This window comes from Belnapia sp. AC561 (assembly GCF_979252845.1).
In genome coordinates this window covers 1-55,367 of the sequence record NZ_CEEDBP010000028.1, presented here as the reverse complement: position 1 = coordinate 55,367, position 55,367 = coordinate 1, and the positions used below count along the sequence as shown (strand labels likewise).

Sequence of the window (55,367 nt, the reverse complement as noted above, 5' to 3'; positions counted from 1 at the left end):
CCGGGCCGGCTTCCCGAACCATGCCGTCATCGGCGCCGCAAAGGCGGCGGTCGAGGGGCTGATGGTGGCACTGGCCGCCGAGCTTGCTCCGGCGGTCCGGGTCAATTGCATCGCCCCCAGCCTGACGCGGACCGGCATCGCCGAGCCGCTGACCAAGAATCCGCAGATGGCCGAGGCGATCGCCAAGCTGCATCCCATCCCCCGGCTGGGAGAGGCCGAGGACGCGGCGGCGCTGGCCGATTTCCTGCTGTCGGAGGCTGCCGGCTGGATCAGCGGGCAGGTCATCGGCGTCGATGGCGGTCGCTCGACCCTGCAGGGGAAGGGCTGATGCGCCGCCGCTCCCTGCCGCTGCTGGCCCTGCCCTTGCTGGCCGGCCCCCTGCCCGCCCGCGCCGCCGGCGGCGAGCTGCGCTTCCGCATCATGCGGGAGGGCTCGGCGATCGGCACCCATACCGTCACCATCGCCGAGACCGCTGGTGGGCTGACGGCACGGACCCTGGTGGCGATCCAGGTGAAGCTGATGGGCATCACCGTGTTCCGCCTGACGCATGACTTCACCGAGGTCTGGTCCGGCGGGCGGCTGGCCAGCGTCACCTCCCGCCACGACCGCAACGGCACCGTCGTCACCATGTCGGCGCGGGCCGATGCCGGGGGCCTCGCGGTGCAGGGGCCGGGCGGCGCCGCCCGCCTGCCGGCCGAGGCCTCCCCGCTCAGCTGGTGGGACAGCCGCCGCTTCAGCGGTCCGCTCTTCGACAACGAGACCGGCAAGCCGCTGAGCCTGCAGTGGTCCCGCACCGCCCTGCCCGGCGGCGGCACCCGCTGGCGCGCCACCGGCGACGAGGAGGGCGAGGCCAATTACGCCGCCGACGGCACTTGGCTCGACTGGAAGACCAAGGGCGACGACGGCAGCCTGGTGACCTACGAGCGACTGTAATGGGCCTGCTGCGGGTGGTCCTAGGCGACCAGCTCTCGCGGGAGATCCCGGCGCTGGCCGGGCTGGACCCGGCGCAGGACGTGGTGCTGCTGGCCGAGGTCATGGGCGAATGCAGCTACGTCCCGCACCACCGGCAGAAGCTGGTGCTGGTGCTCTCGGCCATGCGGCATTTCGCGGCGGCGCTGGCGGCCCGCGGCGTCCGCGTCGACTACATCCGGCTGGACGATCCGGCGAATAGCGGGACGCTGTCCGGCGAGGTGGCCCGCGCCGTGGCCCGGCACCAGCCATCGGGCATCATCGCCACCTTCCCCGGCGAGTACCGCGTCCTCGCCGAGATGCGCGGCTGGGAGGAGGCGACCGGCCTGCCAGTCGATATCCGCGACGACAACCGCTTCCTGTGCGACCTCGGCTGGTTCCAGCGCTGGGCCCAGGGCCGCAAGCAGCTGCGGATGGAATTCTTCTACCGCGAGATGCGCCGCGCCACCGGGTTGCTGATGGAGGGCGACCAGCCCGCCGGCGGTGCCTGGAACTACGATGCCGAGAATCGCCGCAAGCTGGATGCCGGGGTGGTGCCCCCTGCCCCGCGGCGCTTCCCCCCGGATGCCACCACGCAGGCGGTGATGGCCCTGGTCGAAGCGCGCTTCCCCGCCAATTTCGGCAGCCTGGATGGCTTCGCCTGGCCGGTCACCGCGCGGGATGCGGCGGCGGCCCTGGCCGATTTCATCGCCCATCGCCTGCCCCGCTTCGGCGACTACCAGGATGCCATGGCGACCGGCGAGCCGGTGCTCTTCCATGCCCTGGTCTCGACCAGCCTGAACATCGGGCTGCTCTCGCCGCGCGCCTGCTGCGAGGCGGCGGAGGCGGCCTGGCGGGCCGGACAGGCACCGCTGAATGCGGTGGAGGGCTTCATCCGCCAGATCCTCGGCTGGCGGGAATACGTGCGGGGCGTCTATTGGCTGAAGATGCCGGGCTATGCCGCGCTGAACGCGCTGGAGGCCACGAGGCCGCTGCCCTGGTCCTGGTGGGGCGGCGAGACCCGGATGAACTGCATCCGCCAGACGGTCCACCAGACCCGGGACATGGCCTATGCCCATCATATCCAGCGGCTGATGGTAACGGGGAATTTCGCCCTGCTCGCCGGGCTGGACCCTGCCGCGGTGAACGAATGGTACCTCGCCGTCTATGCCGATGCCTATGAATGGGTGGAGCTGCCCAATACCCACGGCATGGTGCTGCATGCCGATGGCGGCGCCCTGGCCAGCAAGCCCTATGCGGCGAGCGGCGCCTATATCAACCGCATGTCGGATTATTGCCGCGGCTGCGCCTATGACGTGAAGCTGTCGGTCGGGCCGGATGCCTGCCCCTTCAACGCGCTCTACTGGGATTTCCTGGCCCGGCACGCCCAGCGCTTCGCCGGCAACAACCGCCTGGCGATGCCGCTGCAGACCCTGCGCAAGATGCCGGCGGAGAAGCTCGCCGGGCTGCGCGCCCAGGCCGCGGCATTCCTCGCCGGGCCGGAGCTGCGGCCCGCCCCCTGAGCCACCCCCCTCGACAGACGGCGCCGCCGATGCCGCAATGCGGCACCCGAGGAGAGGCGACCGATGAGCGACTACGAATTCGAATGGATGCGGCTGACCGCCGAGGAGCTGCGCGCCCGTGCCGCCGAGGACGCCCTGGTCATCGTCCCCGTCGCCTCCATGGAACAGCACGGCCCGCACCTGGCGACCGGCGTCGACATCATCCTCGGCACCGCGGTCGCGCATGAGACGGCGAAGCGGCTGGCAGCCAGCGGGCAGCCCGTCGTCGTCACCCCCTGCGTCTGGACCGGCCTCGCCGAGCACCACATGGCCTTCGGCGGCACCGTCACCCTGGAGTTCGAGAGCTTCTCCGCGGTGCTGCGGGGCATCGTGCGCTCCGCCTCCCGCCACGGCTTCAGGAAGGTGATGCTGCTCAACGGCCATGGCGGCAATGCCGAGGCGATCGCCGTCTGCGCCACCGAATTCGCGGTGGAATTCGGCATCAAGGTCGCCGGCGGCACCTATTGGCATGTGGTGCCGGAGGTGATCGGGCCGCTGCTGGAACGCCAGGCCGGGCTGATGCATGCCTGCGAGGCGGAGACCAGCATGATCATGCACCTCCGCCCCGAGAGCGTCCGCACCGAGCGCCTGCCGGAGGCCTTCGGCCCGATGTCGACCCGCGTCGAGGGCCAGCCGCCCGGCCTGGCGCAGCGGCGCTCCTTTAAGGCGCTCTCGCCCACCGGCGTCATCGGCGATGCCCGCACCGCCACCGCCGAGAAGGGCGCCAAGCTGCTGGCGGCCATCGCGGCGAAGATGGCGGAGGTGCTGTCCAACCCGAAGCTCTGGGCCTGAGGCCCTGCCTCCGACATTCCCCTGCCAGCGCAAAGGAAGCCGCCGATGGATAAGCCCGGATTGCTGGTCGGCCATGCCGCCTGGGCGGCGCTGGCGGTGCCCCCTGCCGGGCATGTCTTCGCGCGGGAGGAAGGCCGGCTGGACCCGGCCGAATATACCGCGGTGGTCCGTGCCTCCGGCCTGGCGCGCCCGGTCGGGGATGCGGCGCGGATGGCGGCCATGGTCGCCAATTCCAACCTCATCGTCACCGCGCGGGACACGGCGGGCAGGCTGGTCGGCGCCGCCCGCAGCTTCACCGACTTCACCTATGGCTGCTACCTCTCGGACCTCTGCGTCGATCCGGCGGCGCAGGGGCTCGGCATCGGCCGGGCGCTGATCGCCGAGACCAAGCGCATCATCGGCCCGGGCTGCATGCTGCTGCTGCTCTCGGCGCCGAAGCCGATGAGCTGGTATCCGAAACTCGGGATGGAAGCGGTGGCCAATGGCTTCATCATCCGACGGGACACCTGAAACCACTGCCGTTGCCGGTTGTTCCAACCCTGGGTTCGCAATGGCGTGCCAGGGAATGAGGGCTGATGCTGAACCGGGTCTGGGCACTGCTGCGCGCAACGGTCGAGGGTTATATCGAGGATGAGGCGATGGGCCGCGGCGCGGCCATCGCCTATTACACCATCTTCTCCATCGCCCCCCTGCTGGTGATCGCCACCGCGACCGCGGGCTTCTTCTTCGGCGAGGCCGCCGTCCAGGGGGCCCTTGCCGAGGAATTGCGCGGCCTGCTCGGCGTCACCGGGGCCGAGGCGGTGGAGGCCATGGTCAAGGGTGCCGGCAACCGCACCTCCGGCACCATCGCCACGCTGATCGGCGTGGTGACCCTGCTGCTGACCGCGAGCGGCGTCTTCGGCGAGCTGCAATCGGCGCTGAATGCCATCTGGCGGGTGCAGCCGGCCGAGGGCGATACCGTGACGCGCCTGATGCGGGCGAAGCTGGCCAGCCTCGGGCTGGTGGCGGCGACCGGCTTCCTCCTGCTGGTCTCGCTGGTCGCTAGCGCCGTCCTTTCGGCCGTCGCCACCTGGTTCGATACGGTGCTGCCAGGGACCCTGCTCCTGCTCGGCGTGGCGAATTTCCTGCTGTCCTTCCTGATGGTCGCGGTGCTGTTCGGGGCGATCTACAAGATCCTGCCGGCCCGCCCGGTCGCCTGGCGGGACGTGACCGTCGGCGCCCTGGTCACCGCGCTGCTCTTCACCATCGGTAAATCGCTGATCGGCTGGTACGTCGGCAGCAGCAGCTTCGCCACCGGCTATGGCGCCGCCGGGGCGCTGATGATCGTGCTGCTCTGGGTCTACTACTCCGCCCAGGTCTTCCTGCTCGGGGCGGAATTCACCCGGGCCTGGGGCGGCTTCCAGGGCACCGAGGCGGCCATCGCGGCCCTTGCCGAGCCGGCCCAGCCGCGCCAGCACCTCCGCCAGCAGCAGAAGAAGACCGAGGCCGGGCATTTCCTCGGCGGCGCGGCGGTGATGGCGGTGCTGATGGCGGTGCTGCGCCGGCGCCGCTGAGCCCGCCGGTTTCGCCTAGACCGCCGCCTGGACCACCTGCAGCACCGCATCGGCATAGCGTTCCAGCTTGCTGCGGCCGACGCCGGGGATCATCGCCAGCTCCTCGGCATCCGCGGGCCGCCGCTCGGCGATGGCGGCCAGCGTGTCGTTCTGGAAGATGACATAGGCGGGCACGCCCTGCTCCGCCGCCTCCCGCTTGCGCCAGGCGCGCAGCGCATCGAACAGCGCATCACCGGCCATGGCGGGCTCGGCGGCGCGGCCGCCCCGGGTCGTACGCGGCTCGGCGCGCGCGGTCAGCATTTCCTCCCGCAGCAGCACCTTCTCCTCGCCCTTGAGGATGGGCCGGGCGGCATCGGTCGGGACCAGCTCGCCATGGTTCTCGATGGCGACGTCGAGCGCCCCGCGCGCCACCAGCTGCCGGGCGATGCCCTTCCAGGCGGTCTCGGACAGGTCGGTGCCGATGCCGAAGGTCTTCAGCTTGTCATGGGCGAACTGCGCCACCTTGGGCGTCAGCTTGCCGCGCAGCACGTCCACCACATGGCCGAGCCCGAAGTGGGAGCCGTTGTTCAGCCGGGTCCGCAGCACCGCGCTCAGCAGCTTCTGCGCCGGGACGGTGCCGTCGAACAGCTTCGGCGGCTCGCGGCAGACGTCGCAGGCGCCGCAATTCTCGGGCCCGGTCTCGCCGAAGCAGCGCAGCAGGATCTTGCGGCGGCAGGTGGCGGCCTCGGCGATGGAGACCATGGCCTCCAGCCGGGCCCGCTCGATCCGCTTCTGCTCCGGCATGGCCGGGCTTTCCTGGATGCGGTGGCGGGCCAGCGCGATATCCCCGGCGCCATAGAGCAACAGGGCGCGGGCGGGCAGCCCGTCGCGCCCGGCGCGGCCGATCTCCTGGTACCAGCTCTCGGGCGACTTCGGCAGGTCGAGGTGGCAGACCCAGCGCACATCGGGCCGGTCGATGCCCATGCCGAAGGCGATGGTGGCCGCCATGATGACGGCATCGCCGCGGGCAAATCGGCGGTGGCTGTCCCGCTTGGCCTCGGGATCCATCCCGGCGTGGAAGCACAGCGCGTCATGCCCATCGGCGCGCAGCCATTCCGCGGTCTGCTCGGTCTTGGCCCGGGTGCCACAATAGACGATGCCGGCGCCCGAGCCGTCGCCGGCGGATTTGACGAAGGCCCGGAGCTGCGCCCGCTCCTGCTCGCGCGGGGCGGCGCTGACGAAGATATTCGGCCGGTCGAAGCCGCCCCGGAATACCGGGCTGTCCTGCAGGCCGAGCTGGACGCGGATATCCTCGACCGTGCGCGGATCGGCGGTCGCGGTCAGCGCCAGCCGCGGCACGTCCGGGAAACGCTCGGCCAGCATGCCGAGGCCGCGGTACTCCGGCCGGAAGTGGTGGCCCCACTGGCTGACGCAATGCGCCTCGTCGATCGCGAACAGGGCGATCGGCCGCTCGGCCAGCCGGCTCAGCGTATTGTCGAAGGAGAGCCGCTCCGGCGAGATGTACAGCAGCTTGATCGCGCCGCGGGCGAGATCCCGCCGGACCTCCCGCGCCTGATCCTCCGGCAGGTCCGAATGCAGCGCGGCGGCGGCGACGCCCTGCTGCCGCATGGCCGCCACCTGGTCCTCCATGAGGGCGATGAGCGGCGAGATCACCACCCCAAGCCCGTCCCGGCAGAGCGCCGGGACCTGGAAGCAGAGCGACTTGCCGCCACCCGTCGGCATCAGCACCAGGCCGGAGCCGCCGTCCATCACATGGTGGACGATTTCCTCCTGCCGGCCGCGGAAGGCCGGGTGGCCGAAGATGCGGTGGAGCACCTCCGCCGGATCGGTGCCGGGCTGGACCGGCACCGCAGACTCCATGACATCAGGCATGGGTCTTATTGCCATGCGGCGGCGCCGGCGTCAGCCGTTGTTCCCGGCGCCCGCCAAACGGGCTACTCGCCGATCAGGATCTCGACCCGGCGGCTCTCGACCGCCATCTGCTCGAAGGGCACCGCACCGCGCGGCTGCAGCCGGATGCGCGACCGGTCGACGCCGGAGGCAACGAGCTGGTCGGCCACGTTGCGGGTCCGCGCCTCGGCCACGCTGCGGCTGAAGGCGGGGCTGCTCGCCGCATCGGGCGCGGCGAAGCCGCGCACCCGGACCGGGGCGCTGCCCATGGTCTTGGCGCGCTCGGCCACGTCCTCGACCAGGGCAGTGGCATTCTCGTCCAGCGCGGCACTGTCGGCGGTGAAAAAGACCACCGTGCGCGGCGCCGGGCGGGACGCCGTGCCGGGCGTTTGGCAGGCCGCGAGGCCGAGCAGCGGCAGGGCGGCAAACAGAAGGCGGCGGCGCATAAGTGTGACTCCGGAAGGGTAAGACTGATCAGTCGATGATACGCCGGGGGTCGTCAACCGTTGCGGGTTGCCGGCGAAAAAGCGGCACCGGCAGCGCGTTTTGGCCGCGACCGCGTCTCAGCGGGAACAGGCCGCCCCGCCGAGGACGCAGAACCGGGCGCAATGCGGATGGTTGAGCGGCACCGGCCGGGATGCCTCCGCCAGGGTCGCGCCCAATTCGAACTGCGGATCATAGGGCAGCAGCGTGCAGGCGACCACCGCCGGCCGCGCCGCCCCGCGCCGCTTCACCACCATGCGGGAGGAGGCGCACATCAGGCTGTCCGGGCTTTTCCGCAGGATGCCCCAGCAGGCGGTGGTGATCTCCGGCACGTCCACCGCCGCATCCATTTCAGGGAAGAGCATCAGCGCCACCGGATCGGCGGCATCGATCGGGATGGCGTACTCGGCGAAGACCGCGGCGAAGCCCGCCCGCATCGCCGCCTCATTCTCCCCGCCGAAGGCGGCGCGGCCGGCGACATGCACCTGGAACCCCTCCCGCGCCAGCCAGCCCAGGCCTTCCAGTGCGATGGCGAAGCTGCCGTCCAGGCGTTCCAGGTCGTGCAGCAGCGCGGTGTGATGGTCGAGGCTGACCCGCAGCGTCAGCCGGTCGCCATGCAAGTCCCGCAGCGCCCGCAGCGCCGCCGCCTGGTTGCGCATCGGCTTCATCGCATTGGTCAGCACCAGGGCGCGATGGCCGCGCCCCAGCACATCCGCCAGCATCGCCGGCAGGTCGCGGTTGAGGAAGGGCTCGCCGCCGGTGAAGCCGATCTCCTCGACCGGCAGGGCGTCGCGGGCCATCTCCTCCAGAAAGGCACGGCATTCGGCGGCGGTCAGATAGACCAGCGCATCGTTCCGCGGGCTGCTCTCGATGTAGCAGTTGCGGCAGGTGATGTTGCAGAGCGTCCCGGTGTTCAGCCAGAGGGTCCGGAGGCCCGAGAGGGCGACGCTGGCCCGCGCCTCCCCCTCGGCGGTCCGGTGGGGGTCACGGAATTTGGCGGGGTCCAGGCGATGCGGGGCAATGGGGGGGCTCACGGACACACGGCGGCTCCTGCGGGGGATCTGTCTGCTTCGGTGGGGCCGGCCGGCCGGATACCCGCCATCCTAACGCAGCATGCGGGCAAAGGCAGCGGCGGCGTCTCCTCATCCCGGGTTAACCCGCGGCGCCCATCCTTCGGTGGTGGCCGTGACCCCGCAAATCCCGCCCGATCCCCGGCGCTTCGACCCGGTGCGCTTCCCCGGCCTCGCCGGGCTGACGGAATGGCCGCCGCCGTCCTTCGACTTCGCCGCGCCCTGGCTGCGCGGCCCGGACCTGGCCTTCGAGCGGGATGCCGGCGGCAGCATCGGGGTCGTCCGGCGCTTCGACCATGTGCGGCTGGTCGTCGATATCGAGCGGGCGCATGCGATGTTCGACATCGCCGTCGGCACCCGGGACTTCCTGCTGCTGCGGCTGGTCCCGGCGGCGCTGCGCTTCGTCGAGACCGTCTCCCCCGGCGACCCGGTGCCGGAGGCCTTGCGCGACCTCGATATGGCCATGCCGGCCGAGCACCATGTCTATGCCGCCACCACGGTGCTGCTGGAGGTCCTGGCCGGCACTGCCACCGAGGAGGCGATGGCGCTGGCGGACGCCATCCGCCGGGTGCCGCCGGGGCCGGACATGTTCGAACAGGCCGTCGCCCGCTGCATCACCCGGGACCTGATGCCGATCGAACGGGTGGCGCCGCTGGCCCGGCGGCTGCAACGCCTGACCAATGCCCATGCCGGGGTGCTGTCCGGGGCCGCCAGCCAGCCGGACTACCTGGCGATGGAGCGGATGATGCGATCCATGCATGCGGCCATCGTCAACGACCGGCGCTGGGCCAATGACCTGCTGACCCTGGCCATGGCCGCCCTGCTGCCCCTGGCCGACCGCCCCCGGCTGGCGGCGGAGGCGCTGCTGCGCCAGGGCGAGGCGATGATGCGCCGCCCCGGCGTGCTGCAGCAGCTGCCCCGGCTGATCGATGCGCAGCAGATGGTGCGGGAGAGATTATCCGAGCTGGCGCTGTTCTGGCACCGCACCGCCGCCGCCTGGCTGGCGGTGGACCCGGATACCACCGATCGGCGGGAGGTGGAGGCGCTGGCACGGAATGCGATGCGAAGGTTGTCGCTGGTGGGGCTGTACCGGGTGGAAATCTAGCAAACGGCGGCCGTCCCCCGATCCGTCACGCGCCGCGCAGCGAATGCCGAGCCACGAAAAACAGTGGAGGGGCTCGGGGAGGAAACGCGTTCCTCCCCAGCTTTCCTTCCTAGCCCGCCGCCGGCAGCGCCCTGCCCCCCGCTAGCCGCAGGATCCGGGTCGGCCGCTCCACCCCGGTCAGCCGGTGGGTGATGAGGATGATCGTCCGCCCGGCAGTCACCGCCTCCAGCGTCTCCAGGAAGGCGCGCTCGGTCTCGGTATCCAGCCCGGCGGTCGGCTCGTCCAGGATCAGCACCGGCGCGGCCGAGAGCAGCACCCGCGCCAGCGCCAGGCGCCGCGCCTGGCCGCCGGAGAAGCGCGCGCCGCCCTCGCCGCAGCGGGTTTCCAGCCCCTCCGGCAAGGCGCGGACCAGGGTGCCGATCCCGGCGCGGTCGAGCGCCCGCCAGAGCGCCGCTTCCGGCGCCAGGGGCGCGGCGATGCGCAGGTTGGCGGCGATGCTGTCGTCGAACAGCCGGGCATCCTGGGTCAGGCAGGCGATGCGGCGGCGGACATCGGCGGCGGCGAGGCTGGCGATATCCACCCCGCCCAGGGTGATCCGCCCGGCCTGCGGCGCCGCCAGCTTCAGCAGCAGCGCGGCGAGGCTGGACTTGCCGATGCCCGACGGCCCGAGCAAGGCGACCCGGCTGCCCTCCGGGATCTCGAGCTCGAGGCCCTCGAAGACCGCCGGCCGGTCGGGGGCCCAGGCGAAGCCCAGCCCCTCGATGCGGATGGCATGGCCGGCGGGCAGCGCCGCCGGATCGGCCGGCTCGGCCATCGGCGGGGCGGCATCGGCGGCCTCGAACAGCCGGCGGGCGCCGGCGGCGGCGGCGGCCAGCGCGGTGCCGGCACGCGGCAGGATGCCGATGCTCTCGGCAGTGGCCAGCGCCAGGAACAGCGCCAGCACGGCCAGCGCCACGCCGCTGCTGCCGGCGGCCAGCCCCCAGGCCAGGGCACCGAGCAGCGCCGCCTGGGTCAGCAGGCTGCCGGCGGCCCCCGCCATGGCGGCGCGGCCGGCCAGCCGGCGCTGCGCCTGGCCGAGGCCGGTCGCCTCCCGCGCCAGGCCGGCGCCGGCGGCGGCCTCGCCATTGGCGGCGAGCGTATCCTCGATGCCGAGCAGCGGATCGACCGCGGCGGCGCGCAGCCGGCCCTGGGCCTCGGCCGCCTCGCCCGCCGCCCGCGCGGCGCCGGGGGCGAGCAGCAGCGGCAGGGCCAGCGCGACGGCGAGCGGCAGGGCGACGGCGGCGGCGAGCAGCGGCGCGCCCAGCAGCAGCGCCGCCACCACCACCACCATGGCCAGCGCCGCGGCGACCGGGATAATGACCTTCAGGTAGAGCCCGTCCAGCGCCTCCACATCCGCGACCATCCGGCCGAGCAGGTCGCCGGAGCGGCGCAGGCCGATCCCCGAGGGCAGCCGGTCCGCCAGCCGCCGGAAGAACCAGACGCGGGTATCGGCCAGTGCCCGGAAGGTGGCGGCGTGCGTCACCATGCGCTCGCCCCAGCGGGCGGCCGGGCGCAGCACGATCAAGGGCCGCAGCAGCAGGAAGGCGATGGTGCTGGCGACCGCCGCCCCGCCCAGCACGGCGGCGACCGCCTGCCCGGCGAGCGCCAGCAGCGCCGCCCCGACCAGCGCCGAAAGGATGGTCACCCCCGCCCCGGCCAGCAGCCAGCCGGTGCGGCTGCGCCAGAGGCCGAGGACGCGGATCAGGTCGGCCCTCATGCCTGGCCTCCCGCCTGGGCCGACCGGCTGCCGCCGACGACCCGGCCGCCGTTCAGCTCCAGCACCCGGCCCAGCCGGGCGCGGGCGGCGGCGGAATGACTGGCGATGATGGCGGTGCGGCCGATGCAGAGCTTGTGCAGGCTCTCGATCACCTCGGCCTCGGTGCCGGGATCGAGATGCGCGGTCGGCTCGTCCAGCAGGACCAGCGGGGTATCCCGCAGGAAGGCGCGGGCCAGGGCGACGCGCTGCGCCTGCCCGCCCGAAAGCCCCCAGCCCCCCTCGCCCACCAGCGTATCCAGCCCCTGCGGCAGCGCCTCGGCGAAATCCGCGACGCGGGCGGCGCGGGCGGCGGCCTCGACCTGCCCGGCCGTCGCCTCCGGCCGGGCGAAGCGGATGTTCTCCCGGAGACTGGCGCGGAACAGGTGCGGCTTCTGGCCGATATAGGAGGACAGCCGCCGCAGCTCCTCGGGCCGGAGCGCCATGGCGTCCTGGCCGTTGATCGAGATCCGCCCGGCCTCGGGCCGGTTGAAGCCCATCAGCAGGCGGAGGACGGAGGATTTGCCGGCGCCGGAGGGACCGACCAGCACCATCGTCTCCCCGGCATTGACCCGGAAGGACAGGCCGTCCAGCGCCGGGGCGCGGGCGGCATCGTAGCTGAGGCGGACCTCGGTGAAGGTGACCACCACCTTGGGCGGCATCTCCTGCAGCAGCAGGCCCTCGGGCTCGGGGTCCAGCAGCAACGGCGCCAGGGCGGCGGCGGCGCCGGTGGCGGAGAGCCTTTCGTGATAGGCGGTGGCGAAGGCGCGCAGCGGGGCGAAGAAGGCCGGAACCAGCAGCAGGCAGAACAGGCCCGCGGTCGGGTCGCCGCCGCTCAGCCCGCCATGCCGCCAGGCGATGCAGGCGAGCGCCAGGGCGGAGAGCAATTCCAGCGCCGTGCCCGAGAGGAAGGCGACCCGCAGCACCTTCATGGTACGCAGGCGGAGCTCATCGGCCGCCTCGCCCAGCGCCTCGGCCTCGGCCTCCTGCCGGTTGAACAGGACCAGGGTGGGCAGGCCGCGCATGCGGTCGAGGAAGCGGCCGGAGAGGCGCTCGAGCTGCTCGAACTGGCGGCGGCTGGCGGTCGCGGCGCCGATGCCGGTGCCGGCCATGGCGAAGGGATAGATCAGCCCGGCGATGCCGAGCAGCAGCCCGCTCTGCGGATCGGCCCAGGCCGCCAGGGCGATGACCAGGACGGGGGCGATCAGGGCCAGGGTCGCGGTCGGCAGCCAGCGGCCGAAATAGCCATCCAGCGCCTCCACCCGGTCCACCACCAGGGAGGCGCGTTCGCCGACGCTGCGCGCATCGGCCGGGCCGGCAGCCAGCAGCCGGGCGAAGGTGAGGTCGCGCAGCCGGGTGCGCGCCGCCTCCCCGGCGGCGAGCTGGGCCCGTTCCTGCGCCAGGCCGAGCGCGGCGCCGAGCACGGCGAGCGCCGCGGCGGCGGCCAGCTCCGGCCAGCCCGCGCCGGGGAAGCCGAGCAGGGCGGCCAGCAGCCGGGCCACCAGCCAGGTAGTGCCGAGCGATGCCATGGTCGCCGCCACGCCCAACAGGACGGGCAGCATCACACGCCCACGCAGGGCCCGGGATTCGCGCTTCAGCAGGACCTTCGCCGGGTCCGGCTGGCCAGCCGAGGAATAAGCCATCGGGCCAGTCTATGCCCTGCAAACCGGCCCGTCACCTTGCGTTCCGTCAAACTGGCGGGCACATCCCGGCAAACCGTTCCGGATGCCCCGCATGCTCCCGACCCATGGCCGCTACGCCTATGCCCCCTGGCCCGGCCGCGCCCGCTATGCCTGGCCGGGCGGGGCGAAGCTCGCGGTCTACCTCGGGGTGAACCTCGAGCATTTCGCCTTCGGCGAGGGCCTCGGCGCCGAGCTGGCGCCCGGCGGACCACCGCCCGACGTGCTGAACTATGCCTGGCGGGACTACGGCAACCGGGTCGGCGGCTGGCGGCTGATCGAGCTGCTGGACCAGCTCCGCCTGCCGGCGACGGTGCTGCTGAACAGCGCCATGTATGACTACGCCCCGGCTCTGGTCGCCGCGCACCGGGCCCGCGGCGACGAGATCGCCGGCCATGGCCGGACCAATTCCGAGCGGCAATCCACCTTTGACGAGGCCGGGGAGCGTCGGCTGATCGCCGAGAGCACCGCCGCCATCCTGGCGCGGGAAGGCACCGCGCCGCGCGGCTGGCTCTCCCCCTGGATCGCCGAGAGCCGGGTGACGCCGGAGCTGCTGGTGGAGGCCGGCTATCGCTACACGCTGAACTGGTGCGCCGACGACCAGCCGATTTGGCTTGCCACCGCGGCCGGGCCGCTGCTCGCCATCCCCTATCCGCAGGAGGTCAACGACATCCCCGCCGTGGTCGCGCGGAAGGACGGCGCGGAGGCCTTCGCCGCCATGGTGCTGGCGGATTTCGCGGAGCGGCTGGAGCAGGTCGCCCGCGACGGCATCCCGCAGGTCATGGGGATCGCGCTGCATCCCTACATCGTCGGCCAGCCCTACCGGCTGCGGGCGCTGCGCGGCGCGCTGGCGGCGATCGCGGCGCGGCGGGAGGAGATCTGGATCACCACCGCCGGGGCGATCCACGACCATGTCCTGACGCTGCCGGAGGGCAGCATTCCCTAATCCACCTTGATGCCGGCATCGCGGATGATGCCTTCCCATTTCGCCGTCTCCTCCGCCAACCACTGCGTCGCCATCTGCGGCGTGGTGTCGTGGCGCAGGGTCATGGTCAGTTCTGTCAGCCGCCGCTGCACCGCCTCGGAGGCCGCGGCCTGGTTGAAGGCGGCATTCACCGCCTGCACCACCGGCGCCGGCGTCCCGGCCGGGGCGAAGACCATGTGCCAGGTATAGCTTTCCGCATTGGCGACGCCGCCCTCGGCGAAGGTCGGGATCTCAGGCGCCTGGGGGATGCGGGCGGCGGCCGAGAGGCCGATCGCCCGCGCATCGCCGCGCTGGGCATAGGCGAGGCCTCCGGCGGCCACATCCATGAACATCGCCAGCCGCCCCGAAAGCAGGTCCGGCATCCCGGCGGCCGAGCCGCGATAGGGGATGTGATTGGCCTTGAGGTCGCCGGCCCGCTTCAGCAGCAGCTCCGTCGCCAGGTGGACGGCGCCGCCGATGCCGCTGCTGCCGTAGTCGTAGCGCCCGGGATTCGCCCGCAGCAGCGCCACCAGCTCCGCCAGGTTGCGCACCGGCAGGTCCTTGTTGACCAGCAGCACCATGGGGATGACGCCGAGCAGCGCCACCGGCTGGAAATCCGCGATGGGGTCGAAGGGCAGCCGCGGAAAAAGTGCGCGCAGCACCGAATGGGCGATGGTGCTGTAAAGCAGCGTATGGCCATCCTTCGGCGCCTGCGCCACCGCGTCCGAGCCGACGACGACCCCGGCGCCGGTGCGGTTCTCGACCACGACGCGCTGGGGCAGCAGCTTGCCGACTTCCTCCGCGAAGAGCCGGGCGGGGATATCGGTCGGGCCGCCAGCGGCGAAGGGGACGACCAGGCGGATCGGCTGGCTGGGCCAGGCGGGTTGGGCACGGGCCACGCCCGGCAGAATTGCGGCGGCGGCGAGCAGGCTACGGCGATGCATGGATGGTCTCCCGGCGGGCCTTGGCGCCCTTGCCGGGGATCTTGGATGCTCCGCCGACGTGGTCAAGCCATGGGGTCGAGCCGCTTGCCCGTGCCGCCATCGAAGACATGCAGCGCCGTGGCCGGCAGGCGGACCTGGATCGCCGCCTCGGCGGAGGCGGGGCCGCCCAGCTTCACCGTCAGCGCCTCGCCATTCGGCAGATGGCCATGCAGCACCGTCTCCGAGCCGAGCGGTTCCACCAGGTCGAGCGGCAGCAGCAGCCCCTCGGTAGTCGCCTCGACATGCTCTGGGCGGATGCCGATGGTCAGCGGCATTCCCTCGGCGCCGGGGCGCGGCCCATCGGCGAAGCGGATCACCGGGCCGGCAGCCAGCGCCACGGCCCGGCCGCCCTCGGCCAGGGTACCCTTCAGGAAGTTCATCGCCGGGCTGCCGATGAAGCCGGCGACATAGGTATCGGCCGGCTTCGCCCAGATCTCCATCGGCGTCGCCACCTGCGCCGCATGGCCGGCATGCATGACGACGAGGCGGTCGCCAAGCGTCATCGCCTCGGTCTGGTCGTGAGTCACGAACAGCGAGGTGACGCCGAGCCGGCGCTGCAGCCGGCGGATCTCGGCCCGCATCTGCACCCGGAGCTTGGCATCGAGGTTCGACAGCGGCTCGTCGAACAGGAAGAGCTTGGGTTCGCGGACGATGGCGCGGCCCATGGCGACGCGCTGGCGCTGGCCGCCCGAGAGCTGGCGCGGGCGGCGATCCAGCAGCGCCTCGATCCCCAGCAGCCCGGCCGCCTCGGCGACGCGGCGGACGATCTCGGGCTTCGGCAGGCCGCGGATCTTCAGCCCATAGGCCATGTTCTCGGCGACGGTCATGTGCGGGTAGAGCGCGTAGTTCTGGAAGACCATGGCGATGTCGCGGTCGGAGGGCTCGAGCGCCGTCACCTCCCGCCCGGCGATGCGGATGCTGCCGGTGGTCGCCGTCTCGAGCCCCGCGACGATGCGCAGCAGGGTGGACTTGCCGCAGCCGGAGGCGCCGACGATGACGATCATCTCGCCATCGGCGACCTGAAGGTCGACCCCGTGCAGGACCTTGGTGGCGCCGAAGGACTTGGTAACGGCGGAGACTTCGAGGGTGGCCATTACTTCTCCGTATCCGTCAGGCCTTTGACGAACCAGCGCTGCATCAGCACCACCACCGCGACCGGCGGCAGCAGGGCGAGCACGCAGGTCGCCATGATGAGATTCCACTCGGTATTGGACTCGGAGCCGATCATCTTGACCATGCCGATGACCACGGTCTCGACCTCGGCCGAGGTGGCGACGAGCAACGGCCAGAGATACTGGTTCCAGCCATAGACGAAGAGGATGACGAAGAGCGCGGCGATATTGGTCCGCGACAGCGGCAGCACCACGTCCCAGAAGAAGCGCAGCGGGCCAGCGCCATCCATCTTCGCGGCTTCCACGAACTCGTCCGGGATGGTCAGGAAGAACTGGCGGAACAGCAGCGTCGCGGTGGCCGAAGCAACCACCGGGATGATGAGGCCGGGGAAGGTATTCACCAGCCCGAGGTCGGAGACGACCTTGAAGGTCGGGAAGATGCGGACCTCGACCGGGAGCATCAGGGTCAGGAAGATCGCCCAGAAGGCCAGCGTCCGCCCGGGGAAGCGGAAGAAGACCACGGCATAGGCCGAGAGGATGGAGATCACGATCTTCCCCACCGCGATCGACATCGCCATGACGAAGCTGTTCCACAGCATGTGGCCGACGCCGATGCCGCCCTGGCCGCCGCGGTTCCAGGCGAGGCTGTAGTTCGCCACCGCATCGGGACCCGGCAGCAGCGGGATGTCGCCGCGGCCGATCGTCGCCGCATCATGGGTCGAGCCCATGAGCACGATCCAGAGCGGCAGCGCGAAGATGACGACGCCGGCGATGAGGATCGCATGCACCAGCCAGTCGCGGCTCGCCCGCGCGGCGGGTGCCTCAGTGTCGCGGCTTTGCCGCGCGGGGTCAGTAGTGGACGCGGCGTTCGACATAGCGGAACTGGATGGCGGTGAGGGCAATGACGACGACCATGAGAACGACGGATTGGGCCGAGGAGGAGCCGAGGTCGAGGTTCACCCGCCCATCGACATAGGCGCGATAGATCAGCGTCTCCGTGCTTTTGGCCGGGCCGCCCTTGGTCAGGGCATCGATGACGCCGAAGGTATCGAAGAAGGCATAGACCAGGTTCACCACCGCGAGGAAGAAGGTGGTCGGCGAGAGCAGCGGGAAGACGATGGTCCAGAACCGCCGCATCGCCCGGGCGCCGTCGATGGCGGCGGCTTCCAGCACCGCCTTCGGGATGGACTGCAGCCCGGCGAGGAAGAAGATGAAGTTGTAGGAGACCTGCTTCCAGGCCGACGCCAGGATCACCACCGCCATCGCCTGGCCGCCGTTCAGCTTGTAGTCGAAGGGCAGGCCATTCTCGTTCAGCGCCCGACCGATCAGCCCGATCGAGGGATGAAATAGGAAGATCCAGAGCACCGCGGCGATGGCCGGCGCGATGGCATAGGGCCAGATCAGCAGCGTCCGGTAGATCCCGGCGCCGCGGATCTCCCGGTCCGCGAGCGCGGCCAGCAGCAGTGCCACCGCGAGCGAGAGGATGGTGACGCCGGTGGAGAAGACCGCGGTATTCCGGATGGTCTCGAGGTAGAGCGGATCGGCGAAGAGGTCGGTGAAATTCTCGAAGCCGACGAAGCTGGTGCGGATGCCGAAGGCGTCCTGGCGCAGGAAGGCGAACCAGACCGCCTGCCCCGCCGGCCAGAAGAAGAAGACCATGGTGATGGCGAGTTGCGGCGCCAGCAGCAGATACGGCAGCAACCGCTGCTTGAAAACGACCTTACGTTCCACCTGGCTACCTTAACTCAAGAGTTCCAAGGGCCCTTCGGCCCTTGGCGGGGAGTGCAGAGGGGCAGCGCCCCTCTGCTGCTTAGGCCTTGTTGGCCCGCTCGAAATTCCTGAGCACCACATTCCCCCGCCGGTTCGCGGCCTCCAGCGCCGCGGCCGCGCCCTGCTGTCCCTGGAAGCCCTTCTCCAGCTCCTCCTGGATGATGTTGCGGATCTCCACCAGCCCGCCGAGGCGGAAGCCGGCGCTGTTCGGCGTCGGCTCGGCGCGCGACAGCTGGAGGATGGCCGCATCGGCGCCGGGGTTCTGGGTGTAGTAGCCCTCCCCCTTCGCCTTTTCGTAGGCCGCGGTGGTGATGGGCACGTAGCCGGTCGCCTTGTGCCACCAGAGGTCCTGGTCGACTTCGGAGATGAAGCGGAAGAACTCGGCGACGCCCTTGTATTCCGCCGGGGTGCGGTTGCGCGCCGTCATGGTCCAGAGGCTGGCGCCGCCGAGCACGCCGTTCTTCGGGCTCTGCGTGATCTCGTCGTAATAGGGCAGCGGCACGGAGATCCACTTGAACTTCGCCTCCCGCGCGACGCGGGCGCGGAGCGAGGAGGACATGAAGCTGATCGCCGCCTCGCCGGCGACGAAGAGCCCATCCGCCGCATTGTCCCGGCCGCCGTAGCGGAACAGCCCGTCCTTCTGCGCCGCCAGCAGGTATTCGGTGTGCTTCACGAACAGCGGGCTGGTGATGCGCAGCTCGGCGCCGAGGCCCTCGAAGCCGTTCGAGAGGGTGGCGAAGGGCACGTCATGGATCGCCGCGAGCTGTTCGAAATGCACCCAGGTCGGCCAGGACGTGGTCATCGGTACCGGCGTCGCATTCGCCGCCTTCAGCTTCTCGCAGGCGGCGCGGATCTGGCCCCAGGTCTTCGGCAGGTCGGTGGTGGAAAGCCCGGCCTTGGCGAAGGCATCGAGGTTCAGCCACATGATCGCGGAGGAGGAGTTGTGCGGCATGGAGATCAGCCGCCCCTGCGTATCCGAGTAGTAGCCGCGGACGCCGCCGAGATAGCGCTTCGGGTCGAGGGTGATGCCGCTTTCCGCCAGCAGCTGGTGGACCGGGCGGATGGCCGGGCCGGCGGCCATCATGGTGGCGGTGCCGACCTCGAAGACCTGCAGGATATGCGGCGCATTGCCCGATCGCCAGGCGGCGATGGCGCCGGTCATGGCCTCGGAATAGCTGCCCTTGAAGCTGGGGACGACGGTGACCGTCGCCTGGCTGTCGTTGAAGCGCTTCACCTGCTCGGCGACGATCTCCCCGAGCGGTCCGGGCATGGCGTGCCAGAACTGCACCTCGGTACGGGCCTGGGCGCGCGACACGGTGGGGGCGGCGAGGCCGAGGGCGGCGGCCCCGGCGAAAAGCGAGCGGCGCTGCATGATGGTGGGAGCTCCCCGAGGTTCTTGCGGTGGCGCGCTGGTAGCCGCCCCGTGTTGCCGTCTTGTGACACAACGGGGTCGGTTCAGTGAAGGGGTTCGTCCCGCACGAGCCGGTCATAGACCGCCTGGTCGGTGGCCCCCTCGGTCCCGAACAGCAGGATGCGGCTGTCCTCCTCCAGCCCCAGGGCGCTGCGGGCGAAGGGCTCCCGCGTCGCCAGCAGCAGGGCGGCCAGGCCGGCGACCGCGCTTTCGCCGGCGACCAGCGGCGGGCGGCGCTTCGCCAGCAGCTTCATGCAGGCGACGGCGCTCTCATCCGGCACCGCCATGAAGGCGAAGGCGGCGCGTTCCAGCTCCTGCCAGGCGAGCAGGCTCGGCTCGCCGCAGGCAAGCCCGGCCATCAGCGTATCGAGGTCGCCATCGATGCCGGTGGGCTCGCCCGCCTCGGCGCTGGTCAGCAGGCAGGCGGCCTCGGTCGGCTCGACCACGATCAGGCGTGGCCCCTTGGCGCCGTAGCGGGCCCGCATCTGGACCGAGACGGCGGCCGCCACGCCGCCGACCCCGGCCTGGATGAAGACATGGCTGGGCGGCGCCGGGATCTGGTCCGCCGCCTCGTCGGCCATCACCCGGTAGCCCTGCATCACGTCGCGCGGCACCTCGGTATAGCCGGGGTAGGAGGTATCGGAGACGACGAACCAGCCCTCCGCCTCGGCGGTGCGCTGGGCGGCGCGCACGGCATCGTCATAGGTGCCGGGAACCTCGCGGATCTCGGCGCCATGCGCGGCGATGGCATCGCGGCGACCCTGGCTCACCGTCTCATGCACGAAGATCACGCAGCGGGCATGGAAGCGCTTCGCCCCCCAGGCGACGCTGCGGCCATGGTTGCCGTCGGTCGCGCAGGTGACGGTGATGGCCTCCGTCGCCGCCTTGTGCTGGCCGGACGCCAGCTCCGCCGAGCCGGCGGAATTGGCGACGCCGCGGCGGGCCAGTTCGGCCTGCAGCAGCTTCATCACCGCATAGGCGCCGCCCAGCGCCTTGAAGCTGCCGAGGCCGAAGCGCGGCCCCTCGTCCTTCCAGTGGATGCTGGCGACCCGGGCGGCCTTGGCCAGATCCTCCAGCGGGACCAGCGGCGTGGGGGCGTAGCCCTCCCAGGTCGCGATCTCCTCCTTGGCGCGGCGGAAGCCGCCCTCGGGCAGGACGACCACGCCGGGGGTGCCGGCATGGCGGTTGATCATCAGGCGGAAGGGGCGGTTCGGGATGCTCATGGGGCGGGGTTATCGCCCGGCCCGCGGCCGGCCGCCACGGGTGACTTGCACCGGAACGCCGGCGGCGCGACATCGGGGGGACAGATTTGGGAGAGCGCCATGCAGATCACCATCCTCGGCGGCGGCGGGTTCCTCGGCCGCAAGCTCGCCATGCGCCTGGCCAGGGACGGGGCAGTCGGCGGTCAGGCCATCACCGGGCTGACGCTGTTCGACCTGCAGGCGCCGGCCGGGCTGGAGGCGCCCTTCCCGGTCCGCTGCCTCGGCGGCGATGTGGCCGACCCGGCCCAGGTGGCCAATGCCATCCCTCAGGGGACCAAGGTGGTGGTCCACCTCGCCGCCGTGGTCTCGGCCCAGGCGGAGGCGGATTTCGACCTCGGCCTGAAGGTGAACGTGATGGGCACGCTGGCCGTGCTGCAGGCCTGCCGCGCCCTGCGGGAGCCGCCGCGGGTGGTCTTCACCTCCTCCGTCGCCAGCTTCGGCGGCGGCCAGGAGGCGCGGCTGGAGGACGATGCCCGCCAGCTGCCCGGCAACAGCTACGGCGCCGAGAAGGCGATCGGCGAGCTGCTGCTGCAGGATGCCTCCCGCCGGGGGATGCTGGATGCGGTCAGCATCCGCCTGCCCACCGTCATCGTCCGCCCGGGCCGGCCGAACAAGGCGGCCTCCTCCTTCGTCTCCGCCATCCTGCGGGAGCCGCTGCTGGGGCTCGAGACGACCCTGCCGGTGCCGGAGGATTTCGCCCTCTGGATCTGCTCGCCGCGGCGGGCGGTGGAGTGGTTCCTGCATGCGATGACCATGGATACCGGCCCGCTCGGGCTCGACCGCGGCATCAACCCGCCGGGCCGCAGCGCCACCGTGGGCAAGATGCTGACGGCGCTGGAGACGGTGGCCGGGCCGGAAGCCCGGGCACGGGTGAAGCACGTCCCGGATGCGGCGATCGAGGCGATCGTCGGCGGCTGGCCGGCCAGCTTCACGGCGATGCGGGCCCGGCGGCTGCACGACTTCTCCGAGCAGGAATCGCTGGAGGAGATCATCCAGGCCTTCATCGAGGACGACTTGGCGGCGACCCGGGCCGAGCGAGGATTGTAAGCCAGGGCCGGGGAGACGGCATCCTTTCGCCATGCGGGCCGTTTCCGCCGCGGAGGATCACCAAGCATGCCCCTGCGGATCGAAGACTATGCCCTGATCGGCGACGGCGAGACGGCGGCGCTGGTCGGGCGGGACGGGTCGATCGACTGGCTCTGCCTGCCGCGCTTCGACAGCGCCGCCTGCTTCGCCGCCCTGCTCGGCGGGCCGGAACACGGCCGCTGGCAGATCGCCCCGGCCGGGGAGGTGCTGCGGGTCACCCGGCGCTACCGCCCTGGCACCATGGTGCTCGAGACCGAGTTCGAGACCGCCGAGGGCAGCGTCGTCCTGGTCGATTGCATGCCGCTGCGCAACGGCGCGGCGGATGTGCTGCGGCTGGTCGAGGGCCGGCGCGGCCGCGTCGCCATGCGGATGGATCTCGGCATCCGCTTCGACTACGGCGCGCTGATCCCCTGGGTCCACCGGGGCCATGACGGCACCCTGCTGGCGGTCTGCGGCCCGGACCAGCTCGCCTTCCGCACCCCGGTGCCGATCCGCGGGGAGGATTGCCGCACCGTCGCCGATTTCACCGTGGGCGCCGGGGATTGCATCCCCTTCCACCTGGTCTGGACGCCCTCGCACCACCGCCCCGGCCCGCCGGTCGATGCCGCGGCCATGGTGGAGACGACGGGGCACCGCTGGCAGGACTGGCTCGCCGCCTGCCGGATCGACGCGGGCAGCCCGCATCCCGAGCTGGTGCGGCGGTCCCTGCTCACGCTGAAGGCGCTGACCTATGCGCCGACCGGCGGCATCGTCGCCGCCCCCACCACCTCCCTGCCCGAGACCCTCGGCGGCAGCCGCAACTGGGACTACCGCTTCTGCTGGCTGCGCGACGCGGCGCTCACCCTGCACGCGCTGGTCGGCGCCGGCCACCTGACGGAAGCCGAGGCCTGGCGGCGCTGGCTGCTGCGGGCCGTCGCCGGCAGCCCTTCCCAGATCAAGCCGCTCTATGGCCTGGCCGGGGAGCACCGGGTGCCGGAGCAGATCCTGCCCTGGCTGCCGGGCTACGAGGGCGCCGCGCCGGTGCGGGTCGGCAATGCCGCCGGCGGCCAGCTCCAGCTCGATGTCTATGGCGAGGTGCTGGACGCCTTCCATGCCGCGCGCCGGGTCGGGCTGCCGCCGATGCCCGAGGCCTCGGCAATGGCCCTCTCGATGCTCGACCACCTGGAACAGGTCTGGCGCGAACCGGACGAGGGGATCTGGGAGGTCCGCGGCCGCCGCCGCCACTTCGTGCAATCCAAGGTCATGGTCTGGGTCGCCTTCGACCGGGCGATCCGCTCGGCCGAGGAATTCGGCCTGGCGGGGCCGGTCGAGCGCTGGCGCGACCTGCGCGCGGAGATCCATGCCGAGGTCTGCGCCCTCGGCTTCGACACCGCCCAGGGCAGCTTCACCCAGAGCTATGGCGACCCGGCGCTGGACGGCGCCCTGCTGCGCCTGCCGCTGGTCGGCTTCCTGCCGGCCGACGACCCGCGCATCCGGGGCACGGTCGCGGCGATCGAGCGCGGGCTGATGCAGGATGGGCTGGTGCTGCGCTACCGGCCGGATGCAGCGGTGGAGGGGATGGAGCCGACGCGCGAGGGCTGCTTCCTCGCCTGCACCGGCTGGCTGGGCGAGGTCTATGCCCTGCAGGGCCGGCAGGCCGAGGGCTTGGCGGTGCTGGACCGCCTGGCCGGCCTCGCCAACGACGTCGGGCTGCTGGCCGAGGAATACGACACGGTGGCGCAGCGGCAGGTCGGCAATTTCCCTCAGGCCTTCTCGCACCTCGGCCTGGTCGGGCTGTCGCTCGCCCTGGCGCGCAGCGGGACGCTGTCCGCTACTCCTCCCGCGCGCCCTCCGCGATGAGCCGGGCGCGCATCGCCGGCGGGACCGGCACCTTCTCGCCGCTGCCGTTGACGATCAGCACCAGCACGGTGCGGCAGCTGAAGACCAGCCCCTGCTTCCAGACCGCGTATTCATGCGTGAAGCTGGTCCGCCGGAGCGTCCCCGGCCGCAGGGTGGTCGCCACCGCATCGTCGAAGGCCAGCGGGCGGAGGTAGCGCGCCTCGATCTGGCTGACCACCGGGCCGGGCTGGCCCAGCTCGAACCGCCCGCCGAGCGTCAGCCAGTGGGAGACGCGGAGGTCCTCGCAGAGCGTCAGGTAGGCGGTATTGTTGGCATGGGCATACTGGTCGCATTCCGACCAGCGGACCCGGTGCCGGCGGATCATCGCCCAGTCGCCCTCGATTCCGAACTCGGCCCGCTCCGCATCCGTCATGCCGCTCACTCCCGTGCCGCGGCACTCTGCCCTGCCGGCCGCCGCGCCGGAAGGCTGGACGCGTGGGGCCCGGCTGGCGCAGGCTGCAACAAAACACGGCCCGGGAGGGGACCATGCTGTCACGTCGCGGCGCACTTGCCGCCGGCCTTGCGCTGCCTCTTGCCTTGCCCGCGGTGGCGCGCGCCCAATCCAATTGGCCCTTGGCCCGGCCGATCGAGGTCTTCGTCCCCTTCCCCGCCGGCGGCGGCGTCGACACCATGGTGCGCGGCATCGTCGCCAATGTCGCCCCGCGCCTACCGGGCTCCCGCTTCGTCGTCACCAACCGCCCCGGTGCCGGCGGGCAGCTCGGCTTCGAGGCGAATTTCAACGCCGCCGCCGATGGCTATACCCTCGGCGCCGCCACCAATACCGCGATGAACGCGATCAGCATCGAACGCGCCCCGCGCTACCGGCCGGCCGAGTTCACCTATATCGCCAATGTCGTGGATGACCCGGCCGGCTTCTGGGTCCATCCCGACAGCCCCTGGAAGACCCTCGCCGACCTCGCCGCCGCGGCGAAGCGCCAGCCCGAGGCCTTCGGCGTCGGCACCGCGGGCGTCGGGTCGGACGACCACATCCTGCAGATCGCCTTCGAGAACGCGACCGACACGCGGCTGATCCATATCCCCTACAACGGCACCGGCCCGACCTTGCGGGACCTGCTCGGCGGCCGGCTGCCGATCGGCAGCTTCAACATGGGCGAGGGCATCGGCCTGCTGCGGGAAGGCCGCATCCGCTGCCTCGGCCAGGCCGGGCCGCAGCGCTGGAGCGAGATGCCGGATGTGCCGACCTTCCGTGAGCAGGGCCTCGACATCCTCGGCGGCAGCGCGCGGGGGATCGCCGGCCCGCCCGGCATCCCGGCGCCGATCCGCGACGCGCTGCGCGAGGCCTTCCGCGCGGCGCTCGCCGATCCGGCCTTCATCGCCGAATCCGCCCGGCTGAACCTGCCGCTGCGGCCGCTGATCGGCGAGGAATATGCACGGATGATGGCCGCCGACCTCGCCTCGCTGCAGGCGCTCTGGCAGCGCCGCCCCTGGAAGGAGGGCTGAGCATGCGCCGCCGGACTCTGCTGGCGAGCCTCGCCGCGCCCGCCATCGCCCGGGCGCAATCGGCCTGGCCCGGGGAGCGGCCGATCGAGGTCATCGTCCCGGTGCCGCCGGGCGGCGGCCTCGATGCCATGGCCCGCATCCTGATGCCGCATGTCTGCAGCCATCTCGGCGGCGGCGCCCGCTTCATCGTCGTCAGCCGCCCCGGCGCCGGCACCCAGATCGGCAACGAGGCGGTCTTCAACGCCGCGCCCGATGGCTACACGCTCGGCGCCATCACCGCCCCGGCCCTGCCGGCGCTGCCGATCGAGCGCAGCGTCCGCTACCGCACCGCCGATTTCGCCTGGATCGCCAATGTGGTCGAGGATCCGAATGCCTTCTTCGTCGAGGCCGGCTCGCCGCTGCGGAGCCTCGGCGACCTGGCGGCGGCGGCGAAGGCCAGGCCCGGCGCCGTCTCCTACGGCAGCACCGGCGTCGGCGGCGACGACCACATCGCCATGCTGGCCTACGAGGCGGCGCAAGGTCTGCCGGCCATGGTCCATGTCCCCTTCCTCGGCAGCGCCCCGGCGACCCAGGCGCTGCTCGGCGGCCATATCGACCTGCTGGTCGGCAATATCAGCGAGGCCATCGCGCTGCAGCGGGATGGCCGGATCCGGGCGCTGGGCGTCGCCGCCCCCGCCCGCTTCGCGCCGCTGCCGGCGGTGCCGACCTTCCGCGAGCAGGGCTTCGACTTCGTCGCCGGCGCCTCCCGCGGCTTCATCGGCACGCCGGGCCTGCCGGCCGAGATGCGGCAGCGCTACGAGGCCGCCTTCACCGCAGCCCTGGCCGAGCCGGGTTTCCTCGCCGATGCGGCGCGGCTGGCGATGCCGCTGCGGCCGCTGATCGGCGGCGCCTATGCCTCGATGATCGCCGAGATGGAACTCGCGCTGCGCGCCCTGTGGCAGCGCCATCCCTGGAAGGAATCCTGATGGTTTCGCGTCGCGGGCTGGCAGCGCTGGCGGTCGGAATGGCGGCACCCGCGGTGGTGCGGGCGCAAGCGGCCTGGCCGGGGGACCGGCCGATCGAGGCCATCGTCCCCTACCCGCCCGGCGGCGGCGTCGACATCATGACCCGGCTGATGATGCCGCTGGTCGCGGCGCAGGTCGGCGGCCGCAGCGTCGTCACCAACCGCGCCGGCGCCGGCGGCCAGCTCGGCTTCGAGGCGATCTACAATGCGGCGCCCGATGGCTATACCATCGGCTCCATCACCGCCCCGGTGCTCCAGGCCATCCCGATCGAGCGGGCGGTGCGCTACAAGCCGCTCGACTTCAGCTTCCTCGCCAATGTGGTGGAGGATGCCAATGCCTTCCTGGTCGCCGGCGCCTCCCCCTTCCGGACGCTGGCCGATGTCGCGGCGGCGGCCAGGGCGCAGCCGGGGAAGCTGAACTACGGCACGACGGGCGTCGGGTCGGACGACCACATCGCCATGCTGGCCTTCGAGGCGGAGGGCAAGCTGCCGCCGATGACCCATGTCCCCTTCGCCGGGGCGGCGCCGGCGATGCAGGCGCTGCTCGGCCGCCACGTGGACCTGGTGGTGGGCAATGCCTCGGATGGGCTGGGGCTGACCAAGGAAGGCCAGGTCCGCACCCTGGGCCAGGCCTCGCCCACCCGTTGGGCGGCGCTGCCGGACGTGCCGACCTTCCGCGAACAGGGCTTCGACGTCGTCGCCACCGCCAGCCGCGGCTTCGTCGGCCCGCCCGGCCTGCCGGCACCGATCCTGGCCCGGCTGGAGGCCGCCTTCACCGCCGTGCTGGCCGATTCGGCCTTCCTGCGGGAGGCGGAGCGGCTCGCACTGCCCCTCCGGCCCCTGGTCGGCGGGGCCTATCGCGGCATGGTGGCCGAAATGGATGCCTCCCTGCAGGGGCTTTGGCGGGTGCGGCCCTGGCGGGACTGACCTGTTCTGGGAATGATCCACCCTGTTGCCGTATTGCAACAGGGTGACGATCGGGCCACGGCATCCACTTCCCCGCTGCTAAATCACTGTATACGTTGAACTCTCATGCGACGGCGCCGGCCGCCGCAGCCCCTGTTGCCGCGCCCTGCCGCTCCGGAGCGCCTCGGGCCGCCCTGATGCCCCTTCGCCAGCGAAGAACGGGCCGGAACAGACCCTTTCCAAACCAACAGGTTGAATTTAGACTTCAGTTCTTCGCGATTGAACAGGGGTCACACGTGGCTGTTCGGGACCACCGGGCGCGGGCTGATGCGCCTGACAGCATGGTCGCCGCACTGGCTTCGCCAGTCTCGGTGGATCCCCGACGGCTCTCCCCCGTCCAGCCCCGCACCATGGTGGAACAGGCGGCCGAGGCCATCGTCGCCGCCGCCGCCCGCGGCCTTTTCCTCCCCGGCGACCGGCTGGTGGAAGCCGAGATCGCCCGCGACCTTGGCATCAGCCGGGTGCCCGTCCGGGAAGCGCTGCGGCTGCTGGAAAGCCAGGGCATCGTCGTCAGCACGCCCTACAAGGGCATGCGGCTGATGCAGGTGACCAATGCCGGCGTCGCCGCGCTGATGCGCGTGCGCCTGGCGCTGGAAAGCCTGGCGGTGCGGGAGGCGCTGCGCAGCCCCGGCGGGCCGGAACGCTTCGCCCGGCTCGGCATGGCCGCCGCCGCCTATGCCCAGGCCTGCCGCCTCGGCGACCCCGCCCCCATCGTCCTGGCGGACGAGGAATTCCACGCCGAGCTCTGCCGCGCCTCCGGCAATCCGCCGCTGCTGGCGCTCTGGCAAAGCCTGGCGCGGCAGCTCGCGGTCATCTGGGGCCTGGCGCAGCAGGGCGGCTCGGGCGCCACGGCGGAGGCCGACCACCAGGCGCTGATCCTGGCGCTGGAGCAGAACCGCGAGGACGCCGCGCTGACGGCGCTCGACCGCCACATCAATTGGCACCGCGACTTCGACTTCGAGGGCGTGGTGGCCGAGCGCCGCCGCCAGCCCGCCGGGCTATAACGCGGCGACGACCAGCCTCCCAACCGCCGCCAGCACCGCGCTGCGCACCGCGGCCTCGGCCGGCGAGCCGACGTAATAGGCGGCGACCAGCACCGGCGCGCGCGTCGCCGCACCAGGGGCCGGGCCGGATGGCGGCCAGAGGATGGCGACGTCGTTGGTCGCGTTGTCGCCGCCCGAGCCGGTCTTGTCCCCGGCGCGCCAGCCCGCCGGCAGCCCGGCCCGCAGCCGCGCATCCCCCGTCCTGCAGTCCACCAGCCATGCGGTCAGCCGCGCGCGGGACGCGGGCGACAGCACCTCCTCGAGCAGCAGGCGACGCAGCAGCCCGGCCATGGCGACCGGCGTGGTGGTATCCCGCGGGTCGCCCGGGATTGCCTCGTTCAGCGCCGTCTCGCGCCGGTCGAGCCGGGTGACCGGATCGCCGATCTCGCGCAGCCAGGCGGTCAGCCCCTCGGGCCCGCCGAAGCTGTCCAGCATCAGGTTGCCGGCGGTATTGTCGCTGAGGGTGACCGCGGCCTCGCAGATCGCCGCCATCGTCATCCCCGCCGCGCCGGCCTGCGGCCCGGTCACCGGGGAATAGGTCACCAGCTCGTCCTTCGCGTAGTGCAGGCGGCGGCCGAGGCTTTCCTCCCCCCGGTCCACCCGCGCCAGGACCCGCCCGGCGGCGAGGAACTTGAAGGTGCTGCACAGCGGGAAGCGCTCCTCGCCGCGCCAGGCCAGCATCCGGCCGGTCGCCCCATCCAGCATGGCGACGCCGAGCCGCCCGCCATGCTTTGCCTCCAGGGCGGCAAGGCCGGCACGGAAGGCCTCCTCCGGCGCGGCGGCGGCGGCGCGGCCGGCGGGCGCCAGCAGCAGGGCGGCGAGCAGCGGGCGGCGTGGGGTCATGGATCGGTCTCCTCCGGTGGGGTCTTGCCGCGACAGCCTCCTGGCAGGACCATGCGCCCCCTACCAGACCGCGGGAGCGCCGCCATGCCCTATCTGCCGACGCCGCATACCACCCAGAACTGGGATATCCGCAAGCCGGCCGCGCATGGCGGCGGCGGCATGGTCGTCTCCCAGGTGAAGGTCGCGGCGGAAGCCGGCGCCGCCATGCTGGCCGCCGGCGGCACCGCCGCCGATGCCATCGTCGCCACGGCCTTCGCCCTGGCGACGCTCGAGCCCTGGAACAGCGGCCTCGGCGGCATCGGCTTCGCCCAGGTGATGAAGCCCGGCATGGCGCTCGGCGAGACCTTCGACTTCGGCCCCGTGGCCCCGGCCGGGCTCGATTCCAGCGCCTTCCCGCTGACCGGGCGGATGAAGCAGGACCTGTTCTCCTGGCCGGAGGTCGAGGGCGACCGCAACATCCATGGCCCGCTGTCCTTCGTCATCCCCTCCTCCGTCGCCGGCTATGCGCTGCTGCACGAGAAGCACGGCCGGCTGCCGATCCGCGAGGTGCTGGCCCCCGCCGTGGCCCTGGCGAAACGCGGCCTGCCGCAGGACTGGTACACCACGCTGAAGGTCGCGGCCTCGGCCGCGGTGCTGCGGATGTATCCCGAATCGGCGCGGATCTACCTGCCGAACGGCCTGCCGCCGGTCGCGCCCTACCAGGGCACGCCGGGCTTCTTCACCCTGGGCAACCTGCCGGCGACGCTCGAGCGCCTGCAGCAGGCCGGCCTCCGTGACTTCTACGAGGGCGAGATCGCGGCCCAGATCGCCGCCGACGTGCGGGAGATGGGCGGCGTGCTCTCGGCCGCCGACCTCGCCGGCTGCCGGGCGCGGGTGCTGCCGGCCATGCCGGTCGCCTGGCGCGGCCGGACCCTGATGCTCTCGAACGGGCTGACCGCGGCGCCGACCACGGCGCGGGTGCTGGAACAGATGGCCGATGCGCCGCTGGGCGAGGCGCCCTCGCCCGCCTGGTACGGCCAGATCGCCCGCGCCATGCAGGCCGCCTATGCCGAGCGCCTGGCCGGCCTCGGCGAGGCCGAGCCCAAGGGCGCCGAGACCTGCACCACCCATATCACCGCCTGCGACAAGGACGGGATGATGGTGGCGATGACCACCACCCTGCTCTCCTCCATGGGCTCGCGCGTGGTGCTGCCGAAGTCCGGCGTGCTGATGAACAACGGCGTCATGTGGTTCGACCCGAGCCCCGGCACGCCCAATGCCATCGCCCCGGGCAAGCGGCCGCTGACCAACATGTCCCCCTTCATCCTGGCCTCGGACGGGCAGCCGGAGATCGCCGGCGGCGCCTCGGGCGGCCGGCGGATCATGGCGGCGGTGCTGCAGCTGCTGGCCTTCGTCGCCGATTTCGGCATGGAGCCGGAGGCGGCGGCGCATCACCCGCGCATCGATGTCTCCGGCCCCGATGGCGTCACCGCCGACCGGCGGCTGGCAGCCGAGGTCCTGGCGGCCCTGCCCGGCGTGCCGGAGGTGGTGGAGCATTCGGTCATGCCGCTGAACTTCGCCTGCCCCAACCTGATCCTGCGCCGCCCGGACGGCGGCGTGGTGGGCATCAGCGATGCGATGAGCCCCTGGAGCGGCGCCGTCGCCGGCTAGACTGCGCCTTCGCTGGGCAGGGGTACGGTTTCCTGCCCAGCCGGAGCGCAGTCCGCGGCGGCCCGGTCAGCCCTGGTCCTTCACGTATTGCGCCACCTCGGCATGGGTCGCGAACCAGACGTCGCCCTTGGCCTTCATATGGGCCACCAGCCGGTCCAGCAGCGCGATGCGGCTGCGGTGGCCGATGATATGCGGGTGCATGGTCAGCAGGAACAGGCCGCCCTCGGCATAGGCGCCCTCGAATTCGGCGCGGAAGATGTCCTCGACCACGGCGGGGGCGGTGTAGGGCCGTAGCGCGCTGAAGCGGACGAAGTTGAAATAGGGCGCGTCGTCGCGGATCCACTCCGGCGGCAGCTCGACGATGCCGGTCGGCTTGCCGTGGTCCAGCAGCTCATAGGCATCGTCGTCGGCCATCAGGCTGCTGTCGTAGAGCAGGCCGAGCTCCTGGATGATCGCCAGCGTCTCGGTGGAGAAATCCCAGCTCGCGGTGCGGATGCCGACCGGGCGGCGGCCGCTGAGCTTCTCCAGCACGTCGGTCGCGCGGAAGGTCAGGTCGCGCTCGACGCCGGGCGGCAGCGCGGTATTGGCCTCATGGATCCAGGAATGGATGCCGATCTCGTTGCCCTCGTCGGCGACGGCGCGGATCTCCTCCGGATACAGCAGGGCGGCGACCGCGGGGTAGAAGAAGCTGGCGCGGATGCCGTGCCGGGCCAGCAGCGCGCGGATGCGCGGGATGCCCTGGCGATTGCCGTACTGGCCCTGGCTGATGCGCATCGGGCTGCTGTCGGAATCGCGCAGCGGCGTCGTCTCGTGGTCCGCGTCGAAGGAGAGGGTGACGCAGCAGCGGGCGCCGCCCGGCCAGGCCCTGGGCGCCAGGCGGCGGCCGGCGCGGGCATTGCCGACCAGGCCGCGCCAATGCGCCTCCGGCCATTCCCAGGGCTGCTGCGGGGCGGGCGTTTCGGTCATGGCGGCGTCTCCTGAAGGACCAGTGGTGGCATGTGATTTGCAGCTGTGCCCGGCAGTACCGCAACCGGTTCAGGCAACAGGGGCGATCCCATGGATATCGGCGTCTTCATCCCGATCAACAACAACGGCTGGATCATCTCCGCCAATTCGCCGCAGTACATGCCGAGCTTCGAGCTGAACAAGACGGTGGTGCAGAAGGCCGAGGGCTATGGCCTCGACTTCGCCCTCTCGATGATCAAGCTGCATGGCTTCGGCGGGAAGACCGAATTCTGGGACCATGGGCTCGAGAGCTTCACCCTGATGGCGGGCCTCGCCTCGGTCACCTCGAAGATCCGGCTCTATGCCTCGACCGCCGTGCTCACCATCCCGCCGGCCATCGTCGCCCGCATGGCCACCACGGTGGACAGCATCTCCGGCGGCCGCTTCGGGGTGAACATCGTCTCCGGCTGGCACAAGGTGGAATACACCCAGATGGGCCTCTGGCCGGGCGACGAGTATTTCGCCAGGCGCTACGACTACAGCACCGAATACGTCCAGATCCTGAAGCAGCTCTGGGAGACCGGCAGCAGCGACCACAAGGGCGAATTCTTCCAGATGGACGCCTGCAAGATGAGCCCGGCCCCCTCGGTCCCGATCAAGCTGGTCGCCGCCGGGCAGTCTGATCGCGGGATGGAATTCGCCGCGCAGTACTGCGACTTCAACTTCGCCCTGGGCGAGGGCGTGAACGAGCCGCAGAAATGCATCGACGTGCCGCGACGGATGCTGGCGGCGGCGGCCAAGACCGGCCGCGACGTCGGCTCCTACATCCTCTACATGGTCATCGCCGACGAGACCGACGAGGCGGCGATGGCCAAGTGGGACAGCTACAACGCCGGCGCCGACCGGGAGGCCCTGGCACATCTGCTCGGCCATGCCGCGGCCGACGTGAATACCCAGGGCACCTCCATGGCGGCGGCCATCCAGCGCTCCGCCTCGCCCATCAACTTCAACATGGGCACCCTGGTCGGCAGCTATGCCAATGTGGCGCGGATGCTGGACGAGGCGGCGGCGATGCCGGGGGTGAAGGGCATCATGCTGACCTTCGACGACTTCATCGCCGGCATGGACGACTACGGCCAGCGCATCCAGCCCCTGATGCGTTGCCGGCAGCACGTGATGGCCGCGGCGGCCTGAGGCCAACCCCGGGGGGGGCCTCCACCCCCGGGCTTTTATCCCCGGCCCCGGGGGCGCAGATTGGCCACCCCTAGCCGCAGGACCCATGATGACGCCGACCGACCCCGCCCTGATGTCCGCCGAGACCCTGCTCGCCCTCTATGCCCGGCGGGCGCTCAGCCCGGTGGAGGTGCTAAAGGCGGTCACCGAAAGGGTCGCCCGATACAACCCCTGGGTGAATGCCTTCGCGGCGATGAATCCCCGCGCCCTGCAGGCCGCCGGCGAGAGCGAGGCCCGCTGGATGGCCGGCCGCCCCATCGGCCTGCTGGACGGCGTGCCGGCGACGGTGAAGGACCTGCTGAACATGGCGGGCTTCCCGACCCGCCGCGGCAGCAAGACGACCGATGCGACCCCGGCGACCGAGGATGCCCCCGCGGTGATGGGGCTGAAGCAGGCCGGCGCGGTCATCCTCGGCAAGACCACCACCACGGAATTCGGCTGGAAGACGCCCGGCGACTGCCCGCTGCACGGCATCACCCGCAATCCCTGGAACCGGGAGCGGACGGTCGGCGGCTCCTCCTCCGGCGCCGGCGCGGCGGGCGCGGCCTGCTTCGGGCCGCTGCATATCGGCACCGATGCCGGCGGCTCGGTCCGCATCCCCGCCGCCTACTGCGGCCTGGTCGGGCTCAAGCCCTCCTTCGGGCGCGTCCCGCAATGGCCGCTCGGCGCCTTCGCCAACGTCGCCTGCGCCGGGCCGATGACCCGCACCGTGCGCGACAACGCGCTGATGTTCTCCGCCATGGCGCAGCACGACCTGCGCGACCCCTTCTCGCTGCCGGATGAGGGCCGCGACTGGCGGCGCGGCATCGAGGACGGCGTCGCCGGGATGCGCATCGGCTTGGTCCGCCGGCTCGGCTTCGCCCCGCCGCTGGATGCGGATGGCGAGGCGGCGCTGCAGGGCGCGGCTGAACTGCTGCGGGAGCAGGGCGCCATCGTCGAGGAGGCCGACCCCGGCCTGCCCGATACCCGCGCCATCTTCGGCCGGGTCTGGGGCGTGGCGCTGGCCCGGCTCGTCTCCACCCTGCCGCCGGAGAAGCGCGCCCTGCTCGATTCCGGCCTCGAGGAAGTGGCCGAGCGCGAGGGCGGCATGAGCGCCATCGACTTCCTCGGCGCCGAGGCGATGCGGATCGAGGCGGCGCATGCCGCGGCCCGGTTCCACCAGCGCTTTGACCTGATGCTGTGCCCGACCACGCCGACCGCCGCCTTCGCCGCCGACCAGCCGACCCTCCGCCCGACCGAGGCGCTGTGGCGCGACTGGGCGCCCTGGACCTTCGCCTTCAACCTGACCCGGCAGCCCGCCATCACCGTGCCGGTCGGCCTCGACGAGCACGGCATGCCGCGGGCGGTCCAGCTCGCTGCGGCGCTGTACCGGGACGACCTGGTCTTCCGCGGCGCCCGGGCGCTGGAACAGGCGGCCAGCATCCCGCTGGCCGAGCCGGCCTAGCCGCGCGCTATTCCGCCGCGAGCAGGCGGGCACTCGCCTGGGCGGTGGCCGTGCGGCCCCACCAGGCAAGCAGCAGGGCCAGCAGCGGCAGCAGCATGGCGACCCAGGGCAGCGCCGCGAGGCCGAGCCCATGCTCGATCGCCAGCCCACCCAGCCAGGCGCCGAGCGCATTGCCGAGGTTGAAGGCGCCGATGTTGAAGCTGGCCGCCAAGCTCTGGCCGGCGCCCTCGGCCCGCTGCAGCACCCACATCTGCAGCGGCGGGACGGTGGCGAAGCCGGCGACGCCGAGCAGGCCGACCGCGACGGTCATCGCCACCGGGCTGGCGACCACGAAGCCCATGCCCAGCAGCACCAGCGCCAGGGCACCGAGGCTGCCGAGGATGCTCGGAAGCAGCCAGCGGTCCGCCAGCCGGCCGCCGAGCAGGTTGCCCAGCACCAGCCCGCCCCCGAACAGCAGCAGCACCGGCGAGACCAGCCCTTCCGGCAGGCCGGCGACCTGGGTCAGCAGCGGGGCGATATAGGTGAAGACGGCAAAGACCCCGGCGAAGCCCAGCACGGTGGTCGCCAGCCCCAGCAGCACCGGCTTGCGGCCGAGCACCGCGAGGTCGGCCCGCCAGTCGCCGGCCGCGGCCTCCGGCTTGTCGTGCGGGATCAGCAGAGCGATCACCGGCAGGGTGACCAGCCCGATCACCGTCACCGCCCAGAAGGTGGCGCGCCAGCCATAGACCTGGCCGAGCCAGGTACCGAAGGGCACGCCGAGGATATTGGCCAGGGTCAGGCCGGTGAACATCAGGGCAATGGCCGAGGCCCGCCGCTCCGGCGCGACCAGGCTGGTGGCGACCACCGAGCCGACGCCGAAGAAGGTGCCATGGGCGAAGGCGGTGACGATGCGGGCCGCCATCAGCCAGCCGTAGCTCGGCGCCAGGGCACAGCCGAGGTTGCCGAGGGTGAAGACCACCATCAGCCCGATCAGCACGCTGCGACGGGGCATCCGGCCGGTGAGGATGGTGACGAGCGGGGCGCCGACCACCACGCCCAGGGCATAGCCCGAGATCAGCAGCCCGGCGGTGGCGACCGAGACCTGGAAATCGGCGCCGACCTGCAGCAGCAGGCCCATGATGACGAATTCGGTGACGCCGATCCCAAAGGCGCCGGCGGTCAGGGCATACAAGGCGGGTGGCATGGGGGATTCTCCGTTGGCCCCGCGACGGGGCCGCTTGACGGCGGAGATGGACCTGTCGCGATCCGTGCCATAGCCTCATGCTCGGCACAGCATCTGTGAGACGAAGTCACCATGGCGAGGCCGGACATCAATCGCGCGGCGGAGATGGAGGTCTTCGTCCGGGTGGTGCAGACCGGCAGCTTCTCCGCCGCCGCCCGGGCCCTGCGCCTCAGCCCCTCGGCGGTCAGCAAGCTGGTGGGGCGGCTCGAGGCGCGGCTCGGCACCCGGCTGTTCGGCCGCTCCACCCGCCGCCTGCAGCTGACGCCGGAGGGCGTCACCTTCCACGACCGCGCCCAGCGCATTCTGGCGGATATCGAGGCCGCCGAGGACGAGGCCGGGGCCGGCGCCACCCCGCGCGGCCGGCTGCGGGTGAATGCCAATACCGCCTTCGGCCTGCACCTGCTGCTGCCGCTGGTCCCCGAATTTCTCGGCCGCTACCCGGAGGTGAGGCTGGACCTGACCCTGACCGATACCGTGGTCGACCTGTTGGATGAGCGGGCCGACGTGGCGATCCGGGTCGGGCCGCTGCGCGAATCGCGGCTGGTCGCCAAGAAGCTCGGCGAAAGCCGGGTGCTGGTGGTGGCCGCCCCGGCCTACCTCGCCCGGCATGGCACGCCGGCCAGCCCGGCCGCGCTTGCCGGGCACAACCTGCTCGGCTTCGGCTTCGCCCGGCAGGTCGCCGGCTGGCCTTTCCGCGGCCCGGACGGGGTTCCGACCAGCGTGCTGCCCGCCGGCAATGCGCTGGTCAGCGACGGGGAGCAGATGCGGCGGCTGGCCGTCGCCGGCCTCGGCATCGCCCGGCTCGGTGGCTTCCATATCGGCGAGGACCTCGCCGCCGGCCGGCTGGTGCCGCTGCTGGAGGACTGGAATCCCGGCGACCGCGAGGCGATCTCGGCCATCTTCATCGGCCCCGGCGGGCCGCTGCCGGCCCGGGTGCGCGCCTTCCTGGATTACCTCGCCGAGGCGGTCCGCCTCGACTGAGGCCGCCCCGCCCTGGCCATTTGCGCGCGCCTCCGCTTTCCCGGCACACTCGCGGGACAGAGGAGATGGTCGATGCGGTTGGTGACCTACAAGCGGCCGGGCTGGGCCGGGGGACGGGTTGGTGCGCTGCGGGCCGATGGCGCGGTGCTCGACCTGTCCGCCGCGGACCAGGCGGTATCCTGGGACAACATGCCGGCGCTGATCGCCGGCGGCGAGCCGATGCTGAAGCGGGCCCGCGCCGCGGCGGAAACCGCGCCGGTGGTCACCGACGCGGTGCTGCTGGCGCCGATCCCGCGCCCGGCGAAGAACATCTTCTGCGTCGGCAAGAACTACCACGAGCATGCCAAGGAATTCGCCGGCTCGGGCTTCGATGCCTCGACCAAGGACGTGGTGCCGGAAGCCCCCGTGGTCTTCACCAAGCCGCCGACCTCGGTCAGCGGCCCGGGCGATGCCATCCCCTCCTTCCTCGACCCCACCGACAGCGTCGACTACGAGGGCGAGCTGGCGGTGGTCATCGGCAAGGGCGGGCGCGGCATCGCCAAGGCGGATTGGGCGCAGCACGTCTTCGGCTATACCATCGTCAACGACGTGACGGCGCGGACCCTGCAGCACAAGCACCGGCAGTGGGTGCTCGGCAAGGGCATCGACGGCTTCTGCCCGATGGGCCCGGCCATCCTCACCGCCGACGAGGCGCCGGACCCGACCAAGCTGCGGCTGACCACGCATGTGAACGGGGAGCCGCGCCAGGATGCCCTGGTCGCCGACCTGATCTTCGACATCCCGACCCTGATCGAGGCGATCTCGGCCGGCATCACGCTCGAGCCCGGCGACATCATCGCGACGGGCACGCCGGTCGGCGTCGGCATCGGCTTCAAGCCGCCGCGCTTCCTGAAGCCCGGCGACGTGGTGCGGATCGAGGTCGCCGGGATTGGCGTGCTGGAGAACCCGGTCGCGTGAGGCGCCGGGCGCTGCTGGCGGGATCGCTTGCCCTGCCCGCGGTGGCCCGGGGGCAGGCCCAAGGGCAGGAATTCCCCGGCCGCCCCGTGACCATGGTGGTGGCCTTCCCGCCCGGCGGCCAGGCGGATGTGGTGGCCCGGCCGGTGGCGGCGGGGCTGGAACGGGTCTGGCGCCAGCCGGTGCCGGTGGTGAACCGGGCCGGGGCGGCGGGCGAGATCGGCAATGCCTTCGTCGCCCGCGCCGCGCCGGATGGGCTGACCCTGCTGATGGCGCTTTCCTCCCTCGCCATCCTGCCGGAAGCGGCAAGGCTGCTCGGCCGCGCCCCGGCCTATGAGCTGGACCAGCTCACCCCCGTCGCCCTGTTCTCCGCCGATCCGACCCTGCTGGTGGTGGCGGCCGACAGCCTCTGGAAGACCCTCGCCGACTTCCTGGCCGATGCGAAGGCGCGGCCGGGGGCGATCAGCTACGGCTCCTCGGGCAATTACTCGGCGCTGCACGTGCCGGTGGCGATGCTCACCACGGCGGCGGGGATCGAGCTGCTGCACGTGCCCTTCCAGGGCGGCGGCCCGGCGCTGACCGCGCTGCTGGGCGGCCAGGTGCAGGCCATGGCCAGCGGCCCCGGCCCGATCGCCCCGCATATCCGCGACGGCCGGCTGCGGGCGCTCGCCTGCTGGGGCGCCCGCCGCCTGCCGGGCTACGAGGCGGTGCCGACCCTGGTCGAGAGCGGCTTTCCCGAGGCCGAGTTCTATATCTGGACCGGCGTCTTCGCCCCCGCCGGCACCCCCGCGCCGCTGCTGGCCGCGCTGCGCCAGGGACTGCGGCACGTGGCCGAGGATGCCGAGGTGCAGCGCGCCCTCGCCGCCGGCGGCAATACGCTGGACTACCGCGATGGCAAGGCCTTCGAGGAGTTCTTCCAGGCCGATGCCGCCCGGCTGCGGCGGGCGGTTCAGCGGATCGGCAAGGTGGAGTAGGCTCGGCCCAGCATCCTGACGAGGGCCCGCATGACCGCCACCACCGAAGCCACCATCGCCGCCTGGCTCGCCACCCAGCAGGAGGCCATGCTGGGCGTGCTGGAAGCCATGGTGAATACCGATGGCGGCAGCTACGACAAACCCGGCGTCGATGCCGTGGGCGGCATCGTCCAGCGCTTCATGGCCGATCGCGGCATCCCGGTGGAGGTCGTCCCGCGCGAGAAGCACGGCGATTGCCTGAAGGCCATGGTCGCCGGCGAGGACCGCCTTTCCCGCGGCAATGCCAAGGAGAAGATCGTCCTCATGGGGCACCGGGACACGGTCTTCCCCAAGGGCGAGCCGACCCGCCGGCCCTTCCGCATCGAGGACGGCATCGCCTCCGGCCCCGGCGTCGCCGACATGAAGGCGGGGCTGGTGATGAACATGTTCGTCCTCGCCGCCTTCCAGCAATTCGGCGGGGCGCCCGGCCCACTGGTCGGCCTGTTCACCGGCGACGAGGAGATCGGCAGCCCGGAGGGCCGCGCCGTCATCGAGAGCACCGCCCGCGAGGCCCGCGTCGTGTTCAATTCCGAACCCGGCCGGCCCAACGGCGGGGTTGTCACCGGCCGCAAGGGCGGCGTCTTCTCGGTCTTCGACATCGAGGGCAAGGCGGCCCATTCGGGCGGCAATTTCGAGGCCGGGATCAGCGCCATCGGCGAGCTGGCGGCCAAGATCACCGCGATCCATGCGCTGACCGACCTCGACCGCGGCATCACCCTGAACGTCGGCCTGGTCTCCGGCGGGCAGAGCGTGAATACCGTGGCCCCCTGGGCCCAGGGCCAGATCGACCTGCGCTACCGGGAACCCGCCGACCGGGACGAGGTGATGGGCAAGATCCACGCGATCATCGCCAAATCCTTCATCCCCGGCACGAAGTCCACGCTGACCATCCGCGGCGAGTTCCTGCCGCTGACCCAGACCCCGGCGGCGGCGAAGCTATTCAGCATGTACCAGACGGCGGCGGCCGAGAGCGGCTTGACCATCACCGGCGAGTTCAGCGGCGGCTGCGCCGACAGCGGCTTCACCGCGGCCGTCGGTGCGCCCACCATCTGCGCCGTTGGCCCGGTCGGCGGCAAGGCCCACAGCCCGGAGGAATACCTGGAGGTCGCCAGCCTGGTCCCCCGCGCCCAGGCCATGGCAAGGGCCATCCTGAGGTTGGACCACGCCGGGCTCTAACTCACAAAAATAGATGAGGGGTCCGGGGAGAATACTTTCTCCCCGGTCTTGCTCCCTTTGCCTCCGCCCGGTTTCCGCCTAGGTAGCCCCCTCATGCCCCGCCATCGGGGCCCATCGGGGAGGCCTTCCATGGCGGATCGGGTTGAGGTTGCAGGTCTGAGCGTGGCGCGCGCGCTGCGCGACTTCCTGGACAACGAGGCGCTGCCGGGCACCGGCGTGACGCCGGAGCGGTTCTGGACCTCCTATGCCGCCATCCTGCGCGACCTCGCCCCGCGCAATGCCGCGCTGCTGGCCAAGCGCAACGACCTCCAGGCGAAGATCGACGCCTGGCATGCCGCGCATCCGGCGAGGCCGGTGGATCTCGCCGCCTATACCGCCATGCTGCGGGAGATCGGCTACCTCGTGCCGGAGGGCCCCGCCTTCCAGGTCGGCACCACCAATGTCGATGCCGAATTCGGCCATGTCGCCGGGCCGCAGCTGGTCGTGCCGGTCTCCAATGCCCGCTATGCGCTGAATGCCGCCAATGCCCGCTGGGGCAGCCTCTACGATGCGCTTTATGGCACCGATGCCATTCCGGATACCGATGGCGCGGCCCGCGGCAAGGGCTACAACCCGGCGCGCGGCAAGAAGGTCATCGAATTCGCCCGGAAGGCGCTGGACCGCATCGCCCCGCTCGCCGGCGGCGCCTCCCATGCCCAGGCGAAATTCTATGCCATCGCCGCCGGCGCCCTGGCGGTGACGATGCAGGACGGCAGCACCGCCGGCCTCGCCCGCCCCGGCCAGTGCATCGGCTACCTGGGGGAGGCCACGGCGCCCTCCTCGCTGCTGTTCGTCCACAACGGCCTGCATGCCGAGCTGGTGATCGACCGCGACCACCCGATCGGCAGGGACGACCCGGCCGGCGTCGCCGACCTGGTGCTGGAAAGCGCCGTCACCACCATCGTCGACTTCGAGGACAGCGTCGCCGCCGTCGATGCCGAGGACAAGGTCGAGGTCTACCGCAACTGGCTCGGCCTGATGAACGGCACGCTGGAGGCGAGCTTCGAGAAGGGCGGCAAGACGCTGGTCCGCAAGCTGAACGCGGACCGCACCTACCTGCAGCCCGCGGGCGGCGCCATCACGCTCCATGGCCGCTCGGTCATGCTGGTGCGCAACGTCGGCCACCACATGATGACGGATGTCGTCACGCTGGACGGTGCCGAAACGCCGGAGACCATCCTCGACGCCATGTGCTCGGTCGCCATCGCGCTGCACGACCTGCGGGTCAAGAAGCTGAACAGCCGCGCCGGCAGCGTCTACATCGTGAAGCCGAAGATGCACGGGCCGGAGGAAGTGGCCTGGGCGAACGAGCTCTTCGGCCGGGTCGAGGATGCCTTCGGCCTGCCGCGCGCCACGCTCAAGATGGGCATCATGGACGAGGAGCGCCGCACCACGGTGAACCTCCCCGAATGCATCCGCGCCGCCAAGGATCGCGTCGCCTTCATCAACACCGGCTTCCTCGACCGCACCGGCGACGAGATCCACACCGCGATGGCCGCCGGCCCAGTCCTTCGGAAAGGCGACATGCGCGGTGCCGCCTGGATCAAGGCCTATGAGGACTGGAACGTCGACGTCGGGCTGATGTGCGGGCTGCGCGGCCGGGCGCAGATCGGCAAGGGCATGTGGGCGGCGCCCGATGCCATGGCCGACATGCTGGTGCAGAAGGTCGGCCATCCCAAGGCCGGGGCGAATACCGCCTGGGTCCCCTCCCCGACCGCCGCGACGCTGCATGCGCTGCACTACCATGAGGTCGATGTCGCGGCCCGGCAGGAGGAGATCGTCCAGGGCGGCCGTCGCGCCAAGCTCGACGACATCCTCACCATCCCGCTGGCGACCGACACCAATTGGCCGGCCGATGCGGTGCAGGCCGAGCTCGACAACAATGCGCAAGGGATCCTCGGCTATGTCGTGCGCTGGATCGACCAGGGCGTCGGCTGCTCCAAGGTGCCGGACATCAACAATGTCGGGCTGATGGAGGATCGCGCGACCCTGCGGATCAGCGCCCAGCACATCGCCAATTGGCTGAAGCACGGCATCACCACCGAGGCGCAGGTGATGGAGACGCTGAAGCGGATGGCCGCGGTGGTTGATGGCCAGAATGCCGGCGATCCGCTCTATACCCCGATGGCGCCCGGCTTCGACGGCGTGGCCTTCAAGGCGGCCTGCGACCTGGTCTTCCAGGGCGCGGCGCAGCCCAATGGCTATACCGAATTCGTCCTGACCGAGCGCCGCCGCGAAGCCAAGGCGGCCTGACCGGCGGCCGCCGCCCCGGCCCTTGCGGCCAGGGGCGGCGCCGTTGCCGCGGGCCGAGGCTCAGTGGGCGCTGAACAGCGTCCCCGGCGGCGGCTCGATCGGCAGGCAGACCAGCCGCGTGCCCGGCCGCGCCTCGTTGTGCGTCACCGCATCCTCGCAGGCGGCGAGGCTGGGGTAGGTCTGGAAGCCGAGGGTGGGCAGCCGGTCCGGCACGGTGCCGGCACCGCCACCGGACGCAACCGCGGCCAGGGTGGCGACGACGATGACGAAATCCGTCATGGCTCTGTCTCCGCTGCGCGGGATCGCGCAACGGTGAGCCTATCGGCAGCGCGGACTGCCTTGCCGTGACAATCCATACAGCTTCACTGAAGTCGGCGTGACAAATTCAGTCGCGCTGATCCGCGCGGCGGTTCTGCATGACGTGCCAGGCGGTGCCGAGCGCGCGGAACTCATAGCCGAGGATGGGCTTCAGCCGGGTCTCGACCGGCACCGCGATCTCACGCAGCGGCACCCCGGCGCAGGCCTTGGCCAGCTCCTGGCCGAGCGCCGTCGCCAGGCCGACGCCGCGGCCGTTGCAGCCGGTCCAGGCCAGCACCCCCGGCGCAAGCTCGTAGACATGCGGCAGCTTGTCCTGAGTGCCGCCGATATGGCCCCACCAGACATACTCGAATTCGAAGTCGCCGACCTGGGGGAAGACCCGGGCGATGCGGGCGCGGATGCGGTCCTTGATGCGGCCCTCCCAGCCGAAGGGGACAATCAGCCCGCCGCCGGTCACCAGCCGGCCATCGGCGTCGAAGCGGTAGAAGAACAGGTCGCCGCGGGTATCCGACAGCGCATGACCCTCCGGCAGGATGGATTTGCGGATGTTGTCGGACAGCACACTGGTCGCCATCTGGTAGCTGCGCACCGGCACCACGGTGCGGGCGAGGCCGGGCCAGAGCCCGGGCGGCGTATAGGCATTGGTCGCCAGGATGATGCGGTCGGCGCCCAGCCTGCCGCCCGGCGTCTCCATCACCCAGCCGCTCGGCTCCCGCGTGATGCGCGTCACCGGGCTGCGGGTATGGATGGTGGCGCCGGCCTTGATCGCCGCCGCCGCCAGCCCGCGCGCATAGCCCAGCGGGTTGATCCGCCCGCCGCTGCGATTCTCCCAGCCGCCCTCCCAGGACTCGCTGCCGGCCAGCCCGGCGACCTCGGCCTTGGACAGCACCCGCACCGGCGCGCCGCGGCTGCCCCATTGCCGGACGCGCGATTCGACCAGCTTCATGCGGGAAGGCCGGTGCGCCGGCTGGATCCAGCCGTTCTGCACCGCCTCCGCCGCGATGCCATGCCGGCGGATCAGGTCGAAGACCAGGCTGGCGCTGTCGCGGACCAGGGCCACGAAGGCCTCCCCCTTCTCCGCCCCGCCCAGCTCGCGCGGGGTCGCCGCGACGATCGCATCCGGGTCCATGCGGGACAGGTTGGGGATGACCTGGCCGTTGTTGCGGCCGGAGGCGCCGAAGCCGATCTCGGCGGCTTCCAGCACCGTGCAGGCGATGCCCGCCTCGGCCAGGTGCAGCGCGGCGGAAAGGCCGGTGAAGCCGGCGCCCACCACCGCCACGTCGCAATGCGCTCCGCCGGCCAGCGCCACCGTGGCCGGCGGCGGCGGCGCCGTCGCGGCCCAAAGGCTCTTCGGCATGGCGGCAACGGTCCCACTCATCCACGGCACTCCGGTCTGCCGGAGAGTGGTAGCGCGTCGCGCGCGATGCGGCGATGGCGTTTCCCGGGCCGCGCCGGCGTCACACGCCGGTGGCGGCATCCGGTGCGGTCAGCGCCGCCAGCACCATGGCGCGGCTGGCCGCCACCTGGTCCCGCATCAGCGCGGCGGCGGCCTCGGCATCGCCGCAGGCCAGGGCCGCGGTCAGCGCCCGGTGCTCATGCGCCATCTCGCCGCTGCGGTCGCGCCGCCTGAGGCCGAGCACCAGCATCCGCGTGCTCTCGTCCAGCAGCCGGCCGATCTGCCGGGCCAGCCGGGCATTGCCGGAGAGCCCCGCGATGGCGACGTGGAAAGCCCGGTTGGCCTCGAGGAAGCCGAGCGCGCTGGTGGGATCCTCCGGCCGGTAGCCGGCCTCGCAGACCGCGTCGAGCTGGCCGAGCGCGGCGGCATCGATGCTGCCCCGCGGCCGTCCGGCGGCACGCCGCGCCGCCTCGGGCTCCAGCAGCAGGCGAAGGTCGAAGACCTCGTGGATGTCCCGGATCGTCACCAGGGAGACGATCCAGCCGCGGCGCGGCACCGGCTGCACCAGCCCTTCCTCGGCGAGGCGGGCCAGGGCGGCGCGGATCGGCGCCTTGCCGAGGCCGAGGCGCCCGGCGGTGGCCGCCTCGGACAGGGTCTCGCCCGGGGCCAGGCGGGTGGTGACGATATCGCGCCGCAGCGCCACCAGCGCCCGGGTGGTGAGCGAGGCCGGCAGGGTGATGGGTGCGAGAAAGGACATCGGGCCGCCCTGAACTTGGGACATGACCCGGGTTAACACGCCAGCGGATGCGGTTGCAAACCGACCCACGACACGGAATCGTTGTATCCGGCGCGGCTCAGTCGACGCTGGCGCCGGAGCGGCGGATGGTCTCGCCCCAGCGGGCGATGTCGCGCTCATGCACCGCGCGGAAGCCGGCCGGGCTGGTATCGCTCGGCGGGGTGATGCCCTGGGTCTCGACCAGCCAGGCCTGGAACTCGGGGGCGCCGATGATGCGGGCGATCTCGGCATTCATCCGGGTCTGGATCGCCGCCGGCAGGCCGGGCGGGGCGAGCAGCCCGTACCAGGTGCTGGTCTCGAAGCCGGGCATGGCGCAGGCCTCGGCCATGGTGGGGACGCCCGGCAGCGCCCGGACCGGCTCCAGCGTGGTGACCGCCAGGGCCTTCACCTGGCCCTGCTGCACCGCGCCGATGCTGGGTCCGGTCTGGTTGAAGAAGAGGTCCACGTCGCCGGCCAGCAGCGCCCCCATGGCGCCGGGCTGGCCGCGATAGGGCACATGCGTCAGCGCGATGCCGTTGGCATTGGCGAATTGCGCGCCGGCGAGATGGGTGGAGGCGCCGTTGCCGGTCGAGGCATAGTTCAGCGCGCCGGGCCGGGCGCGGGCGGCGGCCAGCACGTCGGCGCAGGTGGCGTATTGCGGCCGCTTCTCCGGGTTGACCAGCAGCACGTTCGGCACGTCGCCGAGCAGGATGACATGGGTGACGTCGCGCAGCGGGTGGAAGGGCAGGTTGCGGTAGAGCCCGGCATTGATGGCATGGGTGCCGGCGGTGCCGAGCAGGAACAGGTAGCCATCCGGCCGCGCCTTGGCGACCGCGTCGGAGGCGATGTTGCCGCCGGCGCCGGTGCGGTTGTCGACGACCACCGGCTGGCCGAGCGCGCGGGAGAGCGGCTCGGCCAGCTTGCGGGCATAGATGTCGGTGCCGGCGCCATTGGGGAAGCCGCCGAGGATGGTGATGGGGCGGCTGGGCCATTGGTCCTGTGCCCAGGCGGGGGCCAGGGCGGGGCCGGCGAGGAGCATCGTGGCGAGGATCAGGCGGCGGAGCATCCCGGGGCGTCCTTCTCTGTTTCCAGGGGGGCAGGTTTCGGCGCCGCATGGTGTGGGATAGGCTGGGCGCATGACCAGCCAAACCAAGGCCCCCCGGCGCATCGCGCGCGGCGGAAAATCCATCTATGGCGCGCCGCTCGGCATCCTGATGCTGGAAGCCCGTTTTCCGCGCATTCCCGGCGACATGGGCAATGGCGAGACCTGGCCCTTCCCGGTGCTGTTCAAGGTGGTGCGCGGCGCGACGCCGGAACGCGTGGTGCTGGAAGGCGCGCGCGGGCTGCTGCCCGATTTCATCGCCGCGGCGCGGGAGCTGGTGGACCTCGGGGCCGAGGCCATCACCACCAACTGCGGCTTCCTGTCGCTGTTCCAGCGGGAGATCGCCGCCGCCGTCGGGGTGCCGGTCGCCACCTCCTCCCTCATGCAGGTGCCCTGGGTGCAGGCGACCCTGCCGCCGGGCCAGCGGGTCGGCGTGGTGACGGTGAGCGGCGGGTCGCTGACCCCGGCGCATCTGGAGGCGGCGGGGGTGCCGCTGGATGTCCCCGTGGTCGGGACCGAGGGCGGGCGCGAGTTCTTCCGGGTGCTGATCCAGGCCCAGGCGGTGGACATGGACGTCGATCTGGCGGAGCAGGACATCCTGGAGGCCGGGCGGGCGCTGGTGGCGGCGCATCCGGAGGTGGGCGCGATCGTGCTGGAATGCACCAACATGCCGCCCTATGCCGCTGCCCTGAGGGAGGCGGTGGGGCTGCCCGTCTATGACATCTACTCGATGATCACCTGGTTCCAGGCGGGTCTGCGGCCGCGGCGCTTCGGATAAATTCTGCTAAAGCCTGCTCAATTCGCTGAAATTCGGCTCAATTCGGTAAAATTCGCTAAAATTTTTCACAATTTTTCCGGCCAAACCATTGATTCGGCTGAATTTCGTGTGTCGGCCGGCGGGTTTTCCGGCCTTCGACCCGCGCATTGGACGCAGCGGTGCCTGTGACAGTATTCCTATAAACTTCTGGGCCGGCCGATGCAAGCGACGCAGCGGGCGAAGGCGGCCAGGTCGGTCCAGCGCGCGGCCGGGGCGACCGCCGCGGTGGTGAAGTGGCCGCCGGCGGCGCGGATGCCGCCCTCGATCATCAGGTTGTCGTGCAGGTCGAATTCCTCCACCGCCATGCCCTCGGCATCCTCCCAGCCCTCCCCCCGGCGGCGGGCGGCGGGGCCGAGGGCGGCCAGGGTCCGGCTGCCGAAGCGGGCATCGGTATTCATGAAGCCGGCGATGGGGCGGCCCAGCGCCCGCATGAAGCCGAGCTCGTAGACCGTGCCGGGGTCGGCCGAGGGGCCGCGGAAGGGGGTGAGGTTGGCGATCAACGCGTCGCAGCTCCGGATATGCGCCTCGTTCGCCAGGTAGAGGCGGAACCACTCGGGCTCCCCCGCCGGGGGCGGGACGGGCGGCGGCTCGGTCGGGAAGACGCCGACATGGCCCTCCGCCGCGCAGATGGCGCGCTTGGCGGCGGCGATGCGATCGGCATCGGCGAAGAAGAGTTCGGGGCCGGCGAGGTAGATGCGCATGCTGTCCTCATGCCCGGGCGCGGGCGGCGGCTCGATCCATCCCATCGGGCGGCCTGGCTTGCCGCGGACGCCGGGGCGGGCTGCAATGCTGCCCATGGATTATGAAGCGCAATACAACAACCGGGCCCTGGTTCCTGAACATCCCGGCATCATCGCCGGCTGGGTGCGGGATGCGGCGGCCTTCCGCGCGGGCTGGGCCGAGGCCGAGCTGGGACTGGCCTATGGGCCGGGCGAGCGCGAAAGGCTGGACCTGTTCCGGCCGGGACCGGGCGAGGATTGGCCGACCGCCCTCTTCGTCCACGGCGGCTATTGGCAGTCATTGGACCGGAGCGTCTTCAGCCATTGCGCGCGGGGCCTGCTGGCCCGGGGCGTGGCCGTCGCGGTGCCCTCCTACGACCTCTGCCCAGGCGTGACGCTGGCACAGATCACCGAGCAGCTGCGGGTGGCGGCGGCGCTGGTGCACCGGCGCTGCGGCCGGCGGCTGCTGGCGATGGGGCATTCGGCCGGTGGCCACGCGAGTGCGATGCTGATGGCGACGGATTGGGCGGCGCGCGGCCTGCCGGCGGGGCTGGTGGCGGCCGGGCTGCCGATCTCCGGCGTCTTCGAATTGGAACCGCTGGTCGGGACCAGCATCAATGCGGCGCTCGGCCTGGATGTGGCGGCGGCGCGGGCGCAGTCCCCTGCCCTGCTGCCGGCGCCCGCCGGGCTGGCGCTGCATGCGGTGGTGGGCGGCAGCGAGAGCGACGAGTTCATCCGCCAGACCCGCGACTTCGCCGCGCATTGGGGCGGCAGCTGGGAGGCGCTGCCGGGCGCCAACCACTTTACCGTCCTGGCGCCGCTGAGCGATGCGGAAAGCCCGCTGGTGCGGCGCGCGGCGCGGCTGGCCGGGGAGGCCGGCCGCGCCTGACCAAGATGGGGCCGGCGGGCGATGCCGCCGGCCCCCGCGGCCTCAGCGCTTCGGGTTCTGCGGCTGCGCCGTGGTGCCGGTCGCGCGGGTGGTGCCGGCGGCACGGTCGTCATCGACCGAGACCTCGGTGTGGCGCACGCTGTCGCGGATGGTGCGGGTCTCGTCGTCGCTGGTCTTGCGCAGGACGACTTCCTCCACCACCCGGGCCTCCTTGGCGACCACGGCTTCCTCGGTGGTCTCGGTCGCCTCGATGGTGCGGTCCTGGAAGGCGGCGGCCGTCGCATCGACCGGGCGGTCGACCGGGCGGCGCTCCACCTGGACATGCTCCTGGTGCAGGGTCACCTGCTCCTCGACCGGAGTCTCCACGATGTGGGAATGCACCCGGATGCGGCCGGTGGCGGCCTCGCGCTTGCCGACGCGGAGATGCTCCTCGACGACGGGGATGACCTCGTCCTGGCCGTCGCGGACCGTCCCGCCGGTGGCGGTGCTTCCGGTGGCCGCGGACCGGGTCGGCATGCCGGCCGGCAGCGAGGCGGTGGTGCCGACGCCGCTGCCCATGCCCGTGGCCGCGCCCGCGGTGCCGGTGTCCATGGCATTCACCTTGGTCGCGGTCGCGCCGCTGCCCTGCCAGCCGGACTGGCGCCAGCTCGCCTCGCGCTGGTCGAGGTCGACCGCGCCGGAGGACTCGAGGACTTCGGTGACGCTGGTGATGCGGTCCTCGGGGACGGTGGCAGAGAGGACGGCGCCGCCGCGGCGGATCGCTTCCTCCAGCACGTCGCGGTCGGGGGCGCTGACGCCGAGATCCCGCAGGCGGGTGGCATCGGCCTCGGAGCCGTAGAGCGCGGCGCGGACGCCGCCGACCTGCATGGCGAGGGTCTGCGCGGCGGTCTCGGCCTCGCTCATGCTGTCGAAGACGGCGGTGATGGTCTGGCTGTTCGTATGGGTGCTCATGGTGGACCTCATGGCTGCGGATTCGGTTGCGGGATCGCGATGGGCGGCCGGCGGCTGCCGGGTGACCTCCGCGTGCTGGCGCAGGACGTCGATGGATTGCTCGACCTCCTCGAGGCGGATGCTGCGGCGGAGGCGCAATTCCTCCCGCAGCACCAGCCGCTTCTCCACGACGAGGATTTCCTCGAGCACCGGGATCACCGTGACCCGGCCGTCCTCCTCCTCATGCGGGACGGGAAGCGGCTCGCCTTCGGCCAATTGGCGGCCGATGGCGCGGCGTTCGAAGGTCACCGCCTCGCTCCGCAGGGTGGCCTGCAGCTGATGCTGCTCGACCTCGCTGCGAAGTTCGACGCGGACCCGGCCGGTCTCGACCTGCTCGGTCGAAATCCTGGCTGATTCCTCGATGACTTGTATCGACTCTGTACCCGATTCCGGACTGCCATCGTTATGCTGTGGCACTTGTTTGGATTCCCATAAGGCAGGCCGGAATTGACTATCTAAGGAACAGCGGAAGCGGCACTTCGTTCATTTCATCAACACGAATACTTCGTTTTATATAATTCGGGCGAATCAGGCCTGCTGCCGAACCGGTTCCCGCCGCGCCGCGGTGCCGGAAAGACCCTTTGGCAATGCGCCGAAATCCGGCAAACCAGCGGCGGATCAGCTTCGGGAGCGGCAGGGATGACGGCCATCGGCAGGCGGGGTGCACTGGGTGCGGCGGGGGCCTTGGCCGTGCCGGCGCTGCTGGGGCCGGCACGGGCCCAGGCGGCCGGGGTGAAGATTGGGCTGGTGGCGATCCAGACCGGGCCGCAGGCCGCGCTCGGCACCCAGCTGCGCGACGGCTTCCTGCAGGGGCTGAAGCACCTCGACAACAAGCTCGGCGGGCTGGCGGTGGAGGTGGTGCCGATCGACGACGAGCTGCGGCCGGAGGTCGCGGTCACCAAGGTCCGCACCGCGATCGAGCGGGACAAGGTGGATTTCGTCGTCGGCGTGCTCTTCTCGAACATCCTCGCGGCGGTGATGCGGCCGGTGACGGAAAGCGGCACCTTCCTGATCTCGACCAATGCCGGGCCCTCGACCTTCGCCGGGCGGGGGTGCAACCCGAATTTCTTCACGACCAGCTACAACAACGACCAGGTCCATTCGGTGATGGGCCAGGCGGCGCAGGATGCCGGGCACAAGCGGGTCTTCGTGCTGGTGCCGAACTACCAGGCCGGGCGGGATGCCGTCGCCGGCTTCAAGTCCCGCTTCAAGGGCGAGGTGGTGGACGAGGTCTATGTGCCGCTGACCCAGCTCGACTTCTCGGCCGAGCTGGCGAAGATCGCGGCGGCGAAGCCGGATGCGCTCTTCACCTTCATGCCGGGCGGGCTCGGCATCAACCTGGTGCGGCAGTACCGGCAGGCGGGGCTGGCGACCATTCCCTTCCTGTCCACCTTCACGGTGGACGAGGCGACCCTGCCGGCGCAGCAGGATGCGGCGCTCGGCTTCTTCTCGGCGGCGCCCTGGGCGCCCAACATGGACAATGCGGCGAATACCCGCTTCGTGCGGGATTTCGAGGCGGGCTTCGGCTACGTGCCGGCGAGCTACGCGGCGCAGAGCTACGACGCGGCGATGCTGCTGAACAGCGCCATCCGCAAGGTGGGCGGCAATCTCGGCGCGAAGGATGCGCTGCGCGCGGCGCTGCGGGCGGCGGAGTTCCAGTCGGTGCGGGGCGACTTCAAGTTCGGCGTCAACCACTACCCGGTGCAGGATTTCTGGTTGTGCCAGGTGGCGAAGCGGGCGGACGGCAAGTTCCAGACCGAGACGGTACGCAAGGTGCTGACCAGCGACGTGGACCCTTGGGCGGCCGAATGCCGGATGCGTTGAGCCGCCGATGAGTCTCGGGCTGTTCCTGGTGCAGGGGCTGAACGGCCTGCAATTCGGGGTGCTGCTGTTCCTGGTCGCGGCGGGGCTGACGCTGGTCTTCGGGGTGATGGATTTCATCAACCTAGCGCATGGGGTGCAGTACATGCTGGGCGCCTATCTCGGCGCAAGCCTGGCCGCCGTGACGGGCAGCTTCTGGGGCGGGCTGCTGCTGGCGCTGCCGGCGACGCTGGCCTGTGGGCTGGTGCTGGAATGGCTGGTCTTCCGGCACCTGTACGACCGCGACCACCTGTCGCAGGTGCTGGCGAGCTTCGGCGTCATCCTCTTCCTGAACGAGGCGGTGAAGATCGTCTGGGGCACCGCGCCCTTGCAGATGGCGGGCCCGGCGCTCCTCGCCGGCGGCATCACCCTGCTGCCGGGGCTGCAGTATCCGGTCTACCGGCTGGCGATTCTCGGCGCCGGGCTGGCGACGGCGGGGCTGCTCTGGCTGCTGGTGGAGCGCACGAAGGCCGGCGCGCTGGTGCGGGCCGGGGCCACGAATGCGGCGATGGTGGCGGCGCTCGGCGTCGATATCCGCCGGCTGTTCATGCTGGTCTTCGGCTTCGGCGCGATGCTGGCGGGCTTCGCCGGGGTGATGGCGGCGCCGGTCCTCTCGGTCGAGCCGGGGATGGGGGATGGGGTGCTGATCCTCGCCTTCGTCGTCATCGTCATCGGCGGCATCGGCAGCGTGCGCGGGGCCTTCATTGCGGCGCTGCTGGTCGGGCTGGTGGAGACCCTGGGACGGTCGCTGATGCCCGACCTGCTGCGCCTTTTCATGGCGGCCTCGCCGGCGCGGCAGGCGGGCGCGGCGATCGGCTCCATGCTGGTCTATGCGGTGATGGCGCTGATCCTGGCGGTGCGGCCGCGCGGGCTGTTTCCGGTGCGCGGGTGATCAAGCGATCCTGGCTGCCGCTGCTGGTCTTCGCCCTGCTGGCGGCGGCGCCCGTCGTCGGGCTCGGCGAGGGCTATGTGCTGACCATCCTGGCGCGGGCGATGATCATGGGGCTGGCGGCGGTCAGCCTCTGGCTGCTGGTCGGCGGTGCCGGCTTGGTCAGCCTCGGCCATGCGGCGATGCTGGGCGTCGGCGCCTATGCGGTGGTGGCGCTGAACGATGCGCGGGTGACGGAGGCGCTGGTGGTGGCGCCCATCGCCATGGCCGCGGCGGCGCTGTTCGCGCTGCTGACGGGCGCGGTCGCGGTGCGGACCAGCGGCGTGCATTTCATCATGATCACCCTGGCCTTCGGGCAGATGGCCTTCTTCACCGCGGCCTCGCTGGCGGGCTATGGCGGCGACGACGGCTATACGCTGTATGGCCGCAGCACGCTGGCGGGGGGGCGCTGGCTGGAGGATCGGGTGGTCTTCCACTACCTCTGCCTCGGCCTGCTGGCCGCCAGTCTGCTGGGCGGGCGGGTGCTGCTCGCCTCCCGCTTCGGCCGGGTACTGCGGGCGGTGCGGGAGAACCCCGAGCGGGTGCGGGCGGTGGGCTTCTCCCCCACGCCCTACCGGCTGGTCGCCTATGCCATCGCCGGCGCGGTGGCGGGGCTGGCGGGGATGCTGCTGGCCAATGCGACGGAATTCGTGGCGCCCTCCTTCCTCGCCTGGCAGCGCTCGGGCGACCTGCTGTTCATGGTGATCCTGGGCGGGCTCGGCTCGCTGCATGGGGCGGTGCTGGGGGCGCTGGCCTTCGTGCTGCTGGAGGAGGGGCTGAGCCACTGGACCCAGCATTGGCGGCTGGTCTTCGGGCCGCTGCTGGTGCTGGCGGTGCTGCATCTGCGGGGCGGGCTGGCGGGGGTGCCGGGGCAGATCGGCCGGATGCTGCGGCGTGGCTGAGCCGATCCTCGAGGTGATCGGCCTCCGCAAGCGCTTCGGCGGGCTGGCGGTGACCGACAACGTCTCCTTCGCCGTGGCGCCGGGCGGCATCCATGCGGTGATCGGCCCGAACGGCGCGGGCAAGACCACGCTGATCCACCAGCTCTCGGGCACCTTGCGGCCGGATGCGGGGGTAGTCCGCTTCGCCGGGCGCGACGTGACCGCCCTCCCCCTGCACCGCCGGGCGCGGCTCGGGCTGGCGCGGAGCTTCCAGATCACCTCGGTCATCCCCGGCTTCTCGGCGCTGGAGAATGCGGCGCTGGCGGTGCAGGCGCGCAGCGGCTCCTCCTTCCGCTTCCTGCGGCGGGCGGCGGGCGAGGCGAAGCTCAATGCGGCGGCGCTGGCGGCGCTGGACCAGGTGGGGCTGGCGGGCCGTGCCGCGGCGCCGGCCGGGGCGCTCTCGCATGGCGAGAAGCGGCAGTTGGAATTGGCGATCGCCCTGGCGGGCGAGCCGCGCCTGCTGCTGCTGGACGAGCCGCTGGCCGGCGCCGGGCCGGAGGAGACGGAGCGGCTGATCGATATTCTCCTGGGGCTGAAGCGGCGCTACGCGATCCTGCTGGTCGAGCACGACATGCAGGCGGTCTTCGCGCTGGCCGACCGGATCTCGGTGCTGGTCTATGGCCGGGTCATCGCCACCGATGCGCCGGCGGCGACCCGCGCCGACCCGGCGGTGCGGGCGGCCTATCTCGGCGAGGACGCGGTCGCCTGATGCTGGTCGTGGAGGATCTCGCCGCCGGCTATGGCGGCAGCCAGGTGCTCGCCGGCGTCTCGCTGGCGGTCGGTCCCGGGGAGGTGGTGACCCTGCTCGGCCGCAACGGCATGGGCAAGACCACGACCATCCGGGCGATCATGGGGCTGCTGCCGGGGCTCGGCGGCCGGGTGCTGGGCGGGCGGGCCGCATTCGGCGGCACCGCGCTTGTCGGGCGGGCGCCGCACCGGATCGCGCAGCTCGGCCTCGGGCTGGTGCCGGAGGGGCGGCAGGTCTTCCCGACCCTCAGCGTCGAGGAGAACCTGACGGCGACGGCGGCCAGCCGCTTCGGCGCGCCGCGCTGGGGGCTGCGGGAGGTCTTCGGGCTGTTTCCCCGGCTGGAGGAGCGGCGGCGCCAGCCCGGCGCGCAGCTCTCGGGCGGCGAGCAGCAGATGCTGGCGATCGGCCGGGCGCTGATGACCAACCCGCGCCTGCTGCTGCTCGATGAGGCGACGGAGGGCCTCGCGCCGCTGGTGCGGGCCGAGATCTGGGCGGTGCTGGCGCGGCTCAAGGCGGAGGGCCAGGCGATCCTGCTGATCGACAAGAACCTCGGCGCGGTGCTGCGGCTGGCGGACCGGCATGTGGTGATGGAAAAGGGCCGCACGGTCTGGACCGGCAGCAGCGAAGCACTGGCCGCGGCGCCGGGCTTGCGCGAAACTTACCTGCACGTCTGAAACAAACAGGAGGCGAATATGGAGCTGCCAGCGATGACCGCAGGGATCACCCCGGCCGGGACGGGCGAAGGCGGGGTGGTCTGGAACATCCTCGGCCAGACCTACAAGCCGATGCAGCATTCCGCCGCATCCTTCGCCTTCGAGACGCTGTTCCCGGACGGCACCTTCGTGCCGCCACATATCCATGCCGACCAGGATGAGTTCATCTACATGCTCGACGGCACCTTCGAGCTCTTCCTGGCGGGGGAGACGAAGCACGCCTCGACCGGCGACCTGATCAAGATGCCGATGGGCAGCCCGCATGGCATCTTCAACAAGTCGGGGAAGCCGGTGCGGGCGCTGTTCTGGGTGGCGCCGAGCAAGGGGCTCTACGAGCTCTTCAGCCGCATCCACGGTGTCGGCGATCCGGGGGAAGTCGTCCGGATCGCCGCCGAATACGGCGTGGAGTTCCTGCCGCCGCCCGGCTGAGCAACGGGACTGAGCGGCGGGGCCGATCAGCCGGTGCGGCATTCCCGCGGCTCGAACTCGACGCGGCGGTCGAGCGCATCGGTCGCATCGTCCCGGCCGGTGCCGACCAGCGGCCGGGCGGCGCCGAAGCCCTCGGTCCGGAGGCGCGGGCCGAGGCCGGGCTGGTCCGCGATCAGCTTGCTGCGGATGGTCTGGGCCCGCATCAGCGACAGCCGCTCGTTCCAGGATGCCGTGCCGGTGGTGCTGGCATGGCCTGAGACATCGAGGCAGGCCTCATCGGCGCGGGTGCGGTTGGCGATCTGCCGCAGCCACATGTCGTAGGGGCCGCTGATCGCCGGGTCGGGCCAGAACTCCGTGGCGCCGGGGCGGAACAGGAACTTCACCGCCAGGCGCTTCCGCTCCAGCCCGTAGTCCACCAGCTGGCCGAAGGCGCGCTCGGCCTCCTGCGGCTGGCCCAGCGCCGTGGCGGTCAGGTACTGGCCGTTCAGGGTGCGGAGCTGGTTGCCCTTCGGCGCGGCCTTGGCATCGGCATAGAGCGTCTTGGCCTGGGCGAAGCGGCCGGCCTCGTAGGCGGTGGTCGCCTGGGTGATCAGCGCCTCCGCCTTCAGCCCATCCAGCCAGGCGGCGTCGATGGCATCGCCCGGATTGCCGGCGCAGACCTTGAGATAGGCGGCAGCGGCGGGGTCGGCGAGCCAGGTGGGGCTGTCGCGGGTGAAGGCGGTCGGGGTGGTGTCGACCTCATCCGGGCGGACCCAGGCGGTCTCGTGCGCCACCACCTTGCCGGTCGAGAGATCGGCCAGCACCGCCCAGATGCGATAGGCCGCGGGGGCCTTGTCGGTGCTGTTGGTCAGGCTGCCGGCCTCGACCACGCCGGTGATGGCGCCGAGCAGGACCAGCGGCTTGGCCTCGAGCGCGGCCAGGGTGAAGGGCTGCACCCGAAAGGCCGGATGGCGCTCCCGCACCACCGTGGCGATGCGGCGCGACATGGCGCGGGTGGTCGTGGTCTCGGTACCGCTGGCGCGGTCGATCAGCGGGTCGATGACCAGGTCATGCGGGCCGCCGCGGGCGATCTCGGCCCGGGCCAGCACGGCATCGGCCAGGCTGAGCACGGCGGCGTCGAGCGGCAGCGCCTCCCGCGGCGGCTTCGGCGCCTGGGGGGTGGCGGCCCGCATGACC

At 71.7% G+C, this 55,367-nt stretch carries 52 protein-coding genes (1 of these 52 running past the window's edge); 30 read left to right on the top strand and 22 right to left on the bottom strand.

The window, feature by feature from the left end; translation table 11 throughout:
* The 6 genes from AC0IW9_RS20750 to AC0IW9_RS20725 all read left to right on the top strand — a co-directional run.
* Positions 1-328 carry the 3' end of an SDR family NAD(P)-dependent oxidoreductase gene (locus tag AC0IW9_RS20750; protein WP_471650209.1) on the top strand. The gene continues 407 nt to the left of window position 1, outside the view, so the window shows 328 of its 735 coding nt (coding positions 408-735); its start codon lies beyond the left edge, outside the window; it ends in the stop codon at positions 326-328.
* The gene (locus AC0IW9_RS20745; RefSeq protein ID WP_471650208.1) at positions 328-933 is read left to right on the top strand and encodes a DUF6134 family protein; all 606 of its coding nucleotides are present in this window, start codon (positions 328-330) and stop codon (positions 931-933) included. Before AC0IW9_RS20750 ends, AC0IW9_RS20745 begins: the two co-directional genes overlap by 1 nt.
* Positions 933-2,471, top strand: a complete 1,539-nt coding sequence (locus AC0IW9_RS20740; RefSeq protein ID WP_471650207.1) for a cryptochrome/photolyase family protein — start codon at positions 933-935, stop codon at positions 2,469-2,471. The genes AC0IW9_RS20745 and AC0IW9_RS20740 overlap by 1 nt, the downstream gene beginning before the upstream one ends.
* Before the next feature lie 63 nt (positions 2,472-2,534).
* Positions 2,535-3,302, top strand: coding sequence for a creatininase family protein (locus tag AC0IW9_RS20735; protein WP_471650206.1), 768 nt, complete (start codon positions 2,535-2,537; stop codon positions 3,300-3,302).
* A 45-nt stretch (positions 3,303-3,347) separates the two neighbouring features.
* Positions 3,348-3,812: a GNAT family N-acetyltransferase gene (locus AC0IW9_RS20730; RefSeq protein WP_471650205.1), complete on the top strand. Its 465-nt coding sequence runs from the start codon at positions 3,348-3,350 to the stop codon at positions 3,810-3,812.
* 65 nt (positions 3,813-3,877) lie between these two features.
* On the top strand, positions 3,878-4,855 hold the full coding sequence (locus AC0IW9_RS20725) for a YihY/virulence factor BrkB family protein (protein ID WP_471650204.1): 978 nt from the start codon (positions 3,878-3,880) through the stop codon (positions 4,853-4,855).
* Between the two features lie 15 nt (positions 4,856-4,870).
* Here AC0IW9_RS20725 and recQ read toward each other — a convergent pair whose 3' ends face one another.
* From recQ to AC0IW9_RS20710, 3 genes are all read right to left on the bottom strand, one after another.
* Entirely contained in the window at positions 4,871-6,727 is a 1,857-nt protein-coding gene (gene recQ / locus AC0IW9_RS20720; RefSeq protein WP_471650203.1) for a DNA helicase RecQ, read from the bottom strand.
* A 62-nt stretch (positions 6,728-6,789) separates the two neighbouring features.
* Positions 6,790-7,191, bottom strand: coding sequence for an OmpA family protein (locus AC0IW9_RS20715; protein ID WP_471650202.1), 402 nt, complete (start codon positions 7,189-7,191; stop codon positions 6,790-6,792).
* A 117-nt stretch (positions 7,192-7,308) separates the two neighbouring features.
* The gene (locus tag AC0IW9_RS20710) at positions 7,309-8,262 is read right to left on the bottom strand and encodes a radical SAM protein (protein ID WP_471650201.1); all 954 of its coding nucleotides are present in this window, start codon (positions 8,260-8,262) and stop codon (positions 7,309-7,311) included.
* Between the two features lie 151 nt (positions 8,263-8,413).
* Here AC0IW9_RS20710 and AC0IW9_RS20705 point away from each other — a divergent pair, with 151 nt between their 5' ends.
* On the top strand, positions 8,414-9,403 hold the full coding sequence (locus AC0IW9_RS20705) for a hypothetical protein (protein WP_471650200.1): 990 nt from the start codon (positions 8,414-8,416) through the stop codon (positions 9,401-9,403).
* Between the two features lie 109 nt (positions 9,404-9,512).
* Here the strand turns inward: AC0IW9_RS20705 and cydC are convergent, their stop codons facing one another.
* Entirely contained in the window at positions 9,513-11,159 is a 1,647-nt protein-coding gene (gene cydC / locus AC0IW9_RS20700) for a thiol reductant ABC exporter subunit CydC (RefSeq protein ID WP_471650199.1), read from the bottom strand.
* A complete protein-coding gene (gene cydD / locus AC0IW9_RS20695; protein WP_471650198.1) occupies positions 11,156-12,838 on the bottom strand; it encodes a thiol reductant ABC exporter subunit CydD in 1,683 nt (560 codons plus the stop codon). The genes cydC and cydD overlap by 4 nt, the downstream gene beginning before the upstream one ends.
* A gap of 91 nt (positions 12,839-12,929) precedes the next feature.
* On the opposite strand from cydD, the gene AC0IW9_RS20690 reads away from it, so the two are divergent.
* Positions 12,930-13,820: a polysaccharide deacetylase family protein gene (locus tag AC0IW9_RS20690; protein WP_471650197.1), complete on the top strand. Its 891-nt coding sequence runs from the start codon at positions 12,930-12,932 to the stop codon at positions 13,818-13,820.
* Here the strand turns inward: AC0IW9_RS20690 and AC0IW9_RS20685 are convergent.
* The 6 genes from AC0IW9_RS20685 to AC0IW9_RS20660 form a co-directional block, all read right to left on the bottom strand.
* Positions 13,817-14,782: a Bug family tripartite tricarboxylate transporter substrate binding protein gene (locus tag AC0IW9_RS20685; RefSeq protein ID WP_471650196.1), complete on the bottom strand. Its 966-nt coding sequence runs from the start codon at positions 14,780-14,782 to the stop codon at positions 13,817-13,819. The genes AC0IW9_RS20690 and AC0IW9_RS20685 overlap by 4 nt on opposite strands.
* Positions 14,783-14,844: 62 nt before the next feature.
* On the bottom strand, positions 14,845-15,915 hold the full coding sequence (gene ugpC / locus AC0IW9_RS20680; protein WP_471650195.1) for a sn-glycerol-3-phosphate ABC transporter ATP-binding protein UgpC: 1,071 nt from the start codon (positions 15,913-15,915) through the stop codon (positions 14,845-14,847).
* The gene (ugpE, locus tag AC0IW9_RS20675; protein ID WP_471650194.1) at positions 15,915-16,808 is read right to left on the bottom strand and encodes a sn-glycerol-3-phosphate ABC transporter permease UgpE; all 894 of its coding nucleotides are present in this window, start codon (positions 16,806-16,808) and stop codon (positions 15,915-15,917) included. Before ugpE ends, ugpC begins: the two co-directional genes overlap by 1 nt.
* A complete protein-coding gene (ugpA, locus tag AC0IW9_RS20670; RefSeq protein WP_471650193.1) occupies positions 16,783-17,664 on the bottom strand; it encodes a sn-glycerol-3-phosphate ABC transporter permease UgpA in 882 nt (293 codons plus the stop codon). Before ugpA ends, ugpE begins: the two co-directional genes overlap by 26 nt.
* Positions 17,665-17,743: 79 nt before the next feature.
* Entirely contained in the window at positions 17,744-19,075 is a 1,332-nt protein-coding gene (gene ugpB, locus AC0IW9_RS20665) for a sn-glycerol-3-phosphate ABC transporter substrate-binding protein UgpB (RefSeq protein WP_471650192.1), read from the bottom strand.
* A gap of 83 nt (positions 19,076-19,158) precedes the next feature.
* The gene (locus AC0IW9_RS20660; protein WP_471650191.1) at positions 19,159-20,337 is read right to left on the bottom strand and encodes a diaminopropionate ammonia-lyase; all 1,179 of its coding nucleotides are present in this window, start codon (positions 20,335-20,337) and stop codon (positions 19,159-19,161) included.
* A 99-nt stretch (positions 20,338-20,436) separates the two neighbouring features.
* Between AC0IW9_RS20660 and denD the strand changes: the two genes are divergently transcribed.
* Positions 20,437-21,423: a D-erythronate dehydrogenase gene (denD, locus tag AC0IW9_RS20655; RefSeq protein ID WP_471650190.1), complete on the top strand. Its 987-nt coding sequence runs from the start codon at positions 20,437-20,439 to the stop codon at positions 21,421-21,423.
* A gap of 66 nt (positions 21,424-21,489) precedes the next feature.
* Positions 21,490-23,301, top strand: coding sequence for a glycoside hydrolase family 15 protein (locus AC0IW9_RS20650; RefSeq protein ID WP_471650189.1), 1,812 nt, complete (start codon positions 21,490-21,492; stop codon positions 23,299-23,301).
* On the opposite strand, the gene AC0IW9_RS20645 is transcribed toward AC0IW9_RS20650, so the two are convergent.
* The gene (locus tag AC0IW9_RS20645) at positions 23,273-23,713 is read right to left on the bottom strand and encodes an acyl-CoA thioesterase (RefSeq protein ID WP_471650188.1); all 441 of its coding nucleotides are present in this window, start codon (positions 23,711-23,713) and stop codon (positions 23,273-23,275) included. The two genes, AC0IW9_RS20650 and AC0IW9_RS20645, sit on opposite strands and share 29 nt — an antisense overlap.
* Positions 23,714-23,826: 113 nt before the next feature.
* Here AC0IW9_RS20645 and AC0IW9_RS20640 point away from each other — a divergent pair, with 113 nt between their 5' ends.
* The 4 genes from AC0IW9_RS20640 (at position 23,827) to AC0IW9_RS20625 (ending at position 27,774) form a co-directional block, all read left to right on the top strand.
* Positions 23,827-24,801, top strand: a complete 975-nt coding sequence (locus AC0IW9_RS20640) for a tripartite tricarboxylate transporter substrate binding protein (RefSeq protein ID WP_471650187.1) — start codon at positions 23,827-23,829, stop codon at positions 24,799-24,801.
* A gap of 2 nt (positions 24,802-24,803) precedes the next feature.
* A complete protein-coding gene (locus AC0IW9_RS20635; RefSeq protein ID WP_471650186.1) occupies positions 24,804-25,766 on the top strand; it encodes a Bug family tripartite tricarboxylate transporter substrate binding protein in 963 nt (320 codons plus the stop codon).
* On the top strand, positions 25,766-26,731 hold the full coding sequence (locus AC0IW9_RS20630) for a Bug family tripartite tricarboxylate transporter substrate binding protein (protein ID WP_471650185.1): 966 nt from the start codon (positions 25,766-25,768) through the stop codon (positions 26,729-26,731). Before AC0IW9_RS20635 ends, AC0IW9_RS20630 begins: the two co-directional genes overlap by 1 nt.
* 275 nt (positions 26,732-27,006) lie before the next feature.
* Entirely contained in the window at positions 27,007-27,774 is a 768-nt protein-coding gene (locus AC0IW9_RS20625; protein WP_471650184.1) for a GntR family transcriptional regulator, read from the top strand.
* Here the strand turns inward: AC0IW9_RS20625 and bla are convergent.
* A complete protein-coding gene (bla, locus tag AC0IW9_RS20620; protein WP_471650183.1) occupies positions 27,769-28,656 on the bottom strand; it encodes a class A beta-lactamase in 888 nt (295 codons plus the stop codon). The genes AC0IW9_RS20625 and bla overlap by 6 nt on opposite strands.
* Before the next feature lie 84 nt (positions 28,657-28,740).
* Here bla and AC0IW9_RS20615 point away from each other — a divergent pair, with 84 nt between their 5' ends.
* On the top strand, positions 28,741-30,306 hold the full coding sequence (locus AC0IW9_RS20615; protein WP_471650182.1) for a gamma-glutamyltransferase: 1,566 nt from the start codon (positions 28,741-28,743) through the stop codon (positions 30,304-30,306).
* Between the two features lie 66 nt (positions 30,307-30,372).
* Here the strand turns inward: AC0IW9_RS20615 and AC0IW9_RS20610 are convergent, their stop codons facing one another.
* Positions 30,373-31,272 (bottom strand): polysaccharide deacetylase family protein, encoded by a 900-nt coding sequence (locus tag AC0IW9_RS20610; protein WP_471650181.1) that lies wholly within the window; start codon positions 31,270-31,272, stop codon positions 30,373-30,375.
* A gap of 90 nt (positions 31,273-31,362) precedes the next feature.
* Between AC0IW9_RS20610 and rutA the strand changes: the two genes are divergently transcribed.
* Together rutA and AC0IW9_RS20600 are read left to right on the top strand one after the other, a co-directional pair.
* A complete protein-coding gene (rutA, locus tag AC0IW9_RS20605; RefSeq protein WP_471650180.1) occupies positions 31,363-32,445 on the top strand; it encodes a pyrimidine utilization protein A in 1,083 nt (360 codons plus the stop codon).
* Between the two features lie 85 nt (positions 32,446-32,530).
* Entirely contained in the window at positions 32,531-33,928 is a 1,398-nt protein-coding gene (locus AC0IW9_RS20600) for an amidase (protein ID WP_471650179.1), read from the top strand.
* A gap of 7 nt (positions 33,929-33,935) precedes the next feature.
* On the opposite strand, the gene AC0IW9_RS20595 is transcribed toward AC0IW9_RS20600, so the two are convergent.
* Positions 33,936-35,111 (bottom strand): MFS transporter, encoded by a 1,176-nt coding sequence (locus tag AC0IW9_RS20595; RefSeq protein WP_471650178.1) that lies wholly within the window; start codon positions 35,109-35,111, stop codon positions 33,936-33,938.
* Between the two features lie 111 nt (positions 35,112-35,222).
* Between AC0IW9_RS20595 and AC0IW9_RS20590 the strand changes: the two genes are divergently transcribed.
* The 5 genes from AC0IW9_RS20590 (at position 35,223) to AC0IW9_RS20570 (ending at position 41,566) form a co-directional block, all read left to right on the top strand.
* On the top strand, positions 35,223-36,131 hold the full coding sequence (locus AC0IW9_RS20590) for a LysR family transcriptional regulator (RefSeq protein WP_471650177.1): 909 nt from the start codon (positions 35,223-35,225) through the stop codon (positions 36,129-36,131).
* Positions 36,132-36,203: 72 nt separating this feature from the next.
* On the top strand, positions 36,204-37,088 hold the full coding sequence (locus AC0IW9_RS20585) for a fumarylacetoacetate hydrolase family protein (RefSeq protein WP_471650176.1): 885 nt from the start codon (positions 36,204-36,206) through the stop codon (positions 37,086-37,088).
* On the top strand, positions 37,085-38,059 hold the full coding sequence (locus AC0IW9_RS20580) for a Bug family tripartite tricarboxylate transporter substrate binding protein (protein WP_471650175.1): 975 nt from the start codon (positions 37,085-37,087) through the stop codon (positions 38,057-38,059). Before AC0IW9_RS20585 ends, AC0IW9_RS20580 begins: the two co-directional genes overlap by 4 nt.
* A gap of 30 nt (positions 38,060-38,089) precedes the next feature.
* The gene (locus AC0IW9_RS20575) at positions 38,090-39,274 is read left to right on the top strand and encodes a M20 family metallopeptidase (protein WP_471650174.1); all 1,185 of its coding nucleotides are present in this window, start codon (positions 38,090-38,092) and stop codon (positions 39,272-39,274) included.
* A gap of 129 nt (positions 39,275-39,403) precedes the next feature.
* Complete coding sequence (locus tag AC0IW9_RS20570) at positions 39,404-41,566, top strand: malate synthase G (RefSeq protein WP_471650173.1); 2,163 nt, start codon at positions 39,404-39,406, stop codon at positions 41,564-41,566.
* A gap of 60 nt (positions 41,567-41,626) precedes the next feature.
* On the opposite strand, the gene AC0IW9_RS20565 is transcribed toward AC0IW9_RS20570, so the two are convergent.
* From AC0IW9_RS20565 to AC0IW9_RS20550, 4 genes are all read right to left on the bottom strand, one after another.
* Positions 41,627-41,845 carry a hypothetical protein gene (locus AC0IW9_RS20565; RefSeq protein ID WP_471650172.1) on the bottom strand — a complete coding sequence of 73 codons (219 nt, stop codon included), beginning with the start codon at positions 41,843-41,845 and terminating at the stop codon, positions 41,627-41,629.
* A 106-nt stretch (positions 41,846-41,951) separates the two neighbouring features.
* Positions 41,952-43,262 (bottom strand): NAD(P)/FAD-dependent oxidoreductase, encoded by a 1,311-nt coding sequence (locus tag AC0IW9_RS20560; protein WP_471650171.1) that lies wholly within the window; start codon positions 43,260-43,262, stop codon positions 41,952-41,954.
* Between the two features lie 79 nt (positions 43,263-43,341).
* Positions 43,342-44,037, bottom strand: a complete 696-nt coding sequence (locus AC0IW9_RS20555) for a GntR family transcriptional regulator (RefSeq protein WP_471650170.1) — start codon at positions 44,035-44,037, stop codon at positions 43,342-43,344.
* 97 nt (positions 44,038-44,134) lie between these two features.
* The gene (locus AC0IW9_RS20550; protein ID WP_471650169.1) at positions 44,135-45,121 is read right to left on the bottom strand and encodes a Bug family tripartite tricarboxylate transporter substrate binding protein; all 987 of its coding nucleotides are present in this window, start codon (positions 45,119-45,121) and stop codon (positions 44,135-44,137) included.
* A gap of 70 nt (positions 45,122-45,191) precedes the next feature.
* On the opposite strand from AC0IW9_RS20550, the gene AC0IW9_RS20545 reads away from it, so the two are divergent.
* Positions 45,192-45,935, top strand: coding sequence for an aspartate/glutamate racemase family protein (locus AC0IW9_RS20545; protein ID WP_471650168.1), 744 nt, complete (start codon positions 45,192-45,194; stop codon positions 45,933-45,935).
* A 176-nt stretch (positions 45,936-46,111) separates the two neighbouring features.
* On the opposite strand, the gene AC0IW9_RS20540 is transcribed toward AC0IW9_RS20545, so the two are convergent.
* On the bottom strand, positions 46,112-46,675 hold the full coding sequence (locus AC0IW9_RS20540) for a nucleoside 2-deoxyribosyltransferase (RefSeq protein WP_471650167.1): 564 nt from the start codon (positions 46,673-46,675) through the stop codon (positions 46,112-46,114).
* A gap of 94 nt (positions 46,676-46,769) precedes the next feature.
* Between AC0IW9_RS20540 and AC0IW9_RS20535 the strand changes: the two genes are divergently transcribed.
* A complete protein-coding gene (locus AC0IW9_RS20535) occupies positions 46,770-47,582 on the top strand; it encodes an alpha/beta hydrolase (protein ID WP_471650166.1) in 813 nt (270 codons plus the stop codon).
* Positions 47,583-47,624: 42 nt separating this feature from the next.
* Here AC0IW9_RS20535 and AC0IW9_RS20530 read toward each other — a convergent pair whose 3' ends face one another.
* Entirely contained in the window at positions 47,625-48,989 is a 1,365-nt protein-coding gene (locus AC0IW9_RS20530) for a YsnF/AvaK domain-containing protein (RefSeq protein ID WP_471650165.1), read from the bottom strand.
* A 222-nt stretch (positions 48,990-49,211) separates the two neighbouring features.
* Here AC0IW9_RS20530 and AC0IW9_RS20525 point away from each other — a divergent pair, with 222 nt between their 5' ends.
* From AC0IW9_RS20525 to AC0IW9_RS20500, 6 genes are read left to right on the top strand one after another with little or no spacing between them, the layout of a single operon-like run.
* A complete protein-coding gene (locus AC0IW9_RS20525) occupies positions 49,212-50,396 on the top strand; it encodes an ABC transporter substrate-binding protein (RefSeq protein ID WP_471650164.1) in 1,185 nt (394 codons plus the stop codon).
* Between the two features lie 7 nt (positions 50,397-50,403).
* The gene (locus tag AC0IW9_RS20520; protein ID WP_471650163.1) at positions 50,404-51,324 is read left to right on the top strand and encodes a branched-chain amino acid ABC transporter permease; all 921 of its coding nucleotides are present in this window, start codon (positions 50,404-50,406) and stop codon (positions 51,322-51,324) included.
* Complete coding sequence (locus AC0IW9_RS20515; RefSeq protein WP_471650162.1) at positions 51,321-52,262, top strand: branched-chain amino acid ABC transporter permease; 942 nt, start codon at positions 51,321-51,323, stop codon at positions 52,260-52,262. The genes AC0IW9_RS20520 and AC0IW9_RS20515 overlap by 4 nt, the downstream gene beginning before the upstream one ends.
* On the top strand, positions 52,255-53,010 hold the full coding sequence (locus AC0IW9_RS20510) for an ABC transporter ATP-binding protein (protein ID WP_471650161.1): 756 nt from the start codon (positions 52,255-52,257) through the stop codon (positions 53,008-53,010). Before AC0IW9_RS20515 ends, AC0IW9_RS20510 begins: the two co-directional genes overlap by 8 nt.
* On the top strand, positions 53,010-53,723 hold the full coding sequence (locus AC0IW9_RS20505) for an ABC transporter ATP-binding protein (protein WP_471650160.1): 714 nt from the start codon (positions 53,010-53,012) through the stop codon (positions 53,721-53,723). The genes AC0IW9_RS20510 and AC0IW9_RS20505 overlap by 1 nt, the downstream gene beginning before the upstream one ends.
* Before the next feature lie 33 nt (positions 53,724-53,756).
* Positions 53,757-54,191: a cupin domain-containing protein gene (locus AC0IW9_RS20500; RefSeq protein ID WP_471650159.1), complete on the top strand. Its 435-nt coding sequence runs from the start codon at positions 53,757-53,759 to the stop codon at positions 54,189-54,191.
* A gap of 26 nt (positions 54,192-54,217) precedes the next feature.
* Here the strand turns inward: AC0IW9_RS20500 and AC0IW9_RS20495 are convergent.
* On the bottom strand, positions 54,218-55,367 hold a 1,150-nt coding region (locus AC0IW9_RS20495; RefSeq protein ID WP_471650158.1), incomplete at its 5' end, for an OmpA family protein.

What these genes read in the sequence shown, in the direction of transcription:
- AC0IW9_RS20535 (WP_471650166.1), top strand. Translation starts at nt 46,770, where the DNA reads ATGGATTATGAAGCGCAATACAACAACCGGGCCCTGGTTCCTGAACAT.
- AC0IW9_RS20520 (WP_471650163.1), top strand. Translation starts at nt 50,404, where the DNA reads ATGAGTCTCGGGCTGTTCCTGGTGCAGGGGCTGAACGGCCTGCAATTC.
- AC0IW9_RS20545 (WP_471650168.1), top strand. Translation starts at nt 45,192, where the DNA reads ATGACCAGCCAAACCAAGGCCCCCCGGCGCATCGCGCGCGGCGGAAAA.
- cydC (WP_471650199.1), bottom strand. Translation starts at nt 11,159, where the DNA reads ATGAGGGCCGACCTGATCCGCGTCCTCGGCCTCTGGCGCAGCCGCACC.
- AC0IW9_RS20610 (WP_471650181.1), bottom strand. Translation starts at nt 31,272, where the DNA reads ATGACCGAAACGCCCGCCCCGCAGCAGCCCTGGGAATGGCCGGAGGCG.
- AC0IW9_RS20500 (WP_471650159.1), top strand. Translation starts at nt 53,757, where the DNA reads ATGACCGCAGGGATCACCCCGGCCGGGACGGGCGAAGGCGGGGTGGTC.
- AC0IW9_RS20640 (WP_471650187.1), top strand. Translation starts at nt 23,827, where the DNA reads ATGCTGTCACGTCGCGGCGCACTTGCCGCCGGCCTTGCGCTGCCTCTT.
- AC0IW9_RS20650 (WP_471650189.1), top strand. Translation starts at nt 21,490, where the DNA reads ATGCCCCTGCGGATCGAAGACTATGCCCTGATCGGCGACGGCGAGACG.
- AC0IW9_RS20690 (WP_471650197.1), top strand. Translation starts at nt 12,930, where the DNA reads ATGCTCCCGACCCATGGCCGCTACGCCTATGCCCCCTGGCCCGGCCGC.
- AC0IW9_RS20615 (WP_471650182.1), top strand. Translation starts at nt 28,741, where the DNA reads ATGCCCTATCTGCCGACGCCGCATACCACCCAGAACTGGGATATCCGC.
- recQ (WP_471650203.1), bottom strand. Translation starts at nt 6,727, where the DNA reads ATGCCTGATGTCATGGAGTCTGCGGTGCCGGTCCAGCCCGGCACCGAT.
- ugpE (WP_471650194.1), bottom strand. Translation starts at nt 16,808, where the DNA reads ATGTCGAACGCCGCGTCCACTACTGACCCCGCGCGGCAAAGCCGCGAC.
- AC0IW9_RS20525 (WP_471650164.1), top strand. Translation starts at nt 49,212, where the DNA reads ATGACGGCCATCGGCAGGCGGGGTGCACTGGGTGCGGCGGGGGCCTTG.
- AC0IW9_RS20630 (WP_471650185.1), top strand. Translation starts at nt 25,766, where the DNA reads ATGGTTTCGCGTCGCGGGCTGGCAGCGCTGGCGGTCGGAATGGCGGCA.
- AC0IW9_RS20560 (WP_471650171.1), bottom strand. Translation starts at nt 43,262, where the DNA reads ATGAGTGGGACCGTTGCCGCCATGCCGAAGAGCCTTTGGGCCGCGACG.
- AC0IW9_RS20590 (WP_471650177.1), top strand. Translation starts at nt 35,223, where the DNA reads ATGGCGAGGCCGGACATCAATCGCGCGGCGGAGATGGAGGTCTTCGTC.
- AC0IW9_RS20540 (WP_471650167.1), bottom strand. Translation starts at nt 46,675, where the DNA reads ATGCGCATCTACCTCGCCGGCCCCGAACTCTTCTTCGCCGATGCCGAT.
- AC0IW9_RS20585 (WP_471650176.1), top strand. Translation starts at nt 36,204, where the DNA reads ATGCGGTTGGTGACCTACAAGCGGCCGGGCTGGGCCGGGGGACGGGTT.
- AC0IW9_RS20685 (WP_471650196.1), bottom strand. Translation starts at nt 14,782, where the DNA reads ATGCATCGCCGTAGCCTGCTCGCCGCCGCCGCAATTCTGCCGGGCGTG.
- AC0IW9_RS20565 (WP_471650172.1), bottom strand. Translation starts at nt 41,845, where the DNA reads ATGACGGATTTCGTCATCGTCGTCGCCACCCTGGCCGCGGTTGCGTCC.
- denD (WP_471650190.1), top strand. Translation starts at nt 20,437, where the DNA reads ATGCAGATCACCATCCTCGGCGGCGGCGGGTTCCTCGGCCGCAAGCTC.
- AC0IW9_RS20595 (WP_471650178.1), bottom strand. Translation starts at nt 35,111, where the DNA reads ATGCCACCCGCCTTGTATGCCCTGACCGCCGGCGCCTTTGGGATCGGC.
- AC0IW9_RS20555 (WP_471650170.1), bottom strand. Translation starts at nt 44,037, where the DNA reads ATGTCCTTTCTCGCACCCATCACCCTGCCGGCCTCGCTCACCACCCGG.
- AC0IW9_RS20570 (WP_471650173.1), top strand. Translation starts at nt 39,404, where the DNA reads ATGGCGGATCGGGTTGAGGTTGCAGGTCTGAGCGTGGCGCGCGCGCTG.
- AC0IW9_RS20635 (WP_471650186.1), top strand. Translation starts at nt 24,804, where the DNA reads ATGCGCCGCCGGACTCTGCTGGCGAGCCTCGCCGCGCCCGCCATCGCC.
- AC0IW9_RS20745 (WP_471650208.1), top strand. Translation starts at nt 328, where the DNA reads ATGCGCCGCCGCTCCCTGCCGCTGCTGGCCCTGCCCTTGCTGGCCGGC.
- AC0IW9_RS20550 (WP_471650169.1), bottom strand. Translation starts at nt 45,121, where the DNA reads ATGCTCCGCCGCCTGATCCTCGCCACGATGCTCCTCGCCGGCCCCGCC.
- AC0IW9_RS20730 (WP_471650205.1), top strand. Translation starts at nt 3,348, where the DNA reads ATGGATAAGCCCGGATTGCTGGTCGGCCATGCCGCCTGGGCGGCGCTG.
- AC0IW9_RS20505 (WP_471650160.1), top strand. Translation starts at nt 53,010, where the DNA reads ATGCTGGTCGTGGAGGATCTCGCCGCCGGCTATGGCGGCAGCCAGGTG.
- ugpB (WP_471650192.1), bottom strand. Translation starts at nt 19,075, where the DNA reads ATGCAGCGCCGCTCGCTTTTCGCCGGGGCCGCCGCCCTCGGCCTCGCC.
- AC0IW9_RS20575 (WP_471650174.1), top strand. Translation starts at nt 38,090, where the DNA reads ATGACCGCCACCACCGAAGCCACCATCGCCGCCTGGCTCGCCACCCAG.
- AC0IW9_RS20660 (WP_471650191.1), bottom strand. Translation starts at nt 20,337, where the DNA reads ATGAGCATCCCGAACCGCCCCTTCCGCCTGATGATCAACCGCCATGCC.
- rutA (WP_471650180.1), top strand. Translation starts at nt 31,363, where the DNA reads ATGGATATCGGCGTCTTCATCCCGATCAACAACAACGGCTGGATCATC.
- AC0IW9_RS20735 (WP_471650206.1), top strand. Translation starts at nt 2,535, where the DNA reads ATGAGCGACTACGAATTCGAATGGATGCGGCTGACCGCCGAGGAGCTG.
- bla (WP_471650183.1), bottom strand. Translation starts at nt 28,656, where the DNA reads ATGACCCCACGCCGCCCGCTGCTCGCCGCCCTGCTGCTGGCGCCCGCC.
- AC0IW9_RS20645 (WP_471650188.1), bottom strand. Translation starts at nt 23,713, where the DNA reads ATGACGGATGCGGAGCGGGCCGAGTTCGGAATCGAGGGCGACTGGGCG.
- AC0IW9_RS20740 (WP_471650207.1), top strand. Translation starts at nt 933, where the DNA reads ATGGGCCTGCTGCGGGTGGTCCTAGGCGACCAGCTCTCGCGGGAGATC.
- AC0IW9_RS20600 (WP_471650179.1), top strand. Translation starts at nt 32,531, where the DNA reads ATGATGACGCCGACCGACCCCGCCCTGATGTCCGCCGAGACCCTGCTC.
- ugpC (WP_471650195.1), bottom strand. Translation starts at nt 15,915, where the DNA reads ATGGCCACCCTCGAAGTCTCCGCCGTTACCAAGTCCTTCGGCGCCACC.
- AC0IW9_RS20715 (WP_471650202.1), bottom strand. Translation starts at nt 7,191, where the DNA reads ATGCGCCGCCGCCTTCTGTTTGCCGCCCTGCCGCTGCTCGGCCTCGCG.
- AC0IW9_RS20725 (WP_471650204.1), top strand. Translation starts at nt 3,878, where the DNA reads ATGCTGAACCGGGTCTGGGCACTGCTGCGCGCAACGGTCGAGGGTTAT.
- cydD (WP_471650198.1), bottom strand. Translation starts at nt 12,838, where the DNA reads ATGGCTTATTCCTCGGCTGGCCAGCCGGACCCGGCGAAGGTCCTGCTG.